Raw genomic sequence first — 56,161 nt, forward strand, 5'->3', positions numbered from 1 at the left:
CCTGGCGACAATTCTCTGAAGTAGTTATCTCCTGGAAGACCAGTCGCTTCTGATACACCATCAAATTCCTCATTACCATATACAGGAGGTTTTTCATCAATAATTTGATCACTCTTTAGAAGCTTTCTAGCTCTAAATTGAGCACCTGTTAGGACACCATTGTTTTCATTGACCTTGGTAATTCTTAGAGGAATCCTAAATCCAGTTTCGTCTTTATTGAAGATGTCCATGGTGTTACCATTAGCTATATTTAAACTTACGGTATCTTTAGCATCTGCTATTGATTTGCTATCAATTGTGTAATTAGATACATTTGGTAGCGCCCAATCTTTGGCAAATTTATCTTCTCTAGTATAGACAAGTCTATAGTTTTTGCTAGGATCAAGCTTGGTATTAAATTGTACCTTGCCTGCGTTTTTAGCTTCTTGAGTTTCTAAAGCTGTTAGGTTGCCTTCTTCAAATAGTTCCAGTTTACCAGGAGAAGAGTCATCTGGAGCTTGTGCATTTCCATTAACTGATCCAGAGTATGTGAAGTTAACTTCAAAATTCTTGCCGTCTTGTGGTGTAGGAGTATCTTCTACGAAAGTTGCACTTACTGTTACATCTGATGCTGGCATTGTAAAATTATTTTCAGTAACTGGGATGTCTTCTCCATTAGCACCAGTTACTTTTAAATCTTTTAATCTGTAGCCATTAGATGGATTAACTGTAAGAGTAATCACTTCGCCTTTATTAATATTTATTGATTTACTTGCAGTAACACTTCCATTTTCACTTGGATTTATTTTTATTTTGTAAGTGTTTGGTGCTGGTGGTGTTTCTTTTATTTTTTTAGTATAAAGTTCCCCATTACTTTTTGGATAAGTACTACTTATTAGATTTTCTTTTCCATTATTTGTAAATTTAACACCCTTATCTATATCAGATTTATTGATAGGATAATTTTTATCAAAGTCGGTTCCTTCTTTTAAATCAATTGTGTAAGAAAATTCTAAGCTTTCGCCTTTTTTAAGATTAATTCCACCAAGGCTTATAGTATTATTTGTGCTATCTTTTACAATATTATTAGAAATATCATTTGTTCCAATTTTTGCACTGGTACTTAATAGATTTATTAATGGTCTTAATCCAATATCAAGTTTTCCATCTTTTACTAAAAGTCCATCGCTATTATTAACAAAGCCATCGTTATTTAGAACTTCATTTACCATATTTTTGTAAACATAGTATGCTTTACCATTTCTTCCGTCATCGTTTTTGAAATATTCAAAATATTTTAATTGTGGCATTACTGTATCAGCGTATTGGCTTTGGTATCCACTTGCAAGATTGAAAGTTTTTTGGTCTGTGTGGACAACAAAAGTTTCAAATCCACCATCTTTAAATTTATTAACTAAATCAGCTTTTTTGAATTTAAATTGTCCATTTACTGCACCATATCTTTTGACTTTCTCTACATGGAAGTTTGCAAAATCTATCATTATCTTCTTGTCATAGCCATCTTTTGAAATAGATGTTAGATAAGAATCAATGCTATCAAGAAGTTTTTGTGAACCATCGTTATTAGAATTATTTCTTTGGCTTATATTTGCATTTGCCAAAAAGTCCTTGTAAGTTTGATTTGCTTTTTCTCCTTCTCCATCAAAATAAATATTTTCATAATTTACATCTTGTAAAGATTTGGATATTTTATTCAATGATGAATTTGTGGTTTTTAATGCTGTTTTTGTATCAGTATATTCGATAAAGCTTACATCAACTTGTGTACCAGTTTCTTCTGCTTTTTTGGCAATTTGTGTGATTGCATAGTTGATATTTTTGTCTAAGGTTCTACCTTTAGCAATACCTTGACCTACCGTTGTTGTCGCAGAATCTTTTGACCTTTCTACCAAAAATACCATTTGTATTTTCTTGCCAGGAACTTCTTTTTCTTTAGGACTAATAGAAAAGTTTATTGTTCTTTTTCCATTTGTTGTATCAACTTTGCTTGCCTTTACTTTGATATTTAGATCGTCAGTGCTTGAATCGTATTCTATATCTTGTAAATCTTCTTCCAAGCTTGGAGCAAGAAGTCTATTTATTGGCAATTGGTCTGATATATCAAGTCCTGCCATTTGTAGTCTTGGGCTCATTGATGGGTTTGTGATGGAGCTTATTGACTGGATTCCTTGAGCTAAGGTTTTTGGGTCGAATTTTTTATCTGACCTGTAAGTTCTTCCAGCCTCATCTACATATACATACCACTCATCGGTTGTTTTTTCGTAACCTGCTGGTCCTCTAAATTCTTGTAGAACGTAGTAGCCAGGTTTTAAGTTATCGAAAGTCACAATACCTTGATTTGCTGGTAGGGTTGATGGGTCTTCACCAATTCTAAATCTCTTGCCCTTATCATCTACTGCATATCTAACTTCTTTTCCATCTTTGCTTTTGAAATTTTTGTAACCAGCGACCCCTAATTTTTTTCGGTCTTCTTCGCTCATTGTTTTAGCTTTTTCTTCAGTTAGGTATAGGATGATTGGATTACCTGGGGTTACTTTTTGGATATATTCTTTTGCATAACCGCCTGGGTTTTTCTCTATTTCAAATTCTTTATTTGCAGTATAGAGTCTGAAGTAGGCACGTCTTAGACCTACAATCTTAGGGTTGTCCTTATTAATTATTACAAGTTTTCCATTTTTATCAACATAGGAAATTGCATTACCAGTTTTTCTGATTGAGAATTTACCTAGTTGCTCGCCTTCTCTAAAGTCGATTACACCTTTGAAGATAGAATGGGCACCTGTATCTGCGTTGGTGTTAGGGTCTCTTACTATTACCTTCATCTCACCAACGTTGGTTATGGCTTCTGCCTCTACCTTAAGTAGAATGTCGTTTGCAACATTGTATCCTTTCGGAGGATTTGTTTCTCTTAGGACATAATACTTACCAAATTCTAATCCCTTTAGGTGGAAGAATCCATCTTCAGCTTGGGTTATACCAGTTTGTATTGGTTGTATTTTACCATCTACTTTTTTACCAATTATTGCTCCGTAGTAGTCTGAGCTATAAAGGTCGAAGCTTACTGGCTTATTATCTTTGCCTGGAATTTGCTTTTTGTATTCTTCTTTGTGGACAATAGGTTTGCCATCTTTATCTAGTTTGATTTTTCCATCTTCATCTTTTTCTAGTTCGCCTAGGTATTTTGTAAACTGAATGTCAATTTTTCTAGGCTTGTTTGTTAGTTCGTAGACTGACTCATCATTTAGATTTATCTTCTTTTCTCCACTGCCGTCTTTTTTGACTTCATAGACTGTTTTTACAAGCTCGCCATTTACTTCGCGAACTTCTATTCTCCAATATGAATCTAGTACTTGGTAACCATAAGGAGCTTGGATTTCTGTTAGCTTGTAGTTACCTTCGACTAATTTATCAAAACGGAAGTAGCCTTTTTCGTTTTCTTTGCCGCCGTCTTTTTTGATAGAATCTGATGTCAAATCTTTTAGGTAGGTTGATCCATCTTTGGTCCAGAGTGATTCTAATCTAAATCTAGCATCTGTAAGACCTTGCTTTTCTTCGCCATTTTGTATTTCTCTAATTTTCCTAAATTCTATCTCAGTTTCTTTTGGATAGTTTCTTACAATTGTTAAGTCACCATCTTTTTCCTTAGGAGCATTCTCTCCTACAAAATGTAAAACTACTTTATTTTTTCCAGCAACTGTTTCTTCTTTTGCTTCAAGAATATAAAGTGGGGCTTTTTGGTAGCCTGCTGGTACTTTTGTTTCTTCTAGGATATAGTAGCCTTTTGGAATTTGTTCAAATTTGAACTCTCCATAATATCCTTTAGATGTTTGTCTGTAAGTATCATCGTATTTAATTTTAGTCGGATCTTTTATTTGAGTTTTTACATCATCAAGGGAGTTTGCTGTTACTTTTCTTAGTGTAAATTCTGCTCCATTTAGTTTTGCAAATTCATTTTTCTTTACAAATTCTAAATCGCCTAGGTTATCTTGGATATTTGTTAATTTGACTTTGACTTTGTTGTCTTTGTCAACTTCTACCAAATTTGTGCCTTCAGCAGATTTTGGAATATCTTTGTCTTTTATTATTACTTCTGTTTTGTAGCCGTCGTTTACATGAATTTCTGGTAAATTTTTAAATTTGTATGGACCTTTATCTTCATTGACTAGGCTTCTTTTTACTTGAATTTCGAATTCTTTGATTGGCTCATATCCTGATGGAGCTTCTTCTTGAACTATATAATAACCTGGTTTTAAATATAATTTTTCGTTATTATCTTTTTTGGAAGTCCATTCTACTTTTTCATTTGTATATTTGTTGATAAAAGTAAATTTTGCTCCTTCAAGTTTTGTCTTGCCATCATTTGTATATTTATCAATTTCAAGTGGTTCTGTAATACGACCTGTGATTAACTCTTGGTACTTACCTTCTTTGGTGTGGGAGTAAAAAACTAATTGAACTGTGTTTGCTTTATCTTTGTTCCAATCAGAACCTTTTTTGTAAGATGCAATGACTTTCTTTAATAATTCATTAGCCATCTCATATTGAGTGTTTTTTACGATTGGGTAGTTTTTGATAGTTGTTTCATTATCTTTTAATTTTCTAAGACCTTCGTAAGTATTATGATTTTTCTTCTCTCCATCGAAATAATCACCTGTCCAACTACCGTCAGGATTTTTACTACCTGTTAAGGTGTGATTAAATTTCCATGAATCATCGTTGTAGCCTTTAGGAGAATCGAAAAAGTCCTCACTTATGCTTATACCATCTGTGAAATGATGGAGTACTCTTTGGTACATAGAGTTTTCGATGAGCCTGTGCATTACTTCGCCATTAGTTTCGCTTCCAATTAAGTCGTTGAATTTACCTAGGGTATATTCTTTTTTAACTTGTTCACCATAGAAATAAATTCTTTTCATCAAATCTTCCATGGCTTGACCTTGGCTCATTCCGTTTGGATTTAATACGATACCATCGTCTGTTGGTGTTCCATTTAAGTGGTTAACAAGTCTATAATTTCCTTTAGGATTTCCTACAATTTCGTTAAGTCTTGATATTAAATAATCTCCTGATGGATCTTCGTGTATATCAAGAAATATTCCGTCGCTACCCTTAAATGAAGGATCTGGAGTACCTTTGTTGAAACATTGTACCATATCAAAGTTTTTGTTAATACGCATTATTGGATATGGATTTTCTAGGTAGGCTAGGTATTTATCTGTTAGGTCTTTGTTGGAAACTTTTTTTGTAAATAAGTTTATACGTCCACCAGTAGTTGTTTCTCCTACTAGATTGTTTACTTTTTTCTCTTTGATATTTGCTTCGAAACGATAAGTATCATCTCTTGTACCTTTTTGGTCTTCATATTCATAAGAGATTAAAGTTCCTGGATAAAAATCTCCATATTCTGTTACAACTTCGCTAATTTGTGGAGTTCTTTTATAAAGTCCATTTTCTAGTGGGACATAGTAGAACACTTTTGGATTAATTGGTTTGCTTGGTGTATTATTTATTAAAAAATTAGGATAGTTAAAGGCTTGATCTGGTTTTTCGCCAAGTCTTAATAAATCTAGGGCGTACCAGTCTACCAAATTATCTGACTGTCTTTTTGCATAGATTGTTCTTGATGAATCGTAGTAAAGATTCTCGCTTGTAAAGTTGTCCCTTTCGGTACTTTTTGCAGGAATCATTGTTTCTACTAGGTTAAATGGAAGTTTTGAAAATTCTTTTGCTTGTTCAGCTCCCTTCATCCATTTGATGATTGCTGGAAGCTTGTTATATTCTTCTATAAATTCGTCAAGCATTTTTTTGATGTAATTGCCATCTGGATTTATTCTTAGACCTATAGAATAATAATCGTGTAGACGATTTTTGTTTACTTCGGCCTTTACTCTAATATATAATTTTTCTCCAAGAGCATTTTTAGCTATTGAAGTGTTTTTTTGTAGAATTTCTCCCAATTTTGATGATGAAATATAATTACTTGTATCGTCAAGATCAAACTTATTTGTTGATGCCTTGAACTTGAAATTTTTTAGACCTTGTTCTGCTCCTGCAAATATAGAAACATTTAAATTATTAAAATCAAGATTCTTATCTTTTAGGGAAGCTGTGTCCACTTCTATGTTCCATTCTATAGTTGGATTTGAACCACCATTATATTGTTGTTCGGATGTCCAATTTAGTTGGAATGGATAATGTTTTGCTTCACTTTGTCCTTGGCTTACAACATTGTAAGAGCTTTCTACAGGATTTTCATCATTTATAGTTACATGTTTAGTTGTCATTGATTGGATTGGGTTGTTTTTTGGTGCAACCTTGATGTCAATGTCAATTTCTGTTTGTCTTCCAATATTAGCTAGATCAAAACCCAAATATTGGTCTACTGTTAGAGTAGTAGATTTTGTAACACTTGTTTGGAAAATATACCTTATTGTGTGTTTTTCTTTATCATATACTGGACTTGCTATTAGTCTGTTACCATCATACAAATCATTCCAAACTTGACCGATATCATCTTTTAAATATGGTCCAAGTTGAACATCAAAATACCAACCTTGAGGTATAGGATTTGTTGGAGATGCTTTGACATTCATTTCAAGATTTAGGTGGAAAAGTTTTCCGTCCCATGAATTTGATGGAACTTTTCTTGGCAACTGTCTAAGCATATTTGCCCTAAAATTTTCATTCCTATCTTTTTCCACTAGAGCTTTTATTGCAGAATCATTTTCTGCCATTAATTTTTCTTGACTTGCTAATGACAAATTATATTTTTCGCCAAGTTTTGTAAGAAGTTTTTGTATATCTTCTATTGAATTATTTTCATCTTCCAAAGCCTCTTTTAATTCTTTGTTGGCTTTTTCAAAATTTGCATTTTCTTCTTTTTGTTTTTCTTCTTGGGCTTTCTTTTCTTCTTCTGCCTTTTTCTTTTCTTCTTCTTTAGCTTTTTGTTCAGCTTGCTTTTTTTCTTCTTCGGCTTTTCTTTCTTCTTCTGCCTTTTCTTCTGCCTCTTTTTGTGCCTTTTCTTCTTCAGCTTGTTTTCTTTCTTCTTTATAGGCATTTAAGCTATTTAAATCATTTGTCAAAGAATTGGTGTCATAAAGATTTTTCTTATCTTCATTAATAAGGGCAAATATATCTCCCTCATTTTTTATATTCCAATTTCCTTGTTCATCCTTTTCAAACAAATTGTAATTAGGATCAGGGGATATATTTTTAATAAATTCTAAATTGAATACTAATTTATCTTGGTTAAGTAATTTTTGATTTCCATTTTCATTAAAATCAAAATCATCTAATATTTTAAAGTCTATGTATGAATAATTTTCTCCATAAAAATTATCTTTTTTGCCTTGTTCAAGATTTTTCATCTCATTTTTTGTAAGGATTTTATATCCTTGGTCTTCTTTGATGATTTCAAGATCAAGATCAAGACCTTGCAAGTTTAGCATATCTTTTATACGCCAATATTCCTTACTTGCATCTTCATTTGTTTGGAAAAATTTATCTTCATAAAGCTTGAGGTCATTTCTTTTTACAAGTCTAAAGCTTGAACTTGTAGAAGGAAGACCTACTGCAATAGAAAATTTGCTTTCATCCTTATCTATCTTTTTCTTATCATAAATTTTTTGGGAATCTGTGATAGACAAATAAGCATCTTCGTTCGTTTCAAGATTTTCAATGTTTTTTATAGTATTTGGTTCAAGCTCTTCAGCCTTCGACCTCGTAGCAAAAGCTGGTAGCATAACTTGCAATACCATAAAAAGTGCGATTGCAAATGATGTCAATTTTCTTAATAACTTTTTCATAAGAACTCCTCAAGGGCAATTTTATGTTTTTTTTTTTGAAAATTACCTAAATAATTATGACTTGTTATCCACAAGTCTAGTTTTTTAGCCATAAATAGCACATGATTTTTAAGCAGTAAAATTATTGCCACATTTTTTTCCTGTGCATTGCTAAAGTATCAGCCTACATTTTTTCTTAAATAAATTAGTATGTCTTTAGGATTTTGATTTAAGCATGGAAAAATTTCTTTGAAATCATCTTATTTCAAAAAATTAATTTAAATTTTAAATCGTCCTAAAATATTTATTTAGAATTTAGACAATTCTAAGTTTTCTTAATTATATCTAAAAAAAAATTTTTAGTCAACACATTTTTTACATATTTTTAAAAACTTAATATATATTTAAAAATATTTGAAAGCTCAATTTTCTACAAATATTTTTAAATTTTTTTGTTTATTTATTCTTATAAAATTATTAGCTTATCGTTGAAAATTTCTAATTTTTTATAAGTAGTGTAAAAATATTTCTTAAATATTTTTTCAACAGAAAATGAATGATAGTGAATTTATTTACGGAAAAAAATTTTCCAAATATAAAAAATTAATTTTAGGCACAAAAAAAACTTGGAAATTTCTTCCAAGTTTTTTGATTTTTCTTTATTTTTATTTCCTTATTGTTTTTATTATTTTTGATATTACGAATAAAATCAAAAGAAAATCTATTATCAAAAATCCTAGGTACAAATAATTTGTGATTTTTACATTTTTACTTATTGTGGTAGTTTGGATTTCATCTTGTGCTTGTTCTTCTTTTTCTTCTAGTCTTTTTGCGTTTATTAGAAGTCTTTTTGGCCTTGGCCATCTAAATGGATGGCAAGTTAGAAGGGTAATAATGTCTTCTCCTTCTACAACTTTTAATTTTTCCCAATCATAAGGTCCTATTACTTCTTTTGATGAAACTTCGTATGTTAGAGTTTTTTCTGCTCTTTTTATATAAATTTTATCGCCTTGTACTAAGTCATCTGCATACAAAAGCATGGTATCTCCCCACCATCCTCTGTGACCTGCAAGGACACTTCTTGTTGATTTGCCTCCGATTGGAATTGATGTTCCTGAAACTTGTCCAAGTCCCCAAGCTATATGCTCATAGCTTGCATCAAGATAGATTGGGATTTTTTTGTTTAATTTTGGTATTTCGATGTAGGCAAATATATCATCTTGATTATTTAAAATATTTACTGAGCCAAGATTTTTGCTTGTAAATGGATCAACCATAGATATATCGGATTTTTTTACTATTTCGTTATATTCTTTGGCTTTTTCTTCTATTTGGTCAAATTTTTCGTCTTCTTTTTGGGCTTTTATTATTTTTTCTATTTTGTATTTGTTTTCTATATTTGAATAGATTCTTTTTGAAAATGGAAAGGCAAGTGTTATCAGTCCAAAAAGTATTAATATATAGCCAAAGATTTTAATTTTCTTTTTCGCTGAGTTTTCTTTCAATGTCTATTACCTCCATTTTGATTTTCTTTAAATATCTTTTTTCTCTTAGATATACCATTATTGTAAATAATAGTATTGGCAAGAGTACTAAGAATAATTGGAAGAAATTTGGTTTTAGTCTTGGTGTGTTTGCTTTTCCGTCATCTATGGCTTGGGTATATGGAATCCTATATCCTCTTACCAAAAGCCTATGGGAATTTATCATGTAAGGTGTACAGGTTAAAAGGGTCGCATAATCTTTTTTTTCTGAAACTAAAATCGGTTCGAAGTTTGATGGTTCGACAACTTGGATTTTGTCGACTTTGTACGCCAAGGTTTCTTTTATATTATGGATATAAAATATATCGCCTTCTGTCATTTGATTTAAATTTCTAAATAAAAGTGCGTTTGGTAGTCCTCTGTGGGCTGTTATAACTGTGTGGGTTGATTCGCCTCCTATTGGAAGGGATGTTCCTTCCAAATGGCCTGCTCCTTTTTCCAAAACGTCATCGCTTGTTCCTGCATAGACTGGAAGATCGACTGCGATTTTTGGGATTTCTATATGTCCCAACATTTCGTGAACTTCTAGCATTTTTGCGTATTCTGCTTTGGCGTCTTTTACTTTTTCATCGTATGGGTCTACAAGTTTTGATGGATCAAGAGTTTGGTTGTAAACTCTTGCAAGCTCCATCCTTCTTTCTAATTCTTTTTTATCGATTTGTTCTTTTTCTTTATTAAAAATAACAATCTCATCATTGGCTTTTATTTCATAAAATTTTTGGCTTATAAAAGGATAGGAAAAAATCAAAAATCCTACTAGAAATATTAGTAAAAAGGGAAGATTTTTCTTTATATTAATCTTTCTTTTCATTATCTTCACCTATCTTGTCTAATTTTTCTTTGATTTGGTCAATTTTACTTGATGTTTTTTTATTTTCTTTCCTTAGTTTTCTAATTCTCCATAAAAGTATGATTATTATAATTAGGGCTATGAAGAATAAAATTCTAAATATCCAATTTGTTTTATTTTCTTTTATCAATTCTTCATCTACACTTTCTACGTATTCTACTCTGTGTCCTCTTACTAAAAGTCTGTGGGAATTTATCATAAAAGGTGTGCAGGTCAAAAGGGTTGCATAATCATGTCCTGGTGCTATCATTAAATCTTCAAAATTGCTTGGCTCTATGACTTTTATTTGGTCAACTTGGTAGGCTATAGTTTTTTCTATATTATGAATATAAAATTTATCTCCTACTTCAAGCTCATTTAAATTTGTAAACAAAGTTTTTTCTGGAAGACCTCTGTGAGCTGTAAGGACTGTGTGGGTATTATTTCCTCCGATTGGAAGGGATGTTCCTTCCAAATGACCTACTCCTTTTTGCAAAACATCTTCGCTTGTTCCTGCATAGATTGGCAAGTCTTGGTTTATTTTTGGAATTTCAATATGACCGATCATTTCCTCAACTTCGAGCATCCTAGCATATTCTTTTCTACCTTCTTTGTATCTTTTTTCAGTGAAAGGATCATTGGTAGGACCTCCTGACAAGGAGTCATTGTAGGCTTTGGCAAGTCCCATTCTTCTTTGGATTTCTTCTTTATCAAGTTTTGATTTTCCTTGATTAAAAACTTCAACTTGATTGTTCGATTCAATCCTATAATAAAATCTGGATATAATAGGATACAATAAAATTAATATTCCTATCAAAAATATTAATTTCCACACTATATTCGTTTTTTTTGATTTTTTCTTTTTATTTTCCATTTTATCACCATAAATTTTTTATAAATCTTTCTTACTAGATTTAATCTTACACCAAAAATACTTATTAATAAAGGCTTTTTTCTAGAAATTTGAAAATCTATAAAATTTTTATGGACATTTTCTCAATTTTGATTATCTATATATGAAAGGAGCGATAATATGAAGCTAAGAATTAAATTCGATGTAAACGAAGGACAAGAAGTAAAGAAAGTTTCTAGAACATTTTCAAATCTAGATGATGCTCTAACTAATGACGAGCTTAAAAATTTTGCCAATGCTTATATAAAGCTAAGCGAAACAGATTCATATAGTTTTGAAAAAATCACTGAAGAAGTTATTTAATTAAAAGAAAGGAAATAATATGCAAACAAAAAAACTAAAACTATCTTTCAAAGATGCCTTGGGCAAAACAAAAATGGTAAGTATAGACCATCCAAAGGCAAATTTGAATAACGAAATTGTAAAAGCACAAATGGGAGAGATGATAAATTCAAAAGTTCTCCAAACAAAAGAAGGTAAAATCACAACTATGAACAAAGCCTATATGGAAAATATTTCAAGAGATGATTTTACACTAGCATAAGATAAAAGACGGGTTTTCCCGTCTTTTCTTTTGCTCTTTTTTATAATAATTTTTATATTAAATTCCTTTTACTTTAATTTTTCTATCGCCAAATCTCTTTTAGGCGAATTTTTTTTATTTTTTTGTATTTTATCTGATTAAACTTTTTCCAAAATTTTTACTAGAATTATGGTGTCGACAAATACAGGCGATCGCAGTTAGGAAAATTTAATGAAAATATGTATAGAAAATTTGGATGCGATTATTGAAAAATACCAACCTCTTTTGCTTTCTATGGCAAATAGATTTGATATTTTTGACAAAAATGAGGCTTATATTATGGCAAGGGACATGGTCTTTGAAATTGTAGAAGACTTTGATGCTAAGAAAGGGTCTTTTGGTGGATATTTGAAATATAGGCTATATTTTTATTTTTTGAATGAGTGTAAGAGGGAAAAAATTTATTCTTTAAATTCTAAGGATATGCAAGGTGTGGAAATTATAGAAAAAATAGATGATGATATTTCGATTGAGGATGATTTTGTAAGAAAAATCGAAATAAAGGAATTGGAAAATGCTCTTAAATCCTTAAAAAAGCAAGAGAGAGAAATTTTGTATTTAAAATATGATAAGAATTTTTCTCACAAGGAAATTGCAAGGCTTTTGAATCTTTCTCCTAAATCTATTACTAATTATCACTACCTTATTATTAAAAAGCTTAGAAAATATTTTGAGAAAGAGGATTTGGTTTAGTCTATTATTGACTAAATTATTAATTTATTGTACACTTAATGTCTAGAGAAGTCTTTCTTCTTTAAAGAAAGGAGGATTTATGGACAAAGTTGTTGCAATTCTTCCAACTATAATCAAGGGAGTTGGGATTGGATGTGAAGTTTATACCAACAAAAAAGTTTTTGTTGATAGGAGATCTTGCGAAGTTTTTTTGAAACACATGGCTTGTGAGAGATCTATTTCTGTTAAACTTATGCACAAAAATATCAGGAAAATTTTAAAGGTTTCTAGGAATTTGCCTTATTGCATCGATGCTTTTAATGTGTTTTTTCCTTTTAAGATTAACCAAACCGAAAATGACGATTTTAGGCGTGGTTTTGTGAATTGTTATTATGTAATGGATATTAAAAACTCAACTATAATTCTTAAAAATGGAATGACTATTTCAAGTCTAAATAGGGACAGGGCGCTTAAAAATAATTTCAACAACGCAAGCAAGATTATGTATATGAAATTTGCAAGAGATATGGCGAAGATGAGAAGATCTATGGATTTTATTGATGAAATTGCTTTGTGATTTTCTTATTATGGAATTTGAAAATCTGAGTTAAAAAAGGCTGTTGTAAAAATGAATAAGTCATTTTTGCAACAGCCTCTTATTTTTTTATTCTCCCATTGCCTCTTTGTCTACAAATAGGTAGCAGTTTGGATGAAGTGATAAGAAGGATGCAGGGAAAGATGGAGAAATTTCTTTGCCTTCTATTAATTTTTTTACTACATCTTTTTTATTTTTACCGCTTGCTACAACTATTAGGGTTTTGGCATTAAAAGCATCTGCCATTCCCATTGAAATGGCGTATTTTGGAACATCATCTTTTGATTCGAAAAATCTTGAGTTTGCTTCGATGGTTGCATCTGCTAATTTTACTATTGATGTTCTTTTATTTAAAAATTCTCCTGGTTCGTTGAAAGCTAGGTGGCCATTTGGTCCAAGGCCTAGAACTTGCAAATCTCTTGTTCCAAAATCGTCTAATAATTTATTGTATTCTTCTGCGTATTTTTCATCGTTTGTGTCTGCTTTTGGTAGGTGGGTATTTTCTTTTTTGATATTTACGTGGTTAAATAAATTTTCATTCATAAAATATTGGTAAGATTGTTCATTTTCCGGACTAATTCCTACGTATTCGTCTAAATTTATTGTTTTTGCCCAATGAAAAGAAATTTCTCCTTCTTTTTGAGCTTTTATTAGGTTTTTATATAATCCGATTGGGGATGAGCCTGTTGCAAGTCCCAATTTTGATTGAGGTTTTTCTTGCAAAATGCTTATAAAAAGATCGGCTGCTTTTTGTGATAATTCTTCGTATGATTCTGAAACTATTACTTTCATTTTTTCTCCTTTTTATTTTTTATGCTATATTTTTTGCTCTTAGGCATTGGGTAAAATTTATTTTGCCTAAGCTTTGATATTAGTATTTTACTGGACTTTTAGATTTTTAAAAGATTTTTCCTTGTTCTAATTTTTAAATGAATGGACTGGAGCTGGGATTCTTCCTCCCCTATTTACAAATTTTTCTGCACTTGAATTATTTACTTCCATAATTGGAGCATAACCCAAAAGTCCTCCAAATTCTGCAAATTCTCCTTTTTTCTTGCCATAAACTGGTATAACTCTTACGGCTGTTGTTTTTTGATTTATAACTCCTATGGCTGCCTCATCCAAAATCATAGCAGAAATTGTTGATGCTGGTGTATCGCCGGCAATTGCAATCATATCAAGACCAACTGAGCAAACTGAAGTCATGGCTTCAAGTTTGTCGAAAGTCAAATGTCCAGCTTGGGCAGCTTTTATCATTCCCTCATCTTCGCTTACTGGAATAAATGCTCCAGAAAGTCCGCCAACTGATGATGATGCCATAAGTCCTCCCTTTTTGACTGCATCATTTAACATGGCAAGGGCAGCTGTTGTTCCGTGTCCTCCAACATTTTCAATTCCAATTTCTTCTAAAATTCTTCCAACGCTATCGCCAATTGCTGGAGTTGGGGCAAGTGATAAATCCAAAATTCCAAATTCTTTGCCAAGTCTTTTGGCAACATCACGACCTATCAAATCTCCCATTCTTGTGATTTTGAAAGCTGTTTTTTTGATTGTTTCGTAAACTTCATTAATTGGTTTTCCCCTATCTTTTTCAAGGGCAGATTTTACAACGCCAGGACCTGAAACTCCTACGTTTATAACTGTATCGCCTTCGCCTACTCCAAGAAAAGAGCCAGCCATAAAAGGATTGTCTTCGACCGCATTTGCAAAGGCAACAAATTTTGCACAACCAAGTGAATCTTGGTCCTTAGTTAATTTTGCCAATTCTTTGATTTTTTCTCCCAAAAGTTTTACCGCATCAAGATTAATTCCAGATCTTGTTGAACCAACATTTACAGATGAGCAAACATAATCTGTAGTAGAAAGGGCATTAGGAATTGAATTTATTAAAATTTCGTCAGATTTTGTCATAGATTTGTGAACAAGGGCAGAAAATCCCCCAATAAAATCAACGCCAACTTCCTTAGCAACCTTGTCCAAAACTTCTGCATAAGGCGTATAATCATCAATTTTTGAGCTTGCCGCAACAAGAGAAATTGGTGTTACGGAAATCCTATTATTAATTATAGGCACCCCATAAATTTCTTGGACAAGTTTTGTGGTTTTGATGAAATTTTCAGTTTCTTTCATCATCTTGTCATAAATTTTTTGACAAGATTTTTTGTAATCACTATCTGCACAATCAAGAAGAGATATGCCCATGGTTATTGTTCTAATATCAAGGTGTTCTTGATCGAGCATTTTTATAGTTTCAATAATTTGCTTTGTATCCATATTAAATCCTTGCCATCTTATCAAAAAGGTCTTCGTTTTGAAGTCTTAGTTCAAGACCAATTTCTTCGCCCAATTTTGTCAAATCATCCTTTATTTTTTCAAAAGATTCATTGGCATTAGTCAAATCAACATTAATGATTCCCACAAAATTTTTCTCCATTATAGTTTGGTTAAAATCTAAAATATTCATATTATATTTATAAAGTAATTCGCTTACCCTATACACTATCCCAGGTTTGTCGTTTCCAATTATGGTTAAAATTGCTTTCATAAAAATCTCCTTTTATTTTCTTACAAATATTTTAGCACATTAGCGAAAATATTGAAATTTATTTATAATTTTTGAAAATAATTTCAAAAAAATAAGGACTAAAAATAAAGTATAAGAAATTTTAATTTGCACTTTTAAATTTTTAAAAATTTATCTAAACAAAATTTAAAATAAGATAATTTTGGACAAAAAAAATCCTGCTTTATGCAGGACTTTTTTTGAAAGATTCTAATTTTTGTTTTTTTATATTTTCGTGTTTGATTTTTACTTATTAATAGTTAAAGTTTGCAACTTCAAAGAAGTCTTGTGGATGTTTACAAGCTGGACAAAGTTTTGGAGCTTTTTTGCCTTCGTAGATATATCCACAGTTTAAACATTTCCATTTAACTGTTTCTTCTTTTTCAAATACTTTTCCATTTTCTATATTATCATGTAATTTTTGGTATCTATCTCTGTGAGCTGCTTCAACTTTTGCGATTTGTTCCCAGCTTCTTGCGATTTCTTCAAATCCTTCTTCTCTTGCAACTTCTGCAAATTTTGGATACATATCTTCAGCTTCTTCATTTTCTCCGCCGATTGCACCTTCAAGATTTGTTAATGTATCATGATATACAACTGGGAATGCTGTATATTCTGGATTTAATTCGATTGCGTCTAATTTAAATTCTTCTTTCAAATATTTATAGAATACTTTAGCGTGTTCTTGTTCGTTTCTTGCTGTTTCTTCAAAAATTTCTTTGATTTGAACATATCCTTCTTTTTTAGCAATTTTAGCTGCGATTGTGTATCTCATTGTTGCTTGAGATTCACCTGCAAATGATGTAATTAAATTGCTAGCTGTTTTTGTTCCTTTTAATTCTGGCATATATGTACTTCCTTTCTACGTATTTTTTTACCGTTTCGTCTTTACAATTATAGTATATCTTTTTATTTAAATTTGTCAAGAATGATTCTAAAGTTTTAATCATTCTAAATAGTGATTTTTATTATCATTATCAATTTAGAAATGTTTTCTCCTATTTTTTAGATTTTATTTGTTTAATTTTTCAAGTATTTTTGTAATAGATTCATGAAATTTATTGAGTAAGTAAACAATTAGAGATAAGTTTTAGTTTTTTAATTTTCTTTTAAAATTTTACTTGTTTACTTATCTAAATTTCTAAAATAAATTTCCCATATTATTCCTTTTTGGGTATAATTTATCCAAAGGAGGATTTGTAATGAAAATTGATTTTAATAATGTCGACTTATCAAATCTCAATTCTTATAAGGAAAAAAGTCTTGATGCTTTTTCTTCTTTAATGAACAAAGACGGAGAAGGAAATGACTTTTTGGGTTGGATTGATAGGCCAAATAACCTAGATATGGAAGAATATGAAAGAATTAAAAAAGCTAGCAAAAAAATCCAAAATAATTCTGATTGTTTGGTAACTATTGGAATAGGCGGATCTTATCTTGGCACTAAGGCTGTTGACTATGCTATGAAAGGATATTTTCCTAAAAATGATAAGACTGAATTGATTTATGCAGGTCATCAAATTTCTGGGGAATATTTGCATGAACTTCTTGATTATCTAAAGGAAAAAGAATTTTCTATTAATGTAATTTCAAAATCAGGTACTACTACTGAACCTGCTATTGCCTTTAGATTTGTTAAGGAGCTTTTGGAAGAAAAATATGGAAAAGAAGAGGCTAGGGAAAGGATATTTGTTACAACTGATAGGCAAAAAGGTGCTTTGAAGGATTTGGCTAACAAGGAAGGCTATGAAACTTTTGTAGTTCCTGATGATATTGGTGGAAGATTTTCTGTAATTTCTGCGGTTGGTCTTTTGCCTTTGTGTGTTGCCGGAATTGACATTGATAAATTTGTCGCTGGATTTAAAAAAGGGATTGAAAATTATACTGTAGATTCTTTTGAAGAAAATAAGGCTATCCAATATGCGGCTATTAGAAATATGTTAAATGAAGATGGCAAAGACCTTGAAGTTTTGGTAAATTATGAGCCAAAATTAAAATATGTTTCTGAATGGTGGAAGCAATTATTTGCTGAAAGTGAAGGAAAAGATGGAAAGGGAATTTTCCCTGTTTCTGTAAATAATACAACCGACCTTCACTCTGTAGGTCAAATGATTCAAGAAGGCAAGAGAAATTTATTTGAAACTGTTTTGAAAGTTGAAAGTGCCAATAAGGACCTTACTATTATGGAAGATGAAGAAAATCTTGATGATCTAAATTATCTTGCTGGCAAAAAAATGTCTTTTGTAAATGAAAAAGCAATGGAAGGGACAATAATTGCCCACGTTAAGGGAAATGTTCCAAATATTTTATTGACAATTGATGATGTTTCAGCTGAAAGTTTGGGAGAATTATTTTATTTCTTTGAAATAGTTGTTGGAGTAAGTGGATATATGCTAGGAGTAAATCCATTTAATCAACCAGGAGTTGAAGAATATAAATCTCAAATGTTCAAATTATTAGGAAAACCAGGATATTAAAAAATTTAAAAATTTTATAATGTGTTTTACAAAAAAAGCTGTAGTAATCTACAGCTTTTTATATTATTATTTATCAGAATATTTCAATGCCCCACCCAAAATTCCATTTACAAAATCTCTAGATTCGTATATTTTGTAGTAGGTAAATTTTTTTTCTAGAAGTAGTTTTGCCCTTATCGTTAATTTATCTTGATTGTCATTGGACAATTTTTTTATATATGTTGCATGAACATTTGTGTCTTTGTTTTTTAAATTATCATATACATCGACATAGGAAATATTTGTTACATCAACCTCAACTTCCAATCCATCTTTTGTCCTTTTTTTGCCCTTTACATCGACTTTTAAATTGGCAAAGTTTGCCTTCAAAAATTCTTCTTGTTCTTTCTTATCAGATGAATAAGATTTTTTCAAAATGTCCTCTACATTGGTAATCTTATCAAAATATTTTTCTTGTTTTTCATAATCCAAATTCTTGATTGAGGCAACAGCCTTATTTATAGTCCTTTGTGGTGTATTTATAAATTTTTGGTATAAAAACAATGGTATCATTAAAATTATAAAAACAAGTAAGAGCTTTATTAAGCTATCTCTTTGTTTTCTTTTTCTTCTATTTCGCCTCTTATCTTGGATTTTTTTATTATTGTATTTATTTGTGTTTTGTCTGTTTGGCTGGCTTTTTTCCAAAAAAGCCTCACTTCTTTTTTTCCTTGTCATAATTTCCCCTAAATAATTTTCTTTTAAGCTGATATTATTATATAATCATAGTGGTGATACTATGAAAAAACAAAAAATAATAATAGCAGATCTTATAGCAATTATTTTTACCTTAATTACAATATACTTACCCTTATTTACAAATAAAATAACCTTTACACAAATATATTTTTTGTATATTTGCGCATATTTTTCAGTAATCTTTTCAAATCAAAAGGATAAAAAAGTTTTTTATTTTTTTATTCCGCTTTTGACACTAAGCCTTATACTTATTTTATTAGATAAAGTAGATATTTACAACATAAATGTAGTAAGAAAAAATTTTTTGACTATAATTAATAAAAATTACAAAATTTTACTAGGAATTTTTCTCTTATATATCATAGAAAGATGCTCAACCAAAATATTTGGCTCTTATTTTTCCATGGCAGTTGGAATAATAAGTCTAATTTTATTTTTGCTTATATATAACACAAAATATTTACAAACTATCGAAAAATATCAAAAATACTTATTTTATATTTTTATTTATTTCTCCTTTGCAAGAATTCTTCCAGCAAAAGAAGTAAATAAGTACCTTTATATAATAACCCTATTGATATTTTTTATAGAAATCCTTGCCATAGACAAATATAAAATTTTTATAGGCTTTCACATTTCAGTAGTTTTGATAATTTATTTAATACTAAAAACAAATATTTACGAAGTGAATTTTGAAAAATATTTTTTGAGCGGACTACTCTACCTATTCCCCTTTACAAAAATAATCCTAAATTCCTTCCTAAATCTGACAAGTCCACTCCTACAAATAGCAACAGGACTTGTGGTATTTTTCCTATCTCTTATTTTTTATCAAATAAGATTAGGTTTTTTAGATTATATATTTTTGGGAATCCATAAAAACAAAAAATAAGGGCATTCGCCCTTATTTTATATTTATTTTTTCAATTTTTTCCTTATAATCACGTCTTAAAAAATATGCACAATAAAGTCCTGCTAAAAATTCTGCTATTATAAATGAATACCAGATTTTATTAATATCTCCAGTTTTTTCTCCAATAAGATACATCAATGGCAATAAAATTATAAATTGTCTTAAAAATGGCTCAAAAAGTGCTATGCCTGCACTTGATAGGGATTGGAAAATTGATGCACATACTATGGAAAATCCTACTGGCAAATATGAAATCGCAACAATTCTAATCATTGGTATTCCTATTTCTTTCATTCTATCTGTGGCTGAAAATAAATTTAAAATCGCCTCTGGAAATACCATAAATATTATCATACCAAAAATTATCATAAGGGTTGCCCACGTGATTGATAATTCTATTGATTTTTTTATTCTCTCTTTGTTTCCCGCCCCAAAATTGTAAGAAATTATTGGAACTATAGCGTTTGATATTCCCAAAACCGGCATAAATTCAAAACTTTGTAGTTTAAACAATACTCCATAAACAGCTATGGCTGATTGACCAAAGCCTGCAAGAATTGTATTTATAAAAAATGTTGCAAAAGATGTGATTGCATTCATCAAAGCTGCCGGAAGCCCTATTGAAAAAATTTCTTTAAAAATTAAATGGGACATTGAAAAGCCTTTGAAAGTCAATTTTACTTCCTTATTTTTTACTAAATTTAATAAAAGTCCTATCAAAGCTCCCAAAATTTGTCCAGTAACTGTTGCAATGGCAGCACCTTTTACTTCAAGTCTTGGAAATCCAAAAAGTCCAAAGATAAAAATGGGATCTAAAATTATATTTATAACCGCCCCAATAACTTGGGTAACCATGGTATAAACTGTAAGTCCTGTTGATTGGAGAAGTTTTTCAAAAAATATTTGGAAAAATACCCCCAAGGATAATGAGCAAACTATATGAAGATAATCTATACCATAAGAAATAATTTTAGGATCATTTGTTTGCATTTTTATAAAAGGTTCAACAAAAAATATTGCAATAAAAACAAAAATCAAAGACATAAGTGCTGACAAAATTATTCCGTGAACCGCAACGCTACTTGCCTTTTTTTCATTTTTCATTCCCAAATACCTAGACAAAAGTGCCGAAACACCAATGGATAAGCCAACACTAAAGGCTATAATTATATTTTGAATTGGAAAAGAAATTGTTACAGCCGTAAGAGCTTTTTCTGATAATCTAGCTACAAAAATTGAATCGACAATATTATAAATCGCTTGAACAAGCATGGAAATTATAATTGGAAGACTCATTTCAAACAACAATTTTCCCTCAGGCATTTTCCCAAGTTTTTCTGATTTTACTTCTGCCATCAAAACTCCTTTCTTTAAACAAAAAATACAGAAAAAATAACGGCAAAAGCCGCTATTTATTATTCATTTTCGATTTGCTTTTCTCTTCCTATTATACTTTTTTCTACTGTTTTTCTTCTTTTTCTAGAATCATCTTGATCATTTATTAATGGATTTTGAGAAAAACTTAATCTTTCGTTAAAATCGTCAAGCAAGTCTTTATTAATATTTTCTATTATAAAGCTATCTGACAAGGCTTTTAGCATAAATTTTTTGTCTGGTCTTTTTTCATAGGATTCGCCAAACACCTTATCTTTTATAGCAAGCTCTATTAAATTTACACCTGAAAGGTTTGTGTAATAGAAAGTTCTACCTTGTCTGACATTCATTTCCAAACAATAAATTTTTCCTGTTTTAGAATCTTTTTTGAAGTCAAAGTTAAATAAACCATAATAATCTATTTTTTCAACTATTTTTTTTGCAATTTCATAAAATTCTTCATCTTGATAGTCGATTTGAACAAGATGATTGCCAACCCACATATCTCTATGATCTGATAATAAATTTCTAGCTAAGGTCATTGAAACTTTTCCATCATTAGCCCTATATCCATTGAGGGAATATTCGCTTCCATCTACTCCATTTATATATTCTTGAACTATCATATTATGATCGTAGCCTTTTTCAAATATTTCCTTTAGAATATCTATTGCCTCTTGTTTTGATTTTATTTTATAACCCTTTTTCTTATTTTTAAGGTCTAAATCCAAAAATTGTGAATAATCATCAGCTTTTAAAAAAAGCTCGCCATCAAGGTCCAACTGATCCAAATTATCCTTATTTATTAGTTGAGTTTTTGGATAAATGATATTGTTTTTATCTAATAACTTATAAAAATTTGATTTTTCTATAAGTTTTTCTCCCATTTCTTTGTTAGGATAAGGAATTTCAAAATCAAATTCTAATCTGTCTATGTTTTTTAAAAGCATTGACATATATTCTTCAGTTGGTACAAAAAAAACTAATTTTTCATCCTTGTGTTTCTTACCTATCTTATTTAAATGTTTTACAAAAACATCATCATCTGTTGAAAAATTATTTTTTGTATTAATATCAGCAATCTTTGAATCGACAAAAGGTACTAATACTGCACTACCAGCTACAATAGCTTTTTTTGAAAAAGCCTCATAGAAACTTCTTGCTACGGAGTAAGAATTGGAATCTGTTCCCAAGATTAAAGCATTAAATTTTTCCATTATTAATAAAAAACCTCCTAAATCATAAAGTTTTAAAATATTTTATTCAATATACAAAGAAAATAAGGGAAATAATCATCATTAGACTTAAATCCAATGATTAAATTATAACCCTAATCTTCTAAAATATCTATTTAAAATATTGACTCTAAAGATTTGTTATCTCTTTCTTCATCTAATTTTTCAATAAATTCTTCGAAAGATACGTCTTTTGTTTCTTCTCCGTCTCTATTTCTTACTGTTAATTTTCCAGATTTTTCTTCATTTTCGCCTACTACTAGCATGTAGTTTGTTCTCATAAGTTGAGCTTGTCTGATTTTATATCCTACTCCCTCACTTCTGTGGTCAACTTCTACTCTGTAGCCTGCTTTTTTGATTTTTTTAGCCAAATCGTCTGCGAAATCTGCAAATTTATCTGATACTGGAATTATTTCAACTTGTTTTGGATTTATCCAAAGTGGAAATCTTCCTGCAAATTGTTCTGTAACTGAACCAATAAATCTTTCAATTGATCCAAGAAGGGCCCTGTGAAGCATTACTGGTCTTTTCTTTTCGCCGTTTTCGTCTATATATGTTAGGTCAAAGTTTTGTGGTAATTGGAAATCTAGTTGGATTGTTCCACATTGCCATGTTCTTTTTGCTGCATCTTCCAAGTGGAAGTCAATTTTTGGTCCATAAAATGCTCCGTCTTTTGGATTTATTGTATAATCAATTCCTCTTTCAATCAAAGCATCTTCTAGGGCTTTTTCTGCAAAATCCCATTCTTCAATTTTTCCCATAAAATCATCTGGTCTTGTTGATAATTCTATTTTATATTTAAAGCCAAATGTTGAATATAAAAGATCAGCAAGGTCTATCATTTTAAATACTTCATCTTTTACTTGACTTGGCAAACAATAAACGTGGGCATCATCTTGAGTAAATGTTCTTACTCTGAAAAGTCCGTGAAGGGCTCCTGATAATTCGTGTCTGTGAACTTGGCCGTATTCTGCAAGTCTAATTGGAAGATCTCTGTATGAATGTGGTTCTTCTCCGTAAACTAAAACTGATCCAGGACAGTTCATTGGTTTTACTGCATAATTTTCTCCGTCAATTTTTGTAAAATACATATTTTCCTTGTAATGATCCCAGTGACCTGATCTATGCCACAATTCTTCATTCATTATAAGTGGAGTTTGAATTTCGCCGTAACCATTTTCAGCCAAAACATCTGTCCACCAATTTAAAAGCTCATGTCTTAAAATCATTCCGTTTTCTTTAAAGAATGGGAATCCTGGAGCTTCATCATGGAAAGAAAATAAATTCATTTCCTTACCAATTTTTCTGTGGTCACGTCTTTTAGCTTCTTCTTGAAGTTCAATATATTCATCTAATTGTTTTTTCTTTTCAAAGCTTATACCATAAATTCTTTGAAGCATTTTTCTATCAGAGTCGCCTCTCCAATAAGCACCAGCTATAGAATTTAATTTGATTGCCTTGATTGATTTTGTTGAAAGAAGATGAGGTCCCTTGCAAAGGTCAACAAATACATTATCGCTCATTTCATAAAGAGTAATAATTTCATCTTCTGGAAGATCTTCAATTAATTCAACCTTGTATTCTTGATTTTCTTTTTTAAAATATTCCAAAGCTTCATTTCTTGAAATTTCTTTTCTTACCATTTTCAAATCTTTTTTGGCAATTTCTTTCATTTTTTCTTCGATTTTTGGAAGATCTTCTGGAACAAATCTGTGTTCAAGATCTATATCATAATAAAATCCGCTTTCAATTGCAGGTCCAATCGCAAATTTTGCATCAGGCCAAATCTCTTTAATAGCAGCAGCCATCAAATGACTTGTTGTATGCCAAAAAATTTCTTTTCCTTCTTTGTCTTCAAATTTTATAACCTTAAAATCAGAGTCTTCATTAATAGGTTCAGCATAGCCCATAACTTTTCCATTAACTACAGCGCCCAAAGCTGATCTGAATAATCCTTCAGAAATATCTTTTGTAACATCTCCAACACTTACACCTTTTTCATATTCTTTTACACTTTCATCAGGTAATTTAATTTTTATCATTTTCTCACTCCTTAAAAATTTTTATCCACACTTTCTTAAATTTCAGAAAGATTTAGTAACAAATTTCAAATAAAGCACAACCATTAAATAAATTTATAAGATAGAATTTAAAATTTTAAAATAAAAAAGACACACCATCCCAAAGGACGATGTGTCGTGGTTCCACCTTAATTTATACTCATTAATGTTTTAAGGCAGGTCATGCCTTTCGTATTAGCGAAAATATCAGGGGTGGTCTTGGGGATAATCTTAATCAAAAGCTCTCAGCAAACACTTTTTCTCTGTAAAAAAAGTAAAATCCTTACTCTTCCCATCATCTATCTATTTTTTCTTATAAATCTATGTTACTAGCAAAATATTTTTTTGCAAATTTATTTTTAAATTCTTTTAAAAATGTTTTCAGATTTTTTCAATAAAAGCAAAATGATTTTTACTTGCCTATGAATTTTTATTTAAAAATCTAGAGAAAATTGTTAAAATTTTCTAATATGTGATATAATACTTATAAGAAATAAGAAAGGAATTATTATGGATTTTACACCTTCTCCAATTAAAAGAAAATTTATAAAAGATGAAGCCTATGACCTTATTTCAAAAAAAATCATTTCTGGCGAATTAAAACCTAAATCAAAAATTCGTATAAATGAATTGTCTGAGGCCCTTGGGATTTCTAGAACTCCTGTTAGAGAGGCTATTTTAAGGCTTGAAGATGAGGGGCTTATTTTGTCAAAGGCAAACAGGTGGACAATGGTTGCTCCTATCGATGTTGATGAAACTTTAAATATTTATCCTATAATTTCTAGTTTGGAAAAACTTGCTTTGGAGCTTGGATTTGAAAATATTAATGATGAAATGATAGAAAATCTTGAATATATTAATGAAAATATTAAAAAAGTTCAAGACAAAAAAAATCATATAAAAATTTTAGAATTAGACCAAGCTTTTCACAAAGAAATTATTGATCTTGCACAAAACAAAGAAATTGAATCTTTGCTTGATGGTTTAAAAAGAAAAGTTTCTAGGGTGGATATTTATTTTTTTGAAGATGATAGCCACAAGATGTCAAGTTTTGATGAGCACGCAGAAATTATAAAATTTTTGAAAAAAAGAGATTTGGATAAGGCTTTAAAGGCTGTTGAAAAAAACTGGGCAACTACTATGTCAAGTCTTGAAGATATTGATTTTTCAAATTATGAAGATGAGGAGCTATTCTAAATTATTTTTTTCATTTTAATTAATTGATATAATTTAATTTTTATTGGATTTATGTTTTAAAATAATATTGAATTTTTAATTTTACATATTGCCTTTTCTTATTTTTGTTTTAATTTTTGTAAAATGGCTATAAATAGGATAGGAGGCTTGTATGAAAATTAATGGCGACAATTTAGTTTCTATATCCACTGCTAACAAAAATTTTTCAAAAATTGCAAGGCTTGCTGACAAAAAAGGTTCTGCTGTAATTTTGAAAAATAACAAGATTAAATATATTGTCCTTCCTTACAAGGAAGTTAAAAAAGAGGAAATTTTTCCTGATGAAAATATTGAGGATCTTGCTCAAAGACTAATTGAAAAAATCAAGGACGAATACAATATTCAATTAAAACTTGATATTGAAAATAATTAAAAAAATTAGAATTTTCTTAAATTTTTAGGAAAATTCTTTTTTTATAATGATAAAAGGAGTTTTTATGTTAAAATTTATGAAAAAAATCCCGGGAGGGCTTTTGCTTATTCCTATGTTGATTTCTGCGATTTTTTATACTTTTTTCCCAAATTTTTTTAATGTTGGTACAGTTTCTGGGACTTTTTTTACAAAAAAGGGGATAAATTATATTCTCGGTTTGATTTGTTTTTTGTCGGCAACTTCTCTTGATTTGAAAAATTTGAAAAACATCATTAGAAAACAAGGCTCTATCCTTTTATTAAAATTCATTATTTCTTTGATTTTTGGAATTTTATTTGTTAAATTTTTTGGACTTGATGGAATTTTTGGAATTTCTGCTCTTGCTTTTATCACTTGTATTTGTTCTTTAAATCCTGCTTTATATCTTGCTCTTTCTTATGATTATGGGGATAAGGATGATATTGCAGCTTTTTCTCTTGCAGAAATTTTGTGTATGCCTGCTTTTCCTATTTTAATTTTTTCAATTTCAAAAAGTTCTGTAATTGATTGGACTCCTCTTATTTCGATTTTAATTCCTTTGATTTTTGGTATAATTATTGGAAATTTCGACAGAGAAATGGCTGAATTTTTTTATCCTGCTATTAATATTTTGACTCCTTTTATGGGTTGGTCTTTTGGTTCTGGTATAAATTTAATTAGCGCTTTCAAGGCTAGTTTTCAAGGGATTTTTATAAGTATTTTATTTTACATTTTTACTTTGCCTATATTATTTTTCTATGAAAGAAAAATTTTAAGGGAAAATGGCATAACAAGTATAGGAATTTCATCTATTGCTGGTCTTTCAACTTCTGTTCCAGAAATTTTGGCTAATAGTGACCAAAGTCTTGCAGCTATTTCTCAAACTGCAACGGCTCAAATCGCTCTTGGTGTTTTACTTACAAGTTTTTTTACTCCTTTTATTATGGGTAAATTTGCAAATAAACTTAAGCGTGAGAATGAAAATTAAAGATAATTTCTATTTAAATTTTTAAGTGATATAATTATATAGAAAAATAAAATAGGTAGAGTAGGGTTAAGGCGTTAAGTGCTAGAAAATGGGATGTTGTTTCTAGACGAAAGATTTTAACCTGCATCCGCTACATCATTTCCTATGATGGCAGACTACCAAATAGGAGGAAAAATGAAAAATTTAAAGAACATCAGAACCTTGATTTTGCTATCATTTTTTATAGCATTATCAATTGTAGTTTCAAGATTTTTTTCTATAACTACAGTAAGTCAAAAAGTTGGACTAGGTTTTATTGTAACGTCAGCTATGTGCTCGATTTTTAATCCATCACTTGCTGTTTTTGCATCAATAATTATTGATATAATTTCGAATTTAATTTTCCCAACAGCTGGAGGATTTTATTTGCCCTTTGTTACAACAAAAATTGCCACAGCCCTAATCTATACTTTCTTTTTTTATAGAAAAGAAATCACAAGAAAAAATATCGTATTTGCTACGATTTTAAACTCTCTTATAACCAGTTTATTTTTAAATACCCTTTGGACTAGCCAACTTACTGGCAATCCATTTATGGCACAATTTGCAATGAGAGTTCCGACGATGGCAATAAATTTCGTATTTCACACCATAGTTTTGTTAATAATTTTGCCAAAACTTGCAAAAATTTTACGAATAGAGATAAAAAAATTGGGAGCACAACCAGAAAATGCTCCTTACTAGGAGAAATTTATGAAATTATTTAAAATAATAAGTTTGATATTGGCAATTGCCTTTATATTTTTTGGATTCAATATTTATTTTAAGAAAAAATATAATTTTATAAATAACTTTAAAAAAGATTATAAAAACGGATTAAAAGATGAAAATTATGCAAAAAAAGTAGGATTGATTGAATTAATATTAGGAATAAGTTTTTTTATATTATTCCTAAGTTTATAGAAATTTACACAAAATATTAAAGCAAAAAAGACAGGAAGTGCAATTCCTGTCTTTTTTAATGCATTTGAAATACTATTCCATTTTCATTATACAAGTCAAAATTAGAAAATCCATTTTGAAATTTCCTATTTTTTAAATAATTCTTGTGATAAAATATAAATGATGTTTTGCTAACATCTCCATAATTTAAAAAGGAGGTGAGTATTATGCATCTTAAAAATATATTAGTTTCAATTATTCTTAGCGTTATAGCAAATTTTATCTATGATTTTATTTGCAAATGGCTTGACGATAAGAATTAAGCAAAACATTAAGCCACAAAAAAAGACAGGAGTGCGATTCCTGTCTTTTTTAATGCATCTTATACATTAGTTTCTTTACACTTTCATTATACAAGCTAAGAATTTAAAATCAATTATTTTTTTTAATTTCCTATTATTTTTGAATTATATCCAAAGTTTCAGCGTCAAGTTCTACATCATCTCCGCCAACAACGTCGATTTCGTAAACTGTTTTTCCTTCATCATTTACATCTAATTCATAGGATTTTACAAATCCCTTGTTGTTTTCAAGTGCTTTTTTAATAGCTTCTTTTGCATCTTTAATTTTTGTAAGATCGATAGCTTTTTTATCACTAGAATCATCTTCTTTGTCTTGTTCTTTTGACAAAATTTCTCCGCTATCAGCATCTATTTTTGCTTCATATTCATCATTTCCATTAAATCCTTTGATATCATAAGCATATTTTCCATTATCTTCATCAAATTCAAGTGATGAAACTTCTATCTCATCTGCCTTAAATTCTTCTTTAAATTTTTTAACAGCATCATCAAGTGAGATTTTAAATTCTTTATCTTCAATTCCTGTTGTCATCTCATCTTTTTTGTCTTCAGCCTTGTCTTTAACTGAATTTACTTCTTCTGAAACTGCTGCTTTTGTATTGCTTACAGCATCTTTTGCATCTTCCTTTGCATTTTTTGCATTTTCTCCAGAACAAGCTGAAAGTAAAAGAGCAAGGGCAAGAGCAGATGCTCCATATTTTAAATTTTTATTAAATTTCATTTTTTTCCTCCATATTTTAAAATTTATACAGTCTTAATATACTGCTTTTAAAAAATTAAACAAGTTTTGATATTTTTTTAATAATATTTATTTGCTTTTCTATTTTATTGATTTATATTTTACAAAATAAAAAAGCAGGTCATTTTGACCTACTTAATTAATGATTGGGGATTATAAGATGTTTCATAATAAAATTTATCTGCTCTCGCATAAGAAATTGTATATTCTATCATTATATTTTCTATATCGAAACTTTCTCTTTGAATTTTTAAACAAGGACTCTGACTTTTCATATTTAAAGCTTTTGCCTTTTCATTTTCTACGCTTGATACTGAAAAACTTTCCTTAACTTGGTAGATTTTTGTATTAAATAATTCATCAAATATATCATAAAGGGCTTTTTTTGATAATAATTGTTTATTTATTTTTGAAAATCTCTTATAAGGAATAATTGTTGTTTCATACATCATTGCTATGTCATCAGCAAGCCTAAGCCTATCAAATTGAATTATCTTGTCATCTTTTTCCAACTTTAACAATTTTTTTAGCTCGCTATTTGCTTCTTTTATTTCAAAATTTATAACGATTGATTTTGGCTTTTTGCCATTTCTTTTTGTTTGTTCGGTAAAGGAATAATAATTTGAAAGATTTTGCCTATTTTGTTCTCTAACAAAAGTTCCTTTTCCTTGAATTTGATAAAGCATGCCAGAATTTACCAAAGAGCCAACCGCATTTCTTACAGTTGTTCTTGATACATTGTAGTCTTTACAAAGTTGCCTTTCTGATGGGAGCTTGTCTCCTTTTTCCATAAAGGAAATTTTTGTGATCAACTCATCTATGAGTTTTGAGTAAAGAGCTGACATAATTTTTTATTCTCCTTAATTTTTATAATCGTGGATTGTAACGCCCTTTACAACCCTGTTTACTGTGTGTTTTCTTGATGGATTGTCTGGAGTATTTCCTACTCTAAGGCTGGTTACTAAGGCAATTATTTGTCCAATAATTATATAGGCAGGGCAAAGATATACATCATCTAATCCATCTTCTTCAAATATCAATTCATAATCCCTATCTAATTTTGAATTTGAAATTCCTATTATTTTTTTTGCTATTTTATCATTTGCTATTTCATCTAAAATATCTAAATCATATAATCTTGTATAAGGATTTGATGAAACAAAAGAAATTACAAGAGTATTTTCATCAACAAATGATTTTGGACCGTGCCTAAATCCCATTGATGATTCCCAAATTGTTGCTACTTCTCCAGCTGTTAATTCTAGAATTTTTAATCTTGCTTCTTTTGTCAATTTTCCCAAAGGACCTGATCCAAGATATACAACCCTATTAAAATCAAAATTTACTAAATTTTCAATTTCTTCCAAATTATTATAAATTTCTTTTCCAAGTTTTGAAATTTTTTCTACGATTTCTTTTTTATTTTTTGTTTTTGTATCAAAAATCAATAAAGTCGCAAGCAACATTGATGAAAATGAATTTGTCATAGCAAATCCTTTATCATTTGTAATTTCTGGTTCCAAAAATACATAAGAATTTTCATCATCTTTCAAAGCTTGAGCAAGTTTTCCTTCTTTTGCACAAGTTATAGGCAAATTATAAAAATCATCCACAAGTTTTTTTCCAAGTTTTACAGCCGCAAGAGATTCTGGGGAATTTCCACTTCTTGCAAAAGAAACCAAAAGTGTTTTTTGATTTTTTTCAAAATGTAGGTAAGGAGCTGAAACCAAATCTGTTGTTGCAACTGATTCGAATTCAAATTCTCCATGAGTTTTCAAATAATCAAGGGCAATGTTTCCAACGTATTCACTTGTTCCTGCCCCTGTAAAAATAACCTTACAATCTTTGCCAACTTTTTTTAAAAAATTTTCTATATCATTTTTTCTTTTTTCGTATAAATTATAAACTTCAAGCCATGTATCTGCTTGATTTAAAATTTCTGTGTAAGTGTATTTAAAATCTTTTTCTTCCAACTTACTTTCATCTAAAAGCATTACGCCCTCCTTCATTGGTAGTAACCATCATATAAATAATATTATATCTTCTTTGGTACTTTATTCAAGACCAATTTGATTGATTTATTAATAATTATCTTGATTTATTTTTTAAATTTTTTATTTTTCAATTTTTTCAAATATTGAAACAGCAGTTTCTTTTAAAACTTCATTTAAGCTTTGAATATTTTCTTTTCCTTGTTCTTTAAGCCATTGTTTTGATTTTTCTGTATCTTTTGCATATATATCAACGCAATCTTTCCATGTAGCCCTACCACACAAAACTCCATTGAAATTTGACCCTGCTTCTTTTGCAAGTATTAAAGTTTCTTTGAAAAGTTCTGCACTTACACCACCTGATAAGAATATAAATGGAATACTTGTCGCATCAGCTTGGTCTTTAAAAAATTTCTTAGCTTGGTCTTTGCTATAAACAAAATTTTCCCCATAGCCTTCTACAAAATTCATATTAACTGGTGTTTCTACTTTCAAAACATCAACCTTATACTTAGGATTATCAAATTCTTTCATAGCTTCAATTACTTTTTTTGGTCTAACTTTTGCATATTTTTCATCTTTTTCGCTATCAAGTGTATAATCATAAGTTACAATTTCCAAAAAATATGGAAGTCCTAAACCTTCTGCCTCGTAGCCAACTCTTTCAACCCAAGCTTTTTTTACATCATTTATTTTTTCATCTTCGTCAACATCATAATACAAGAGAACTTTTAATGCGTTTGCTCCCATTTCTTTTGCCCTAAGCCCTGACATAAAATCAATTAATTTAGGGAGTCTACCTACTTCATATTCATCATAGCCAGTTTGCTCGTAGCTTATAATTAAGCCTGCATTTTCATCTTTTGCTTCAATAGCAGTTTTTCCATAAATTGGATCTAACAAAATTGATGATGAAAAAGGTGTAAGCTCTTTTGAAACTTGTCTTTTAAATTCAGAAATTCCCTCAACATTATTCAAAGATTCGTTTGCTTTATTCATCATTTTTTCCATAGAACCTCTTTGGTCTATGGCAAGAGCTGCTATTACTCCATCTTCATTTGCTAATTTTTCTAGATTTTCTAATTTTTCTTTTGAAATTTTCATATTAACTCCTTTATTTCTATTTTTTCTTTGTATTTATCAAAATCATTTATATTTATGTGGGCAATTTCCTCATTAAGAACATTCAAAAGTCCACAAGTCATTGATTTTTTTATAAAATCTTCATCATCTTCCTTGTTATAAATTGCAGATAAGGCTCCAGCCAAAGTCGAATCGCCACTTCCAACAGGATTTATAGCTTTAACCTTTGGAACTTTAGCCTTATAAATTTTATTTTTTATTTTAAATATAGCTCCATCTTTTCCTTGAGAAATAATTACATAAGGAATATCTTTAAGGGGAGATTTTTCAAATATTTTTCTTATTTCTTCTTCATTTTCTGGAAATTCTTTTTCAATAATATCTTTTATTTCTGTTTCATTCGGCTTTATCAAATCAGGCTTAATTTCGCCTTTAACAATTTCTTTCAAAGTATTGCCAGATGTATCAAGAGATACAAATATTTTATTCTCTTTTGCAAATTTTATAATTTTTTGATAAAAACTTGCATCAAGACCTTTTGGCAAAGAGCCTGATATATTAATTATTTCAATATTTTTTGATATTTTTTCCAGATGATCCAAAAATTCTTTTTCCTTTTCCAAGCCAATCTTTGGACCTTTTTCTAGAATTTCTGTTTGCTTATTATCATGAATTATTGCAATACAATTTCTAGTTTCATCATCAAGCTTAATAAAATCATGAGATATTTTTCTTTCATCAAGCCTTTTTTCAATAAATTCCCCAAGTTTTCCGCCAACAAAACCAGAATTTATTACCTTTTCTCCCAATTCATTCAAAACATAAGAAACATGAATGCCCTTGCCACCTGCATCTTTATTTACAAGATCTACCCTATTAACATCATCAATTTTGAGATTTTCAATATTATATGAAATATCAACAGAAGGATTTGCCGTTATACTTAAAATCAAATCATCTCTCCTTTTTCATAAAATTTCTTTGCCAAAATCAAAGAACCAATAGAAGGATTTGCAAAAGGCTTTACAATTTCTACTCTATCATCAGCATATTGTTCAATCTTATCAAGCAATCTTTGACCCAAATTAAAAACGCCACCAGAATATGAAACCTTAACAGCACCTTTGAAATCCAATTTTTTGATAAGAGTATTTATAACAAGGCTAGCCTCTTTTGCAACATCATCCAAAAGATTTAAAGCATAAGTATCATTTTCATCAATTGCCTTAGAGAAAATTTTTGAAAGACTTGCAAGCTCATCTCTTTGCATATTATTTGCCAAAGTAATTATTTCAAAATCATCAGAGATTTCCAATTCCTTTTTCAAAAGATCATAAATCGGACTTTTTTCATATCTACCATCAGAAATTTTTGTAAAAATATTTAAAATTTTAAGACCAATATAATAACCACTAGCCTCATCTCCAAGCAAAGGCCCCCAGCCTCCACACATCATACTATTTCCATTATTATCAACACCAAAACCAATTGAGCCAGTTCCAAGAACCAAATTAATACCAGCATTCGCATTCAAAGAACCTGCCCAACCATTTAAACAATCATTTCCAACTTTGAAATTTTTAGAGCCCAAAATTTTTTCAAGACTTTCAAGAATAAAAGATTCATCTTCCTTAAATTGACCAAAGCCCGGCATAGCCAAAAAAGTAAAATCAATATCAGAAATTTCTATTCCAGCCTTTTTGACTAAAATTTCAATTCCATTTTTTAATCTTTTAAAAAATTCTTCTCTAGAAATTTGCTTTAAGTGAATAGTTTTTTCCTTGTGCTCATATAATTTTTTATTAACTTCAAGAACAAAAGCCGTTTTTGTTCCACCGCCATCAATTCCCAAAAAAACTTCTCTCATACGATACCATCCTTTTCAAAAGTTTTTCATTGGTAACTACCATTGCTAATATTAGTATATATAAAATAAAGACCAAGGTCAAGGAAATAAATTTAAATTCAGGATTTAAAAATAATTTTTAATTATAAAAATCTCAAATTAAAATTTTCTAAGCTTTAAAATTTTTTATAATTTCTTTTTTTAATGTATCGTTTTCTTTGATTTGAAAAATTTATTTTTCTTGCAAGAATAATTTTTGATTGGATTTTTATTATTGTAATTTGTTTTTTTATTAGTTTGCTTTGACTTTTTTACGCTTAAATGAGCTTTTAAAATTATTTTTTTAATTAATTCTTGACATATCAATTAATTTTATATAAAATAATGGTAATTACCAGATAAATATTTTGATTTTATTTTTCTGGTTTTCTAGAAAATATCCTATTTTTATAAAATTTTTCTCACTTTAAAATTTTGGCAATTATATTTCAAATTTAGAGAATAATTTTTTTAAAATTTGGGAAAATGTTTCTAAAAATTTGTAAAATTATTTCGATAATTTAAGAAAGGAGGATTATGTTAGGTGAAATAGCAAGGACATCCTTGGTTTTATTGATTTTTATAGCTATTTTTGTACTAATTAGTCAAATATTAAGCCACAGAAATCTAAAAAAGAAAAAGAAATATTTTGAAAGCTTACACAAAAATCTTAAACCTGGCAAGGAAGTTATTTTGACTGATGGTATTTATGGAAAAATTGTTTCTTTGAAAGAAGATTATGCTATCATCAAAATTGCCAAGGATGTTGAAATTAAAGTTAGCCGTTACTCTATTAGTGAAATACTAAATTAATTTGAAAGGAAGTTTTATTATGCCTAATATTGTTCTAACTAGAATAGACAATAGACTATTACACGGACAAGTTGCTACTCAATGGACAAAGGTTATTGGCGCAAATCTTATTCTTGTTGCAAATGATGATGTAGCAAATAATAAAATGAGACAAAATCTTATGACTATGGCTGCTCCTAATGGTGTTGCTACTAGGTTTTGGACTCTTCAAAAGACAATTGATACTATACACAAGGCTGCTGATAGGCAAAAAATTTTCATAATATGTGAAAGCCCAAAAGACGTTCTAACACTTGTTGAAGGCGGTGTTCCTATTAAAGATCTTAATATAGGAAATATGCACATGGCTGAAGGCAAAAGACAAGTTGCAGGAGTTGTTGCTGTTGACGACAACGACGTTGAGGCTTTTAAAAAACTTAAAGAAAAAGGTGTCAATCTAGAAATTAGAAAGGTACCTACTGAATCAGCAGAAGACATTAATAAATTATTTTCATAAAATATCTAGGAGGATTGTATGAACTTTAATATATTACAAATAATTTTAATTTTTCTAGTTACTTTTGTAGTAGCTATTGACCAATTCTCTTTCCTAGAATCATTATATCAACCTATAATTACAGGTCCTGTTATAGGAGCTATCTTGGGAGATATGCACACAGGACTTATAGTTGGGGCAACTTATCAATTAATGACAATAGGAAATATGCCTGTAGGTGGAGCTCAACCTCCAAATGCAGTTATAGGCGGAATAGTTTCTGTTATTTTTGCCGTAACATCAGGTCTTGAACCTAATGCAGCTGTAGCTGCAGCAATTCCTTTTGCACTTTTAGGTCAATACGGTGTTACAATTATATTTACTTTGATGAGTCCAGTTATGGCAAAAGCTGATCAATATGCAAAAGATGCAGACCCTAAAGGAATCGAAAAAATCAATTATTTCGCAATGATTCTTTTGGGAAGTATTTTTGGTATTATAGTAGTTTTATTCTTTATAGCAGGATCTTCATTCGGTGCTAAACTTGCAGCTATGATTCCAGAAACTCTAATGCACGGTCTTGGAGTTGCTGGTGGTATGATGAAATTTGTAGGTTTTGCAGTTTTATTAAGACTTATGGTTTCAAGAGATCTTTGGGGATTTTTCTTTATCGGATTTGCCCTTGCAGTTATAGTAATGGCTAACGAATCCCTATCTGGTTCAGCTCTATTGATAATTTCATTAATAGGATTTGCACTTGCTTTCTGGGATTACCAAGTTCATGTAGGATTAAAAAATGTAAGTGCATCTGCAAATTTTGAAGGAGGAGAAGAAGATGGAATATAATGATATGAATTCTTATAAAGATACCAATCCTAGTCAAAAACTAGATCAAAAAACATTAAATAAGATGGTATGGAGATCATTATTTCTTCAAGCATCTTTTAACTACGAAAGAATGCAAGCTGGTGGATGGTTATATTCAATCTTGCCAGGTCTTGAAAAAATTCACACAAATAAGGATGACCTTTCTAAATCAATGGCTCACAACCTAGAATTTTTTAATACCCATCCTTTCCTTATAACATTTGTTATGGGAATTATCCTTTCACTAGAAGAAAATAAAGTTGAAATCCCTACAATAAGAGCCGTAAGAGTTGCAGCCATGGGACCTTTGGGAGGAATAGGAGATGCCTTATTCTGGTTTACCCTTGTACCAATCGTTGCAGGTATTTCTTCAAACATGGCCTTGCAGGGCTCAATTGCAGGTCCTATACTTTTCTTTGTAGTATTTAATATATGCCAATTTGCTATAAGATTTTGGTTGATGAATTGGTCATATAGGATGGGCGAATCTGCCATTGATGTTTTGACGCAAAACGCTAAAGAATTTACTAGAGCAGCATCAATTCTTGGAGTATTGGTTGTAGGAGCTTTAGTAAGCGTATATGGAGATACATCAATAGCACTTGAAGTAGATAATGGTACAACAAATGCACCTGTTCTAGTAGATACAGTTGTTAATAACGATGAGTTATCAGAATATGACGAATTATTATATAAAGACAAAGACAAAAAAGAATTAAACGATGGAGCAGTTATAAGAGATTTAGGAAATGGAAAATCTGAAATCGAATTTAACACTTACGAAGAACAACCTGTTAAAGTTAAAATTCAAGAAGTTTTAGATGGAATAATTCCAGATCTTGTACCTCTAGCTATAACTTTGTTGCTATTTTTCTTATTGACAAAGAAAAAATGGACTCCAATTAAATGTATTGCCTTCTTATTAATCCTCGGTGTAGCTGGTGCCTATATTGGAGTATTTTAATGGCTAATGCAGTTATAGCAACAAGTCATGCATCTCTTGCCAGCGGAGTTTATTCCGCTGTTAAGATGATTGCAGGAGAATTTGAAAATTTAAAAATACAAGAATTTAAAGAAAATGATAATCTTGATGAATTTGACCAAAAATTAAAAGAAAATTACAAATCATTAAAAGATTATGAGAATGTTATAGTTCTTGCCGATCTTGCAGGAGGAACGCCATTTAATAGAGCCGTAATGACTTTGGGAGATCTTCCAAACGTAAGAGTTATAGCAGGTTTAAATTTTGCAAGCCTTTATCAAGCTTTAAATTCTTCTGGAAATCTTGATGAAAGCGTTGAAGAAATAATTAATATCGGAAAAGAATCAGTAATACAATACAAAAACGAAAACGAAATTGAAGACGATAATTTTGAAGATGGAATATAAAAATTACATCAACTTTAATTAATAATTTAAAACCTAGTTCAAATATTGTATTAAAATTTTAATAAGCTCGTAAATTTATTTAAATATTTTCAAAAAAACAGGTGTTAGCATTTATTTTGCTAACACCTGTTTTTGATAATTTATTTTTGGTATTTTTTCTCCCCATTTAGATAGGTTGCTTTTAAATTTAAATCGTAATCTAATAATATAAAATCTGCATCGTAGCCTTGTTTTATTTTTCCGCATACATTATCTATTCCTACGGATTTTGCTGGGACTAATGATGCCATTTGTACTGCTTCAAATACATCTACTATATCCCAATTTACTACATTTTGAACAGCTTCTTTTAATTTTAAAATTGAGCCTGCTAATGATCCTGATTCTAATCTTGCTGTTCCATTTTCTACTTTTACTGGAAATTCTCCCAATTTATATGATCCTTCTGGCATTCCTCCTGCCATCATACAATCTGTTATTAGGGCAATTTTGTCATAGCCTTTTTTATTTATCAAAATTTCTGCAGCAGCTGGATTTACGTGATGACCATCACAAATTAATTCTGATATTGCATCTGAATTCATAGCTGCTCCTACCATACCAGGATTTCTGTGATGAAGTCCGCTCATTCCATTAAAAGTGTGGACAAAAATATTTGCTCCATCTTCTACAGCTTTTATTGCCTCATCATAAGAGGCATCGGAGTGGCCTAGGGCAACATAAACTCCCATGGCATTTGCTTTTTTTATAAATTCTTGTGATCCGGCTCTTTCTGGAGCTATGGCAATTTTATTTACAAGTCCATCTGATAATTCTTTCCATTTTTTCAATTTTTCTATATCAGGATCGGACATATATTTTTCATTTTGAGCGCCCTTATATTTTTCTGTAAAAAATGGACCTTCCAAAAATATTCCCCTAACTTTTGCACCCTTTACATCCTTATATTCTTCTCCCACAACTTTTACAGCTTCATTTAATCTTTCAGTTGAATCTGTAAGAGTTGTTGGCAAAAATGATGTAACACCTGTTTCAAGCAAGCCTTGTGAAATTATATCCAAAGCTCCTTTTTTGGCATTCATTATATCCTCATTTTTGTAGCCGTGAATGTGGGTATCCACAAGTCCTGGAGCCAAAATTCCTTCCAAATAAGTAAAATTTTCTGGCTCATTTTTGGAAAGTGATTTTACCTTTCCATCTTCCACTTCTACAAATAAATCTTTTTCAATTTTGTCTTCTAGTATTACGTAATCTGCTTTGTAAATCATAAATTCTCCTTTTCTTTTCTACTTTTACAATACCGAAATGAATAATTTTTTCAATTTATATTTTTGATAAATTTTATAATAATCTCTACAAATCTTAAAAAAATCTTTGGATAGAATAATTTATAAAATCTTTAATTTTATCTTGCAAATCATTTGCATTTATTTTTTTTCTGTAGTAGAATTAAAAATATTATAATGCGAATCATTTGCAATAAAGGAGATTATATGAAACACAAAAAAACAAATTTATTGGCGGTTTTTTTAATTTTTGGATTTATTTTTTTATTTGGGGGATGTCAAAAAGAAAATATTTCAAAAAAAGAAGATTCTTCTAATAAGAAATTAATTTATACAAGCTTTTTTCCTGTGGAGGAGCTTACAAAAAGAATTGTTGGCGATAAATTTATTGTCAAATCTATTATTGATAAAAGCCAAGAGCCTCATTCTTTTGAGCTAAAAACTGACGATATTAAAAATATTATCAAGGCTGATTTGGTAATTTATAACGGAGCTTCTATGGAAACTTTCATTGATGATTTAAAAAATTCTTCTGATAATAAGGAAAAATTTGTTGATCTTTCTAAAAATTTAACTTTACTTTCTTCAGCAAAGGATGGAAAAGTTTCAAAGGATAAGGTAAATCCTCACACTTGGCTTTCTATAAAAAATGCCATGACTGAGCTTGAGGATATTTATGAAAAAGTTGTTGAAATTGATCCTAAAAACAAGAATTTCTACAAGAAAAATCTTGATGAAAATATTGCAAAATTCAAGCAATTAGACAAAAAATTTGCTGATGAGCTTAAAAATGTTGATGAGAATAAAAGATATTTTGTTGTTTCTCATGCCGCTTTTAATTATTTGGCTGATGATTATAATTTAAAACAAGTTGCAGTTACAGGAATATCTCCTGAGGATGAGCCATCTGCTAAACAACTTAAAACTATAGCTGATTTTGTGAAAAAACATGATATTTCTACAATATTTTTTGAAGGAAAGGCTACCCCAAAAGTTGCTGAAACTTTGGCAAAATCTACGAATACAAAAACTTCAACTTTATATACTATGGAAAATTTGACTAAAGAGGAAGCTGAAATGGGTTATTTGAAATTGATGGAAAAAAATTTGGAAGCCTTGAAAGAGTCTTTTTATGAGTAAGTTTGCAATAGAGATTAAAAATTTAAGTTTTTCTTATGAAAATGAAATTATTTTGGAAAATTTATCTATGCAGGTTGAAAAAGGAAAATTCGCCTTGATAATTGGTGAAAATGGTGCTGGAAAAACAACTCTTATTCGTTTAATTTTAAATCAATTAAAGGATTATAGGGGAGAGATTAAAATTTTTTCTGATTTGATAGAAAAGTCTAATCATTACAAAGATTTAGCTTACATTTCTCAAACTTCTGTTCAATCTTATAAACTTTTTCCAACGAATGTTAAGGAAGTTATTCAAAACCACATAAAATTTTTGAATAAATCTTACGATATTGATAAGCTCTTGAAAGATTTTGATTTGCTTGATGTGAAAAATCATGCTCTTTGTGATTTGTCTGGAGGACAAATCCAACGACTGGCTTTGATTTTAGCTTTTATAAAAGATGCAAAGCTGCTTATTTTGGATGAGCCTACGGCTGCTATAGATATGAAATTTTCTAGGGATTTTTATGAGCGTTTGAAAAATTTAACAAACAACGGAAAAACTATTTTGATGATTAGCCACGATTATAAACTTGCATCTATTTTTTCTGATGAAGTTTTTCATTTGTCTGATAAGAAAATTAGAAAAATCGACAAAAATAAATTAAAGGAAAGTTTGGGAGATTTTTATGTTTAATATTTTTGAATATGATTTTATGCAAAAGGCATTTGTGGCTGGAGCTTTAATTGCTATTATCCTTCCTTGTATTGGTCAATTAGTTCTGATAAAAAGACTTTCAATGATTGGGGATACTCTATCCCATTCATCTTTAGCAGGTCTTAGCATAGGTCTTGCATTTGGCATAAGCCCAATTCTTTCGGCTATGATTTTTTGTATATTTGCTGCTTTTTCTATAGAAATTATTAGAAATAAATTGAAAAATTACCAAGAAGTTTCAACAGTAATTATACTAGCAGCATCAATTGGAATTGCTGGAATTATGGCTGATTTATCCGCAAGTGCAAATGCTATTTGTTCATATCTTTTTGGCTCAATTGTTACAATTTCTCAAGAAGAATTTTATTTGTTAGTTGGTTTAAGTCTTTGCTTTTTAATAATTTATTTTCATTTTTACAATGATTTTTACCTTTTGCTTTTTGATCCAAATTCTTCTCAAATTTTGGGCCTTAGAGTTAAGCTATTGAATTTTACAATAAGTTTTTTGACAGCGATAGCTGTAGCAATTTCTGCAAAAACAATTGGCTCTTTGATAGTTTCCTCACTTTTGGTTATTCCATCAATTATGGCAATACAAATTTGCAAATCTTACAAAAATAGCTTAATCCTTTCCATAATTTTTTCCTTGGTTTTTGTATTTGCAGGACTTATGCTTTCTTATATTTTTAACCTAAGACCTGGTTCAGTTGTAGTTTTAATAGCGGTATTTAGTTTGATTTTAGTACTTTTAATAAAAAAATAGGAGATTATATGAAAAATAAAAAAATAATTGCCCTTGCTTTGGCAACATCTTTCGTTTTGACTTCATGTTTTAATAAAAATAACGAAAAAATCCAAGACAAAAAAGAAAAAAAAGCAAGCGTAAAAACAGAACAAAAAATAAAAGAAGACAATACTACAGAAGTTTTAGTCGATTCAGAAATTAAAAAAGATGACATAGTCAAAGTTGTAAAACACGGAGACCATTGGCATATTTTTACAAAAGACGGCAAAGAACACATCTCTTACAAAGATCCAAAAGATTTTGGAAAAGATGGAGGAGTTGATCTTATAGATGTAGTTGATACAAACAAATTAAAAAACAAAAATGTTATTGCCATAAAAAAACATGGCGATCATTGGCACGTTTATACAAAAGATGGTGGCGAATATTTAACATACGAAAATCCATCAGGGCTTTTCCCAAATATAAAAATTGGAACATACACAGGAAACCATAGCACAAATCCTACAAGTCAAGCAAAAAACAAAACAAGCAATTCGCAAAAACTATCGGGAGATAAGGTTGTAAAAATATTACAACACGGCGACCATTGGCATATCTATACAGCAAATGGAAATGAATATATTTCATATTCAAATCCAAGCACTTCATATCCACATATAAAAATTGGAATATATACTGGAAATCATTCAAATCAAAATACCAAAACAAATAAAAAACTTGCAAATGCAGGAAACAATTCGAAAAACAATAGAAAAAATAAAAATAATAAAAATAATAAAAACGAAAATTCATCAAGCAAGGAAAAAGATAGACTTGAGAAAATAAAAAATTTAAAATTAATTCCAATCTTAGGAAAGGGAACTATAAACAGGTATGACATAGTAAAAATTCTTGTGCACAATGACCACTACCACGTTTATGATTCAAAAAATAGAGAAGCAATAACCTACACAAATCCAAAAGATTTATTCCCTAAGGCATACTTTGGCGAATATGGAAATAAAAATCATACAGAAAACAAAAAACCAGAAAAAAATAATCCTGAAGTTAAGCCACCAAAAGATGAAAATAAAGATGGAAAATGGCCAAAAGGAATTACCAAAATAATTGACCACAAAGACCACTGGCATTTGTACAGAGGCGATGAAGAAGTTGGGGTAGTAAAAGAAAATCCAAGACATATTTATCCAGACGCAGAATATATAGTAGAAAAAAACGAAAGCGATGATATTGCCGTATCAGACGATGAAATTTTCGAATATAAAGATATAAGAGCCGAATTAATAGAAGGAGTAATTCCATACCTTGAAGGCGACCTATCAAAATTTACACATTTTGGAAATCTTCCAGAAAATGAAGCAGTATATGGGTCAAACGGAATAAGAGAAAATATATTTTATTGGTACCATCAAAACCATTATCATGCAAAAACAATCAAACAAATCATCCAAATGCAAAAAGATAAAAAATTTGGTCCATACACAGCCAAAGACGTTGTAAAAACAATAAAATACAAAATAGAAAACCCAAACACAAACCTAGAATACAAATCAAAAATAAAAATCGAAGATATAAAAGAATTCTTGAAAAACCACTATAAAGTAGACTCATCAGATATTTTAAATATAGGAGATTCAATGGTTCAAGTATTCATACAAGATCAAACCCTAAACTTCTATACAAGAGATTTTGAAATGAAAAATGGAAAAATTACCTACAAAAAAGATTTACCAAAAGTTTCAATCAAAAAAGAAACAATAGAAGAAGAAAATGAAACAAAAGAAATTACCGAAAATAAAAAAATAGAAAATATTGAAAAAAAAGAAAATAGCAAAAAAGAAAATAACAACAACGATAAGTCAAATACCCAAGAAAACAAAAAGGAAAAAGACCAAACAAATACAAAACAAGTAAAGGAGATAAATCCAACAGAAGAAATAAAAAAAGAAAATCCAACCAGTAGCGAAAATAACCATTAAAATACTTAGAAAAATTTAAACTATAAAAAATAACACTTATCCAGCTTGATTTTGTTAATACACTTGCACATATTTAAAATTCATAGCTATGACCTATAAGATGCCCTCTTTCTGGCAAATCCATCAAAGAGGGCAGACATTTATCAAGATAGCTAGTTTTTATTAACTATAAAAAATCATATAAATTTAATTTTTCCTAATCAACATTGAAAAGAAATAAAAAACAGGCTGATCTTAGCTTACTCCCAAATTATATGGGATAGGTCAAATCCACCTGTTTTTTAAAAATGTTCTATGATTTTTTTCTTTCCTCTTCGATTTTTTCTATTCCCTTTAAAATTCTTTCAGCAATTTTATTTCTTGATTCACTCATCCTAAAGGAAACAACCCTTCTTAGAGCTTTTGGACTGTACATTTTTTTCTTTCTGTAATAATTATCAACTCTTTGAGTCATTTTTTCTTGGAATTCTTCCTCAATTTCATCAAGTTGTTTTTGGAAATTCGTCAAGTTTACAACAGTAAGAGTTAAATCCGATGAATGTATTCCAATCAAAATAAAAGGCAAAATTATTACAAAAATTTCTGGCAAAAGCAAGTACAAATTCTCTGCCATAGGAATCAAATAATTCATAACCAAAATTCCAGCAAGACCAAAACCAACAGAAGTTGGCACAGAAGTTCTTCCATTTAAATTCAAAGGCACATCCGTATAATCCCACCATCTTGCATGGAATAATTTCTCAAGAATATATGAAGTGGGATATTCCAAAATCATGGAAACCACAAATCCCACAACAAAAATTTGAAGCGAAGAAAGTCTTTCCAAGACTCCACCATTTACCAAATCATAAGCAAAAAGAGCAAAAATCGAACCAAAACCATAAATCGGACAAAGAGGTCCATACAAAAAACCCCTATTTTGCCATTTTTGATTTTGAGCCGTACAATAAATACTTTCCCAAACCCAACCCAAAAGGGCAAAGAAAAAATAAAAAACTATATACCTATTAATTACCATAAACCACCTATCCCTAATTTCTAAATCTTTTACTAATATTATAAGCGATTTAGCAAAAAAAATAAAACGAAAGAAATTGTTTGAAATATAGTTTATAGTTTAGCCTATTGATTACATATAGTTTAATTTGATTTTTTTAATATTTTTCCTAACAAAAATTGCCAGCTCTTTTCTCGATTAATAATACCCAAAAGAGCTGGCAATTCATTCTTTATAACCTATTTTCGCTTGCGATTTTATAAATTTCTCTTATATCATCTTCATTTAAAGAATAAAATCCACTTGTTTTTCCCCCATTTAAATTATTCAACTTTACTAATTCGTCAATATCGTAATCACAAATTCCTAGCTGAACAAAATTTAATGGCATTTTGATTTCTTCTAAAAAGTCTTCAAATTTTTCAATTCCCATCATAGCCGTTTCAATAGGTTTGTCATTATTTATTTCTATATCGAAAACTCTATTTGCAAATTGAGCAAATCTTTCAGCTTTATGTTTTTTCGCAACATATCTCATCCATGCTGGAAATATAACAGCCATTCCTGCACCGTGATTGCAATTATATTTTGCTGATAAAACATGTTCTAAATGATGTGAATTCCAATCTTGTTCTCTATCACAACCTATTATATTATTATGGGCTAAACTTCCTGCCCACATAATATTTTTTCTAGATTCTACATCATCTTTACAAAAAACTGCTTTCTTGCCTTCTTTTATTACTGATTTAATTATAGATTCAAGTAGCCTATCTGTTAAGTCTACATTTTCTGTGTTTGTAAAATATCTTTCTAGGCAATGTGCTATTATATCAGTAATTCCACAAGCTGTTTGATAGCTTGTCAAAGTCATAGTTAATTCTGGATTCATTATAGCAAAAACTGGTCTTATTAGATCACTTTCTATTGCCATTTTCTCTAAAGTGTCATTATTTGTTAAGATAGCATTTGGTGAACTTTCACTTCCTGATGATGCTATAGTTAAAATCACACCAATTTCAACAGCTTTCTCTATTTCTTTACCTAAATAAAAATCCCAAACATCCCCATTACAACATAATCCTACAGCAACAGATTTTGCAAGATCAATCGCACTTCCGCCTCCAACAGCTAATATAAAATCTACGTCATTCTTTCTTGCAAGATCTATACATTCATAAGCCATATCTGTAGTAGGATTTGTTTTTACTCCACTATATTCTACATATGAAATCATATTTTCATCTAAAATTTTCTCAACTGTGTCTATCAATCCACTTTTTTTAGAAGAGGAGCTGTAAATTATTAATATATTTTTATTTTTAAGTTTTTTTAGCTCTTCGCCTAATTTATTATGTGAATCTAGACCAAAAATATATTTTGTAGGGCTATAATACGTAAATGAATTCATTCTTATTAATCCTTCTTTTGTGCTTGACCGTAACTTTTAAATCCCTCAGCTACTTCTTCCATCTCTTCATCTGTTAATAGAACAGGTTTTCCAACACTCATCGCTCTATATTGGATTTCTGCAATATATTCCATTTCTTTGGCAAGTCCATAAGCTGATTTTAAGTTTTTACCGCAAACAACTAAGCCATGATTTGCGAGTAAAACAGCATTTGAATCTCCCGAAGCCTCAACTGCCGCTTTAGCTAATTTTTCTGTTCCATATCTTTCATACCTAGCACATGGTACTTCAAAAGCATTAGCATCTGCTATAACGTAATGAACTGGATATATAGGCATTCTTAAAGATGAAAAAGTTGTACAATAAACAGAATGAGTGTGTACAACAGCTCTTGCTTCAGGTTTATTTTTGTAAAATAGTGTGTGTAAATGCCATTCACTTGATGGCTTTTTGTCACCTTCTACAATTTCTCCTTCTAAATTCATAACAACTATATCCTCAGGTTTTGTCTTTAAGTAATCAACACCTGAAGGTGTTATAAAAACTAATCCTTTTTCAGCATCATATATACTAAGATTGCCACTCGTTCCAGAACTAAGACCTTCTTTACTCATTATTTTCCCATATTCAACCAGTTCTTCTCTTTCTTTATTATAATTCATTATTTAACTCCTTTTATTACATAAATATTATTAGATTTCCATTTATTATAGTAGTCTATTATCAAGCCATTTTCAACGGGTTTGTAATTTGTTTTTTGTTCATTTATTATATAAGATTTATCATCTTCAAAGTATCTATTACATATTCTAAGTAAACCAAATAATGTAGAATTATTATAATTTTTAGTTAATATCAACTCTTTATTACTAAGTGAAGCTACCATTTTGCACAAAGTATCTGATTTAAATCCGTTGCCCATTCCTATAATTTTACAATATGATTTCTTTTTCAACTTCTCTAGTTTTCTTATTTTTGTATATATAGAACAAGCAATATCCGCTAAAATCGACCATGCATAATCAAAACTATCAGCCGATGAATCTACAGGTGTTTTTATTATAAATGTTCCTGACTTTTTTTGAAGATATTTTGGTTTTGAACAAGAAGTCAATAACGAGATAACTTTTACTTCGTCAATTTTAGAATAATCTTCCTCCATTTGTTCATACGATATATCTTTCATAAAAGCATCTTTAAAATTTTGATAATTTAAGCCTGTTATGCCAGGATTCATTTCTAATATATATCCATCTCCTCTTAAATATGAATTTATCCACAATTCATCATCAACAATATTATCTATCTTTTTTTCATATGCAATTACTGGACTTGTTGTTCCTGATACAATTAATAAAGAATCTATATAATTGTTGTAATTTTCCATAGCAACCTGTGTATCAGCTCCACCTACTATAAATACCGAAGATTCTAATTGTTTATACTTTTTAACCCAGTTATTTGAAATTTTACCTAGCTTTTCGCCAGATTTTACAATCTTAGGAAATGTTAAGGACTCAATCCCTAATTTTTGTGCTAATTTGTTAGAATATTTTAAATCATTTATATCGTACAATTGAGTATCTGTTGCTTGACTTGGCTCAATTGATAAAACTCCAGTAAATTCGTAACCAATCCATTCACTAACGCTTGTAAAGCTAAATACTTTTTGAAATTCTTTTTTATAAATTTCTTTATATGCCATTATTTTAGCTGCTGGAAAATCTTCAGTAAAATATTTGCCTGTTTTTTTATAAATATTATCCATTTCAAAGTTACTTATATATTTTTTAGCTCTATTATCGATATTTGGAAGTCCTATTATTGCTTTATCTTTGCCAAGTAAAATTATTGATTGCCTTGTACTAGCTGATGACACTGCACTTATTTTTTCGTCAAAATCATATAATAAATTTTTCAATTTAGAATCTAAAATTTTCATATATTCATTAGGACAAAAATAAACAGAATCATCATAGTTTTCATCTACCTTATATTCATTTTTAAACGATATATCCTTAACTATTTTCCCAAAATTATCTATAATTGATAATTTACTATTACCAGTTCCTATATCTATTAGTAAATAATATCTTTTCAATTATAGTATCTCCTTATTGTACACAATTTTTTCCAAATTTTCGTTTTTAAAATATTTTTTTATACTATCATTCAAAATATCAGCTTGGTGATTAGTAACTTGATAAGTTGCTCCTGCTATATGTGGTGTGAGAGTTACATTTTTATTTTTCAAAAATTCTATATCACTTTTTTCTGGCGGTTCTTCTGGAAGTACATCTAATATAACTTCTACATCCTTATCCTCTATTAATTTCATTAGATCATCATTATTTACTACTTTAGATCTTGCACTATTTATTAATACAGATTTTGGCTTTATGTGATCTAATAAATCTTTATCTATCATATTTGTCGTTTCGCTATTTACCGGCAAATGCAAGCTAATTATATCTGAATCTTTGAATATATCTGTTAAATCTTTTTTTATATATTTCCCACATTTTTCAACATATGGATCATAAAAAGAAACTTCAGCTCCAAATACATCTAGCCTTTTTGCAATTTCTCTTCCTACTGCACCAAAGCCTACAAGTCCTACTTTCTTATTTGAAATCTCATCGCCCATCCAGGTATAATAAGGCGTTGTTCCTTCCTTCCATTCACCGTCTTTAACCCAATCTATCGATTTATCTAAATTTCTGTACTTCATTAATAATATTCCGACTACATACTCTGCAACAGCTGTTGAATTTCTTCCTGGAGTACATAATATAGGTATGTTATGCTTGCTACAAGCTGATACATCTATATTAGCTGGATTTGATCTACAATCTCCAATTATTTTTAAACCATTATAGCCTGTCAAAACTTTTTCAGTAATTCTATCAAGTTCTGTAATTAATACATCTGGTTTTTCTGACAAAAGTTTTTCCAGCATCTCATCCTCATAAAATCTTTCTCCAGTTTTTGTCCAAGGATCGTACACAAGATCATCAAACATTTCTTCTAATTCTTTTAATCTATTTTCAGGATATGGTGCTCTGACATAAACTTTCACAGTTACCTCCTAAATTTAATTTAATTTTTTTATATAATCAATTAAATATTTTGCGCTTCCTATACTATCTCTATTTTTTATCAAGTATTTACCTATAAGGATAAGTTTTTTATCAATTGCTATTCTTAAATCATTATCTTTTATAGATGTTATCTCTTTAACCTTAGAATCCCCCACATCTCTTCTGATTATTTCAGTTGCAGCATATCCAAAAGAATCTGAAATTATTTCTTTTAAATAGTATTTCTTAAAATACATATTTCTAAAATAATCATTGGTAATATAATTATCATAGGCTCTGTCAAGTTTATCTATCGTTTTATCTATAGTATCTTCTAACAACTGAAATAAACTATCTTTTCTATTATCATTCATTACAAGGCTATTTGCTAAAGCAAATATTATATTACCCCAGACATTTCCTATGTCATATCCTATAGGTCCATAAAAAGCAAATTCAGGATCTATGACTTTAATGCCTTTATCATTTACAAAAATACTTCCTGTATGAAGATCACCATGGATAAGCGCTTGTGAGTTTGTTTGAAATTTATCTTTTAGTTTTAAAACTTCTCCTATCAGTTCTTCATCCTTATAAAGTTCTTTTTCTACAAAACTTTCTAAACCTTCGGTTATTATATTCCTATCCTTATAATTATAATAAGGTTCTGTAAAAACTAAATCTTCAGATATGTCACATAAATCTGGATTAGTATATTTTTTTACATTTTCTTTCTTTTCTTTTCTAGAAATAAAAAGGTCTGTAGTCGGTAATAAAGTTTTAGCCAAAAATTCTGATAAATTATCACTTAAATGTTTATAAATGTTTCCCTTAGATAATTCTTCTCTCAAATTTTTATAAGAAGATATATCTTCCATTATTATCATAGATTTATCTTCATCATAATAATAAACTTCTGGCACTGATCCAGGATAAATCTCATGTTGTGTTTTTAGAATATTATATTCTATTTTGCTCCTATTTATATCTAAAGGACGCCCAGATGACCTTAATAATGTGTCAGATTGTTTTATAACTAATGATTTATTAGTTTTTTTATCTAAAACCTTAAATACATAATTAATGTTTCCATCACCAATTTCTACACATTCTAAAGTAGATTTATCTTTAAAAAATCCTTTTTCTACAACATAATCTATAATTTCTAAGTTATTTAGCAGTTTTTACTCCATAATTATTCACCTTTTTTTGTCACATGTTTAGGGAATCCTATTATAATAAATATTATTCCAAATATTGCTAATAAGATACTATACCAAGAATAAGGTACAACTGATAGGGTGGATATTTTTGCTATTCCTGCAGCTAGAAGTATTTGTCCAGCCCATGGTGTGATACCGTTTCCTATACTTGCGAATAAATCCAAAATACTAGCTGTTCTTGCTGGATCAACTCCAAATTCTTCAGATATATCCTTGGCTATTGGTCCAACAGTTACTATTGCAATAGTATTATTTGTTGTTGCAACATCTACTAAAAATACTAAAAATGCAATTGCAAGTTCTGCTCCACTTCTTCCTTTAACATTTCTAGTTAACCTATGTAATAACCAATCTATTCCACCTAAATATTCCATCAAGGCAACGAGTCCGCCTACCATTACTGCAATCACTGCCATATCTTCCATAGCCATGATTCCTTCACCCAAAACAGAAAAAGATTCAATTATGGTAAATGATCCTTGAGCAACTCCTATAATAAGACCTGACAAAATAGCAGCACCCATGGCTAGCATAACATGAACACCAGCAAGTGATAAGCCTATAACTATAACGTATGGTAATAGTCTAATCAAATCCCACTCCAAATTTTCTGTAGGAATATTGGCAGCACTTGATTTAAAAGTTAAAAGTACTAATGTTACAATTATTGCTGGCAACACCATTAAGAAGTTAGCTTTGAACTTATCCTTCATTTGAACTCCTTGAGTTCTAGTTGCTGCTATAGTTGTATCTGAAATAAATGATAAGTTATCACCAAACATAGCTGAACCAACAACTGTTCCACACATTAATGGTATTTCTATTCCAGTAGATTGAGCAAGAGCAACACCTATAGGCATTAAAGCTGTTACAGTCCCCATTGATGTTCCCATTGAGAAACTTAAAACACATCCTATTATAAATACACCTGGCAATATCATGCTTTGAGGTAACATACTTAATCCTAAATTTGTAACAGATTTTACTGCTCCCATCTTGTCAGCAACTAAATAAAACATTCCTGCTTCTAAAAATATAACAAACATTAAAATTAATGTGTCATCGCCTCCGCCTTTACAAAACATAGTCACTAAGTCGTCAAAACTCAATTCTTTTTTTGGTTTTTTCAAAGCGAAAATAAAAGCAAAGATGCAAGCAATCAAAATCCCAACATTTAATGGTAGTGAACTAGCGCTACCGGTTACAATTGTTATCATTACATACAGGGCTATGAATATCAACAATGGTATTAGCCCTAAGAAACTACCTTTTTTCTCAACATCTCTCTTCATAATAACCTCCTCTTTCAAAACGTTTTCTTTGATCGGTTTTATAATATCACATTTTTTGACCGATGTAAACACTATCCCACATTATTTTTGTGTTTTTGTTGATTTTATATTCTTCTTTTTTTATGTTACAATGATATTAATATTATTTAGTAACAATTTTTATTGTTTTACAACTTAAAGAGAATGGACATAATATGTTGAAATTTGAAAGACAAAATAAAATTTTAGAACTATTAAACGAGAACGATAGCCTGCTTGTAACAGAGATGAGCAAAATTTTCAAATGCTCTGATGAAACAATTAGAAGAGATTTAAAAGAACTTGATAAGGCAAAATTATTGACTAGAACTCATGGTGGCGCTTTTATGGCTAGAAAAAATGATAAGACTTATCCTACCAAGATAAGAAATATCTTATTATTAAACGAAAAAACCAGACTATCAGAAAAAGTCATTGATTTTATCAACGAAAATGATTTGATTTTTTTGGATTCTAGCACAACTTGTTATCAATTAGCAAAACATATTATTTCTAATAAAATGAATGTTACAATAGCTACAAATTCAATACTAATAGCTAATCTTTGTACTGAAACAAAAAATAATATTGAATTAATAATGCTAGGTGGTCATTTAAGAAATAATAATATGTCGACTGTTGGAATGGAAGGCCTTGAACAGATCAAAAATTACTATGCTGACAAATGTATTATTTCCCCTCCAAAATTAAATATTGAGCTAGGAATTTTTGATAATAATAATTATGAAGCTAGCATCAGAAAGGCTATGATAGATAATTCTTCTTATAAAATCTTAATGGTAGACCATACAAAGTTATCTGATTTTACAAATTATAAAATTTGTGATACTGATTTTGTTGATTTATTAATAACTAATAAAAGTCTTGATGAAAAAAACAAAAATATTCTTGATAAAAAAAATATAGAATATGTTAAAGCTTAGTTCTTATTTCAAATATAGATTTGACTACAAAAAAATCGTGTCTGTAAGTTAATTTTACAGACACGATTTTTAATTTTTTATATATTAACTTAATAAAAATTTATTTCACCTTTATTTTCAAAATATTTACATAAATCTTTAGGATTATATGCACCTACATCGGTTACTATTTTATCCACTAAATTTGATGGCGTTTTGTCAAAAGATGGATATATCGCCTTGACTTTATTTCCTGCATGTTTTATTCCATTACAAATCAATACCTCTTCTGGATCTTTCATCTCAATTTTTACGTCATCTAATTTTTTCATTCCTTTGTCAGGTATTCCTGTCACAAAATATTTAACGTCATATAATTTGGCTAACTGTGCAATTTGTAATGTTCCTATTTTATTTACAACTCCACCATCTTCTGTTATACAATCAGCAGCTGATGTAAATATATCTATTAATTTATTTTCCATAGCATAAGCTATCATATTATCTGTGAGAATTGTTGTATCAAATCCTTCTTCTGAGAAACAAGATGCTGTTAAGCGAGCTCCCTGTAAAAATGGTCTTGTTTCTGCACAATAAATTTTTATTTTCTTATTAGATTTTTTTAATAATGATATTAAAGCTCCTATTATTGTTTCTCCATAACATTGCGTTAATATACTTGAGTTTTCTGGAATTAAATCTATAAGATTTTTCCCAACTTCTATCATTGTTTTATAACGTCTATTTATAGATTTTATATTATCTTCCATTATCAATTTTACTGGATCTTTATCATTATCAATTGCATCAACAGCTATTTTATAACATCTAGTAGTTATTTTGCTATATCTTTCTTTAGTTGTTATCCTTGCATTTCCAAGCTCTATTGATGCCTTTTCAATAAAATTTTTACGTTCTTTTTTATATAAACTTCTTGATTCATAACAAGCAAGAGCCATTCCCATACCTAAAGCTGTATATGGTCCTGCACTTTGGGTAACCATATCTTGAATAGCTTTTACTACATCCTTATATGATTTACATTCAACAAAAATAACCTCTCTTGGATAAACTCTTCTATCTAAAATCCTTACAGTACCATCTTGATACCATGCAACATTTTCATATTTTAGCAAAAAAGGCATGCCTTCATCATATCTTTCCATAATTATCTCCATTATCAATTATTAATCAAGAAAACGTTTAAAATATATTAACACAAAGAAACAAATTTTTCAAACTTTTGAGATTATCTTTGCTTTTTAATCCAAACTAAACTTAAAAACCTTTCTGTTTTCTCTCAAAAAATTTATAATTCCTATTAGTTCATTTTCGTTTTTATTGTGATATTGTACTTCTAATATCAGCTTATCATCTCTATAATTTATGGATTTTTCGCTGAATTTTATATTTTCTTTTTTGAAGTACTTATATATTTTTTCTATGCTCATGGGATTATCTAAAACTATATCTATGGTATAGGGCCTTTTTATAAAACTAAAAATCCCAAATTCTTCTTTTAAAAACAATTGTAAAATTAATATTAATATGCTTGAGCATATTCCTATTATATACATTCCAGCGCCGATGCTCATGGCTATTATTGCTGTAGTCCAAATTCCTGCCGCTGTGGTAAGTCCTGATATATAATCTTTTTTTATAAATATAAGACCTCCGCCGAGAAATCCTATACCTGATACTATTTGTGCTGCAATTCTTTCTGCATCGTAATGGCTTGAATCTGAAAAGCCATATTTTGAAACTATCATTGCAAGGGCTGCTCCCAAAGCTACTATTGTATGTGTTCTTATTCCTGCAAATTTTCCTTTAAATTCTCTCTCAAGACCTATTATTACACCAACTAAACAAGCTAAAAATAATCTTAATATTAGTATTTTTATAAATTCTAAGTCTTCCATTTAGTTTTTCCTACTTGTTTTCGAAAAAATCTTTTGTTTGTTTTCTTACTTCTTTTACTAAAACTAATAGGGCAAGGATATTTGGAATTATTACAAGTCCCATGGCTATATCTTGAATTGTCCAAACCATTGTTATTTTTCCTAAACAACCTACTATGCAAAGAAATGGATAAATGAATTTAACTTTGCTTGTAAATTTTTCTCCGTAGGCATAGGTAAATGATTTTGCGGCATTAAACCATTGTCCCATAAGGGTTGTAAAACAAAATATCAATAGTGCAAATATTGCTACATAAGATAGGGGTTTAAATACTGTTCCTATTGCACTAATTGCCATGTTTGATGCTTGTATTGTTTCTCCGTCTATTGGAATTTGAGATACTCCTATTGTTATTGCTGTAAGGGAGCAAATAATTATTGTATCTAAAAATACTTCTGTAACTCCAGTAATTCCTTCTTCTACTGGATGATCTACAATAGCTGTACCGTGGGCAAATGGTGCTGTTCCTTCTCCTGCCTCATTTGAATACATTCCTCTTGCTATACCGTATTGCATAGCTCTTGCTATAACAAGTCCGCCTACACCACCTGCGGCAGCTTTGAAAGAAAATGCTCCATCAAAAATCGCCTTAAAAACTAAAGGAACGTTTTTAATATTTACAATTATAACTAATAAACATAATACAACATAAAGAATAGACATAATAGGTACAAGGCTTGTTGCAACTTTTGCTAATCTTTTAAGTCCCCCAATTGCTATCATAAATAATAAAATTGTCAAAATAATTCCTGTCAATAGATTATTGACTTTAAAATTATCTGCAAGGATTGTAGCAATTGTATTTGATTGAACAAGATTTGCTCCCATCATTTTTATAGTCATCAAAACTGCTATTACAATTCCTAAAGCTGGAGCTTTTAATCCATCTCTTATGTAATACATTGGACCTGATAAGATATTTCCGTCTTCGTCTTCTCCTCTATAAATTTGTGAAAGAACGATTTCTCCGTATTTTAGTGCCATTCCAAAAAATGCAGCAAGCCACATCCAAAATATAGCACCATATCCACCAGCAACAATTGCTGTCGCTACACCAACTACATTTCCTCCACCAATATTTCCAGCTAAAGTTACCATCATAGCTTGAAATGTAGACAAAGAACCTTCTCTTTTTTCAATATTTCTTTCCTTAAAACTTTTTACCAAAGTATTATGAATAATAAATTTAAAATGTCTAACTTGTACAAATCCAGTTGCTATTGAATAAAGTATACCAAGGCCTAACAATACAAATACAAGCCAATTTCCCCACAATATCTTATTAAATTTTTCTAAAAATAGTTCTAAATTCTGCATAAAATCTCCTTATTTATTTTTTTAATAATTCATCAACCCTATCAGGGAAGTCAGTAATAAGACCATCAAAACCCATTTCAACAAAATCTTCCAAATTATAAGAAAGTTTTGAAGAAAGCCACGCATTTACAAAAATTCCTTCATTATGAAGCTTTGAAACAAGATCTTTGTCAACAGTATTTACCAAAGGATGAAAATAAAAAATTCCATTATCTTTTAAATATTTCACAGGATTAGCTAAAACAGATTCTTCCAAAAATCCCAATTTTAAAGTGCTATCGATTTCCTTCATCCTAAGAACAGATTCATGATTAAAAGATGAAATAATTATCCTATCACAAATTTCATATTCTTTCATAAGCTCATATAATTTTTCTTCAATTCCATCGTAAGCAATTAAGCCATTTTTAATTTCTATATTTGTAATAAGATTAGTATCCTTTACAAAATCAAAATATTCTCGAAGAGTAGGAATTTTCTCATCAATTCCGTCATATCCATAGGCTGCATTTAGTTTTTTTAATTCTTCTAAATTTAAATCCTTAACAAAAAGGTCACAGCCACAAGTTCTTAGCAGATTTTCATCGTGTATTATAACCAAATGTCCATCTTTTGATAAATGAACATCAAGTTCAATGCCATCTGCTCCCGCATCTAGAGCTTTTCTAAAA

At 29.6% G+C, this 56,161-nt stretch carries 51 protein-coding genes, 1 riboswitch and 1 other annotated feature (1 of these 53 only partly in view); of the genes, 21 read left to right on the top strand and 30 right to left on the bottom strand.

What is annotated here, in order from left to right; translation table 11 throughout:
* From HGAG_RS08615 to HGAG_RS08635, 4 genes are all read right to left on the bottom strand, one after another.
* Positions 1-7,805, bottom strand: the 5' portion of a protein-coding gene (locus HGAG_RS08615) for a SpaA isopeptide-forming pilin-related protein (RefSeq protein WP_019118764.1). 6,529 nt of this gene lie to the left of the window's left edge; only the first 7,805 of its 14,334 coding nucleotides appear in the window; its start codon is at positions 7,803-7,805; the stop codon falls past the left edge of the window.
* A gap of 644 nt (positions 7,806-8,449) precedes the next feature.
* On the bottom strand, positions 8,450-9,289 hold the full coding sequence (locus tag HGAG_RS08625) for a class C sortase (RefSeq protein WP_019118766.1): 840 nt from the start codon (positions 9,287-9,289) through the stop codon (positions 8,450-8,452).
* Positions 9,258-10,139 (bottom strand): class C sortase, encoded by an 882-nt coding sequence (locus HGAG_RS08630; protein WP_019118767.1) that lies wholly within the window; start codon positions 10,137-10,139, stop codon positions 9,258-9,260. The genes HGAG_RS08625 and HGAG_RS08630 overlap by 32 nt, the downstream gene beginning before the upstream one ends.
* A complete protein-coding gene (locus HGAG_RS08635) occupies positions 10,123-11,031 on the bottom strand; it encodes a class C sortase (RefSeq protein WP_019118768.1) in 909 nt (302 codons plus the stop codon). Before HGAG_RS08635 ends, HGAG_RS08630 begins: the two co-directional genes overlap by 17 nt.
* Positions 11,032-11,190: 159 nt before the next feature.
* On the opposite strand from HGAG_RS08635, the gene HGAG_RS08640 reads away from it, so the two are divergent.
* The 4 genes from HGAG_RS08640 (at position 11,191) to HGAG_RS08655 (ending at position 12,902) form a co-directional block, all read left to right on the top strand.
* Entirely contained in the window at positions 11,191-11,373 is a 183-nt protein-coding gene (locus HGAG_RS08640) for a DUF1659 domain-containing protein (protein ID WP_004839510.1), read from the top strand.
* A 19-nt stretch (positions 11,374-11,392) separates the two neighbouring features.
* On the top strand, positions 11,393-11,614 hold the full coding sequence (locus HGAG_RS08645; protein ID WP_019118769.1) for a DUF2922 domain-containing protein: 222 nt from the start codon (positions 11,393-11,395) through the stop codon (positions 11,612-11,614).
* A gap of 210 nt (positions 11,615-11,824) precedes the next feature.
* Complete coding sequence (locus HGAG_RS08650; protein ID WP_019118770.1) at positions 11,825-12,346, top strand: sigma-70 family RNA polymerase sigma factor; 522 nt, start codon at positions 11,825-11,827, stop codon at positions 12,344-12,346.
* A gap of 79 nt (positions 12,347-12,425) precedes the next feature.
* Complete coding sequence (locus HGAG_RS08655) at positions 12,426-12,902, top strand: hypothetical protein (RefSeq protein ID WP_019118771.1); 477 nt, start codon at positions 12,426-12,428, stop codon at positions 12,900-12,902.
* Between the two features lie 87 nt (positions 12,903-12,989).
* On the opposite strand, the gene nagB is transcribed toward HGAG_RS08655, so the two are convergent.
* From nagB to rbr, 4 genes are all read right to left on the bottom strand, one after another.
* Entirely contained in the window at positions 12,990-13,712 is a 723-nt protein-coding gene (gene nagB / locus HGAG_RS08660) for a glucosamine-6-phosphate deaminase (protein WP_019118772.1), read from the bottom strand.
* Between the two features lie 126 nt (positions 13,713-13,838).
* Positions 13,839-15,194, bottom strand: coding sequence for a PFL family protein (locus HGAG_RS08665; RefSeq protein WP_019118773.1), 1,356 nt, complete (start codon positions 15,192-15,194; stop codon positions 13,839-13,841).
* A gap of 1 nt (position 15,195) precedes the next feature.
* Complete coding sequence (locus HGAG_RS08670) at positions 15,196-15,465, bottom strand: ACT domain-containing protein (protein ID WP_004839516.1); 270 nt, start codon at positions 15,463-15,465, stop codon at positions 15,196-15,198.
* A gap of 271 nt (positions 15,466-15,736) precedes the next feature.
* Positions 15,737-16,330, bottom strand: a complete 594-nt coding sequence (gene rbr / locus HGAG_RS08675) for a rubrerythrin (RefSeq protein ID WP_019118774.1) — start codon at positions 16,328-16,330, stop codon at positions 15,737-15,739.
* A 355-nt stretch (positions 16,331-16,685) separates the two neighbouring features.
* Here rbr and HGAG_RS08680 point away from each other — a divergent pair, with 355 nt between their 5' ends.
* A complete protein-coding gene (locus HGAG_RS08680) occupies positions 16,686-17,960 on the top strand; it encodes a glucose-6-phosphate isomerase (protein ID WP_019118775.1) in 1,275 nt (424 codons plus the stop codon).
* A gap of 66 nt (positions 17,961-18,026) precedes the next feature.
* On the opposite strand, the gene HGAG_RS08685 is transcribed toward HGAG_RS08680, so the two are convergent.
* On the bottom strand, positions 18,027-18,677 hold the full coding sequence (locus tag HGAG_RS08685) for a hypothetical protein (RefSeq protein ID WP_019118776.1): 651 nt from the start codon (positions 18,675-18,677) through the stop codon (positions 18,027-18,029).
* Positions 18,678-18,738: 61 nt separating this feature from the next.
* Here HGAG_RS08685 and HGAG_RS08690 point away from each other — a divergent pair, with 61 nt between their 5' ends.
* A complete protein-coding gene (locus HGAG_RS08690; protein ID WP_019118777.1) occupies positions 18,739-19,590 on the top strand; it encodes a hypothetical protein in 852 nt (283 codons plus the stop codon).
* 12 nt (positions 19,591-19,602) lie between these two features.
* Here HGAG_RS08690 and HGAG_RS08695 read toward each other — a convergent pair whose 3' ends face one another.
* From HGAG_RS08695 to thrS, 3 genes are all read right to left on the bottom strand, one after another.
* Positions 19,603-20,967 (bottom strand): MATE family efflux transporter, encoded by a 1,365-nt coding sequence (locus HGAG_RS08695; RefSeq protein WP_019118778.1) that lies wholly within the window; start codon positions 20,965-20,967, stop codon positions 19,603-19,605.
* A 59-nt stretch (positions 20,968-21,026) separates the two neighbouring features.
* Complete coding sequence (locus HGAG_RS08700; protein ID WP_019118779.1) at positions 21,027-22,202, bottom strand: carboxylate--amine ligase; 1,176 nt, start codon at positions 22,200-22,202, stop codon at positions 21,027-21,029.
* A gap of 134 nt (positions 22,203-22,336) precedes the next feature.
* On the bottom strand, positions 22,337-24,262 hold the full coding sequence (thrS, locus tag HGAG_RS08705; RefSeq protein ID WP_019118780.1) for a threonine--tRNA ligase: 1,926 nt from the start codon (positions 24,260-24,262) through the stop codon (positions 22,337-22,339).
* Positions 24,263-24,401: 139 nt separating this feature from the next.
* Positions 24,402-24,588, bottom strand: a binding site (T-box leader).
* A gap of 202 nt (positions 24,589-24,790) precedes the next feature.
* Between thrS and HGAG_RS08710 the strand changes: the two genes are divergently transcribed.
* The 5 genes from HGAG_RS08710 to HGAG_RS08730 all read left to right on the top strand — a co-directional run bounded on the left by HGAG_RS08710 (position 24,791) and on the right by HGAG_RS08730 (position 27,837).
* Complete coding sequence (locus HGAG_RS08710; RefSeq protein WP_019118781.1) at positions 24,791-25,477, top strand: GntR family transcriptional regulator; 687 nt, start codon at positions 24,791-24,793, stop codon at positions 25,475-25,477.
* Positions 25,478-25,628: 151 nt separating this feature from the next.
* A complete protein-coding gene (locus HGAG_RS08715) occupies positions 25,629-25,889 on the top strand; it encodes a prevent-host-death protein (RefSeq protein ID WP_004839526.1) in 261 nt (86 codons plus the stop codon).
* A gap of 64 nt (positions 25,890-25,953) precedes the next feature.
* Positions 25,954-26,895, top strand: a complete 942-nt coding sequence (locus HGAG_RS08720) for a 2-keto-3-deoxygluconate permease (RefSeq protein ID WP_019118782.1) — start codon at positions 25,954-25,956, stop codon at positions 26,893-26,895.
* A gap of 54 nt (positions 26,896-26,949) precedes the next feature.
* A riboswitch (THF riboswitch) is annotated at positions 26,950-27,030 on the top strand.
* A gap of 39 nt (positions 27,031-27,069) precedes the next feature.
* Positions 27,070-27,618, top strand: a complete 549-nt coding sequence (locus HGAG_RS08725) for a folate family ECF transporter S component (protein ID WP_019118783.1) — start codon at positions 27,070-27,072, stop codon at positions 27,616-27,618.
* A gap of 9 nt (positions 27,619-27,627) precedes the next feature.
* The gene (locus HGAG_RS08730; protein WP_019118784.1) at positions 27,628-27,837 is read left to right on the top strand and encodes a hypothetical protein; all 210 of its coding nucleotides are present in this window, start codon (positions 27,628-27,630) and stop codon (positions 27,835-27,837) included.
* A 435-nt stretch (positions 27,838-28,272) separates the two neighbouring features.
* Here the strand turns inward: HGAG_RS08730 and HGAG_RS08740 are convergent, their stop codons facing one another.
* The 6 genes from HGAG_RS08740 to HGAG_RS08765 all read right to left on the bottom strand — a co-directional run bounded on the left by HGAG_RS08740 (position 28,273) and on the right by HGAG_RS08765 (position 33,858).
* Positions 28,273-28,899, bottom strand: a complete 627-nt coding sequence (locus tag HGAG_RS08740; RefSeq protein WP_019118786.1) for a PepSY domain-containing protein — start codon at positions 28,897-28,899, stop codon at positions 28,273-28,275.
* Positions 28,900-29,048: 149 nt separating this feature from the next.
* Positions 29,049-29,762 (bottom strand): GntR family transcriptional regulator, encoded by a 714-nt coding sequence (locus HGAG_RS08745; RefSeq protein ID WP_019118787.1) that lies wholly within the window; start codon positions 29,760-29,762, stop codon positions 29,049-29,051.
* Between the two features lie 15 nt (positions 29,763-29,777).
* Entirely contained in the window at positions 29,778-30,911 is a 1,134-nt protein-coding gene (locus HGAG_RS08750; protein ID WP_019118788.1) for an SIS domain-containing protein, read from the bottom strand.
* 120 nt (positions 30,912-31,031) lie between these two features.
* Complete coding sequence (locus tag HGAG_RS08755) at positions 31,032-32,012, bottom strand: tagatose 1,6-diphosphate aldolase (RefSeq protein WP_019118789.1); 981 nt, start codon at positions 32,010-32,012, stop codon at positions 31,032-31,034.
* Entirely contained in the window at positions 32,009-32,944 is a 936-nt protein-coding gene (locus HGAG_RS08760) for a hexose kinase (RefSeq protein ID WP_019118790.1), read from the bottom strand. Before HGAG_RS08760 ends, HGAG_RS08755 begins: the two co-directional genes overlap by 4 nt.
* A complete protein-coding gene (locus HGAG_RS08765; protein WP_019118791.1) occupies positions 32,941-33,858 on the bottom strand; it encodes an N-acetylglucosamine kinase in 918 nt (305 codons plus the stop codon). Before HGAG_RS08765 ends, HGAG_RS08760 begins: the two co-directional genes overlap by 4 nt.
* A 555-nt stretch (positions 33,859-34,413) precedes the next feature.
* On the opposite strand from HGAG_RS08765, the gene yajC reads away from it, so the two are divergent.
* The 5 genes from yajC to HGAG_RS08790 are packed head-to-tail and all read left to right on the top strand — an operon-like array spanning position 34,414 to position 37,420.
* The gene (gene yajC / locus HGAG_RS08770) at positions 34,414-34,689 is read left to right on the top strand and encodes a preprotein translocase subunit YajC (protein WP_019118792.1); all 276 of its coding nucleotides are present in this window, start codon (positions 34,414-34,416) and stop codon (positions 34,687-34,689) included.
* A 19-nt stretch (positions 34,690-34,708) separates the two neighbouring features.
* Positions 34,709-35,185, top strand: a complete 477-nt coding sequence (gene agaV / locus HGAG_RS08775) for a PTS N-acetylgalactosamine transporter subunit IIB (RefSeq protein WP_004839538.1) — start codon at positions 34,709-34,711, stop codon at positions 35,183-35,185.
* Positions 35,186-35,203: 18 nt separating this feature from the next.
* On the top strand, positions 35,204-36,010 hold the full coding sequence (locus HGAG_RS08780) for a PTS mannose/fructose/sorbose/N-acetylgalactosamine transporter subunit IIC (RefSeq protein WP_019118793.1): 807 nt from the start codon (positions 35,204-35,206) through the stop codon (positions 36,008-36,010).
* Positions 36,000-36,995, top strand: a complete 996-nt coding sequence (locus HGAG_RS08785; protein WP_019118794.1) for a PTS system mannose/fructose/sorbose family transporter subunit IID — start codon at positions 36,000-36,002, stop codon at positions 36,993-36,995. The genes HGAG_RS08780 and HGAG_RS08785 overlap by 11 nt, the downstream gene beginning before the upstream one ends.
* Positions 36,995-37,420 carry a PTS sugar transporter subunit IIA gene (locus HGAG_RS08790; RefSeq protein WP_019118795.1) on the top strand — a complete coding sequence of 142 codons (426 nt, stop codon included), beginning with the start codon at positions 36,995-36,997 and terminating at the stop codon, positions 37,418-37,420. The genes HGAG_RS08785 and HGAG_RS08790 overlap by 1 nt, the downstream gene beginning before the upstream one ends.
* A gap of 140 nt (positions 37,421-37,560) precedes the next feature.
* On the opposite strand, the gene nagA is transcribed toward HGAG_RS08790, so the two are convergent.
* Positions 37,561-38,688 (bottom strand): N-acetylglucosamine-6-phosphate deacetylase, encoded by a 1,128-nt coding sequence (gene nagA / locus HGAG_RS08795; protein WP_019118796.1) that lies wholly within the window; start codon positions 38,686-38,688, stop codon positions 37,561-37,563.
* A gap of 225 nt (positions 38,689-38,913) precedes the next feature.
* On the opposite strand from nagA, the gene HGAG_RS08800 reads away from it, so the two are divergent.
* Genes HGAG_RS08800 through HGAG_RS08815 form a run of 4 tightly spaced genes read left to right on the top strand, consistent with a single transcriptional unit; the run spans position 38,914 to position 43,270 of the window.
* On the top strand, positions 38,914-39,846 hold the full coding sequence (locus tag HGAG_RS08800) for a metal ABC transporter solute-binding protein, Zn/Mn family (RefSeq protein WP_019118797.1): 933 nt from the start codon (positions 38,914-38,916) through the stop codon (positions 39,844-39,846).
* Positions 39,839-40,522, top strand: coding sequence for a metal ABC transporter ATP-binding protein (locus tag HGAG_RS08805; RefSeq protein WP_019118798.1), 684 nt, complete (start codon positions 39,839-39,841; stop codon positions 40,520-40,522). Before HGAG_RS08800 ends, HGAG_RS08805 begins: the two co-directional genes overlap by 8 nt.
* Positions 40,515-41,306 (top strand): metal ABC transporter permease, encoded by a 792-nt coding sequence (locus HGAG_RS08810; protein WP_019118799.1) that lies wholly within the window; start codon positions 40,515-40,517, stop codon positions 41,304-41,306. Before HGAG_RS08805 ends, HGAG_RS08810 begins: the two co-directional genes overlap by 8 nt.
* 8 nt (positions 41,307-41,314) lie before the next feature.
* Positions 41,315-43,270, top strand: coding sequence for a hypothetical protein (locus tag HGAG_RS08815; RefSeq protein WP_019118800.1), 1,956 nt, complete (start codon positions 41,315-41,317; stop codon positions 43,268-43,270).
* A 292-nt stretch (positions 43,271-43,562) separates the two neighbouring features.
* On the opposite strand, the gene HGAG_RS08820 is transcribed toward HGAG_RS08815, so the two are convergent.
* The 7 genes from HGAG_RS08820 to HGAG_RS08850 all read right to left on the bottom strand — a co-directional run bounded on the left by HGAG_RS08820 (position 43,563) and on the right by HGAG_RS08850 (position 51,273).
* Positions 43,563-44,288, bottom strand: coding sequence for a putative ABC transporter permease (locus tag HGAG_RS08820; protein WP_019118801.1), 726 nt, complete (start codon positions 44,286-44,288; stop codon positions 43,563-43,565).
* A 211-nt stretch (positions 44,289-44,499) separates the two neighbouring features.
* Positions 44,500-45,678 carry an iron-containing alcohol dehydrogenase gene (locus tag HGAG_RS08825; protein ID WP_019118802.1) on the bottom strand — a complete coding sequence of 393 codons (1,179 nt, stop codon included), beginning with the start codon at positions 45,676-45,678 and terminating at the stop codon, positions 44,500-44,502.
* 5 nt (positions 45,679-45,683) lie between these two features.
* Positions 45,684-46,340 (bottom strand): L-fuculose-phosphate aldolase, encoded by a 657-nt coding sequence (locus HGAG_RS08830; protein ID WP_019118803.1) that lies wholly within the window; start codon positions 46,338-46,340, stop codon positions 45,684-45,686.
* A complete protein-coding gene (locus HGAG_RS08835; protein ID WP_019118804.1) occupies positions 46,340-47,779 on the bottom strand; it encodes an FGGY-family carbohydrate kinase in 1,440 nt (479 codons plus the stop codon). Before HGAG_RS08835 ends, HGAG_RS08830 begins: the two co-directional genes overlap by 1 nt.
* Positions 47,780-48,757, bottom strand: coding sequence for a 2-hydroxyacid dehydrogenase (locus HGAG_RS08840; RefSeq protein ID WP_019118805.1), 978 nt, complete (start codon positions 48,755-48,757; stop codon positions 47,780-47,782).
* A 15-nt stretch (positions 48,758-48,772) separates the two neighbouring features.
* Positions 48,773-49,939, bottom strand: coding sequence for an S-methyl-5-thioribose kinase (gene mtnK, locus HGAG_RS08845; RefSeq protein ID WP_026074088.1), 1,167 nt, complete (start codon positions 49,937-49,939; stop codon positions 48,773-48,775).
* A gap of 14 nt (positions 49,940-49,953) precedes the next feature.
* Positions 49,954-51,273, bottom strand: a complete 1,320-nt coding sequence (locus tag HGAG_RS08850) for a Na+/H+ antiporter NhaC family protein (RefSeq protein ID WP_019118807.1) — start codon at positions 51,271-51,273, stop codon at positions 49,954-49,956.
* A 194-nt stretch (positions 51,274-51,467) separates the two neighbouring features.
* Here HGAG_RS08850 and HGAG_RS08855 point away from each other — a divergent pair, with 194 nt between their 5' ends.
* On the top strand, positions 51,468-52,235 hold the full coding sequence (locus tag HGAG_RS08855) for a DeoR/GlpR family DNA-binding transcription regulator (RefSeq protein WP_019118808.1): 768 nt from the start codon (positions 51,468-51,470) through the stop codon (positions 52,233-52,235).
* 89 nt (positions 52,236-52,324) lie between these two features.
* Here the strand turns inward: HGAG_RS08855 and HGAG_RS08860 are convergent, their stop codons facing one another.
* The 4 genes from HGAG_RS08860 to HGAG_RS10950 all read right to left on the bottom strand — a co-directional run.
* Positions 52,325-53,380, bottom strand: a complete 1,056-nt coding sequence (locus HGAG_RS08860; RefSeq protein WP_019118809.1) for a s-methyl-5-thioribose-1-phosphate isomerase — start codon at positions 53,378-53,380, stop codon at positions 52,325-52,327.
* Positions 53,381-53,476: 96 nt separating this feature from the next.
* Entirely contained in the window at positions 53,477-54,133 is a 657-nt protein-coding gene (locus HGAG_RS08865; RefSeq protein WP_019118810.1) for an MgtC/SapB family protein, read from the bottom strand.
* A gap of 10 nt (positions 54,134-54,143) precedes the next feature.
* A complete protein-coding gene (locus HGAG_RS08870) occupies positions 54,144-55,490 on the bottom strand; it encodes an alanine/glycine:cation symporter family protein (RefSeq protein WP_004839557.1) in 1,347 nt (448 codons plus the stop codon).
* A 13-nt stretch (positions 55,491-55,503) separates the two neighbouring features.
* The coding region (locus HGAG_RS10950; protein ID WP_019118811.1) for a glycerophosphodiester phosphodiesterase family protein at positions 55,504-56,161 on the bottom strand (658 nt) is incomplete at its 5' end.

Source organism: Anaerococcus obesiensis ph10 (assembly GCF_000311745.1).
In the GTDB taxonomy this organism is placed as follows: domain Bacteria; phylum Bacillota; class Clostridia; order Tissierellales; family Peptoniphilaceae; genus Anaerococcus; species Anaerococcus vaginalis.

What these genes read in the sequence shown, in the direction of transcription:
- HGAG_RS08780 (WP_019118793.1), top strand. Translation starts at nt 35,204, where the DNA reads ATGAACTTTAATATATTACAAATAATTTTAATTTTTCTAGTTACTTTT.
- thrS (WP_019118780.1), bottom strand. Translation starts at nt 24,262, where the DNA reads ATGATAAAAATTAAATTACCTGATGAAAGTGTAAAAGAATATGAAAAA.
- HGAG_RS08745 (WP_019118787.1), bottom strand. Translation starts at nt 29,762, where the DNA reads ATGTCAGCTCTTTACTCAAAACTCATAGATGAGTTGATCACAAAAATT.
- HGAG_RS08710 (WP_019118781.1), top strand. Translation starts at nt 24,791, where the DNA reads ATGGATTTTACACCTTCTCCAATTAAAAGAAAATTTATAAAAGATGAA.
- HGAG_RS08720 (WP_019118782.1), top strand. Translation starts at nt 25,954, where the DNA reads ATGTTAAAATTTATGAAAAAAATCCCGGGAGGGCTTTTGCTTATTCCT.
- HGAG_RS08810 (WP_019118799.1), top strand. Translation starts at nt 40,515, where the DNA reads ATGTTTAATATTTTTGAATATGATTTTATGCAAAAGGCATTTGTGGCT.
- HGAG_RS08870 (WP_004839557.1), bottom strand. Translation starts at nt 55,490, where the DNA reads ATGCAGAATTTAGAACTATTTTTAGAAAAATTTAATAAGATATTGTGG.
- HGAG_RS08655 (WP_019118771.1), top strand. Translation starts at nt 12,426, where the DNA reads ATGGACAAAGTTGTTGCAATTCTTCCAACTATAATCAAGGGAGTTGGG.
- HGAG_RS08640 (WP_004839510.1), top strand. Translation starts at nt 11,191, where the DNA reads ATGAAGCTAAGAATTAAATTCGATGTAAACGAAGGACAAGAAGTAAAG.
- HGAG_RS08670 (WP_004839516.1), bottom strand. Translation starts at nt 15,465, where the DNA reads ATGAAAGCAATTTTAACCATAATTGGAAACGACAAACCTGGGATAGTG.
- HGAG_RS08865 (WP_019118810.1), bottom strand. Translation starts at nt 54,133, where the DNA reads ATGGAAGACTTAGAATTTATAAAAATACTAATATTAAGATTATTTTTA.
- HGAG_RS08855 (WP_019118808.1), top strand. Translation starts at nt 51,468, where the DNA reads ATGTTGAAATTTGAAAGACAAAATAAAATTTTAGAACTATTAAACGAG.
- HGAG_RS08850 (WP_019118807.1), bottom strand. Translation starts at nt 51,273, where the DNA reads ATGAAGAGAGATGTTGAGAAAAAAGGTAGTTTCTTAGGGCTAATACCA.
- HGAG_RS08725 (WP_019118783.1), top strand. Translation starts at nt 27,070, where the DNA reads ATGAAAAATTTAAAGAACATCAGAACCTTGATTTTGCTATCATTTTTT.
- HGAG_RS08685 (WP_019118776.1), bottom strand. Translation starts at nt 18,677, where the DNA reads ATGACAAGGAAAAAAAGAAGTGAGGCTTTTTTGGAAAAAAGCCAGCCA.
- HGAG_RS08630 (WP_019118767.1), bottom strand. Translation starts at nt 10,139, where the DNA reads ATGAAAAGAAAGATTAATATAAAGAAAAATCTTCCCTTTTTACTAATA.
- HGAG_RS08695 (WP_019118778.1), bottom strand. Translation starts at nt 20,967, where the DNA reads ATGGCAGAAGTAAAATCAGAAAAACTTGGGAAAATGCCTGAGGGAAAA.
- HGAG_RS08825 (WP_019118802.1), bottom strand. Translation starts at nt 45,678, where the DNA reads ATGAATTCATTTACGTATTATAGCCCTACAAAATATATTTTTGGTCTA.
- rbr (WP_019118774.1), bottom strand. Translation starts at nt 16,330, where the DNA reads ATGCCAGAATTAAAAGGAACAAAAACAGCTAGCAATTTAATTACATCA.
- agaV (WP_004839538.1), top strand. Translation starts at nt 34,709, where the DNA reads ATGCCTAATATTGTTCTAACTAGAATAGACAATAGACTATTACACGGA.
- nagB (WP_019118772.1), bottom strand. Translation starts at nt 13,712, where the DNA reads ATGAAAGTAATAGTTTCAGAATCATACGAAGAATTATCACAAAAAGCA.
- HGAG_RS08635 (WP_019118768.1), bottom strand. Translation starts at nt 11,031, where the DNA reads ATGGAAAATAAAAAGAAAAAATCAAAAAAAACGAATATAGTGTGGAAA.
- HGAG_RS08800 (WP_019118797.1), top strand. Translation starts at nt 38,914, where the DNA reads ATGAAACACAAAAAAACAAATTTATTGGCGGTTTTTTTAATTTTTGGA.
- HGAG_RS08765 (WP_019118791.1), bottom strand. Translation starts at nt 33,858, where the DNA reads ATGAGAGAAGTTTTTTTGGGAATTGATGGCGGTGGAACAAAAACGGCT.
- HGAG_RS08790 (WP_019118795.1), top strand. Translation starts at nt 36,995, where the DNA reads ATGGCTAATGCAGTTATAGCAACAAGTCATGCATCTCTTGCCAGCGGA.
- HGAG_RS08750 (WP_019118788.1), bottom strand. Translation starts at nt 30,911, where the DNA reads ATGCTTTTAGATGAAAGTAAGTTGGAAGAAAAAGATTTTAAATACACT.
- HGAG_RS08860 (WP_019118809.1), bottom strand. Translation starts at nt 53,380, where the DNA reads ATGGAAAGATATGATGAAGGCATGCCTTTTTTGCTAAAATATGAAAAT.
- HGAG_RS08815 (WP_019118800.1), top strand. Translation starts at nt 41,315, where the DNA reads ATGAAAAATAAAAAAATAATTGCCCTTGCTTTGGCAACATCTTTCGTT.
- HGAG_RS08665 (WP_019118773.1), bottom strand. Translation starts at nt 15,194, where the DNA reads ATGGATACAAAGCAAATTATTGAAACTATAAAAATGCTCGATCAAGAA.
- HGAG_RS08715 (WP_004839526.1), top strand. Translation starts at nt 25,629, where the DNA reads ATGAAAATTAATGGCGACAATTTAGTTTCTATATCCACTGCTAACAAA.
- HGAG_RS08830 (WP_019118803.1), bottom strand. Translation starts at nt 46,340, where the DNA reads ATGAATTATAATAAAGAAAGAGAAGAACTGGTTGAATATGGGAAAATA.
- HGAG_RS08740 (WP_019118786.1), bottom strand. Translation starts at nt 28,899, where the DNA reads ATGAAATTTAATAAAAATTTAAAATATGGAGCATCTGCTCTTGCCCTT.
- HGAG_RS08680 (WP_019118775.1), top strand. Translation starts at nt 16,686, where the DNA reads ATGAAAATTGATTTTAATAATGTCGACTTATCAAATCTCAATTCTTAT.
- HGAG_RS08645 (WP_019118769.1), top strand. Translation starts at nt 11,393, where the DNA reads ATGCAAACAAAAAAACTAAAACTATCTTTCAAAGATGCCTTGGGCAAA.
- HGAG_RS08785 (WP_019118794.1), top strand. Translation starts at nt 36,000, where the DNA reads ATGGAATATAATGATATGAATTCTTATAAAGATACCAATCCTAGTCAA.
- HGAG_RS08820 (WP_019118801.1), bottom strand. Translation starts at nt 44,288, where the DNA reads ATGGTAATTAATAGGTATATAGTTTTTTATTTTTTCTTTGCCCTTTTG.
- HGAG_RS08755 (WP_019118789.1), bottom strand. Translation starts at nt 32,012, where the DNA reads ATGAAAATTTCAAAAGAAAAATTAGAAAATCTAGAAAAATTAGCAAAT.
- HGAG_RS08690 (WP_019118777.1), top strand. Translation starts at nt 18,739, where the DNA reads ATGAAAAAACAAAAAATAATAATAGCAGATCTTATAGCAATTATTTTT.
- HGAG_RS08730 (WP_019118784.1), top strand. Translation starts at nt 27,628, where the DNA reads ATGAAATTATTTAAAATAATAAGTTTGATATTGGCAATTGCCTTTATA.
- HGAG_RS08700 (WP_019118779.1), bottom strand. Translation starts at nt 22,202, where the DNA reads ATGGAAAAATTTAATGCTTTAATCTTGGGAACAGATTCCAATTCTTAC.
- yajC (WP_019118792.1), top strand. Translation starts at nt 34,414, where the DNA reads ATGTTAGGTGAAATAGCAAGGACATCCTTGGTTTTATTGATTTTTATA.
- nagA (WP_019118796.1), bottom strand. Translation starts at nt 38,688, where the DNA reads ATGATTTACAAAGCAGATTACGTAATACTAGAAGACAAAATTGAAAAA.
- HGAG_RS08805 (WP_019118798.1), top strand. Translation starts at nt 39,839, where the DNA reads ATGAGTAAGTTTGCAATAGAGATTAAAAATTTAAGTTTTTCTTATGAA.
- HGAG_RS08650 (WP_019118770.1), top strand. Translation starts at nt 11,825, where the DNA reads ATGAAAATATGTATAGAAAATTTGGATGCGATTATTGAAAAATACCAA.